At 72.3% G+C, this 56,541-nt stretch carries 48 protein-coding genes (1 of these 48 running past the window's edge); 28 read left to right on the top strand and 20 right to left on the bottom strand.

The genetic code is table 11. The features are described from left to right. Positions 1 to 214, top strand: the 3' portion of a protein-coding gene (locus tag ACIQ1J_RS21000; RefSeq protein WP_210963751.1) for a TIGR00730 family Rossman fold protein. 545 nt of this gene lie to the left of the window's left edge; 214 of the gene's 759 nt are visible here — the last part of the coding sequence; its start codon lies beyond the left edge, outside the window; it ends in the stop codon at positions 212 to 214. A gap of 273 nt (positions 215 to 487) precedes the next feature. On the opposite strand, the gene folP is transcribed toward ACIQ1J_RS21000, so the two are convergent. Beyond that, positions 488 to 1,348, bottom strand: a complete 861-nt coding sequence (gene folP, locus ACIQ1J_RS20995; protein ID WP_210963752.1) for a dihydropteroate synthase — start codon at positions 1,346 to 1,348, stop codon at positions 488 to 490. Between the two features lie 232 nt (positions 1,349 to 1,580). Between folP and ACIQ1J_RS20990 the strand changes: the two genes are divergently transcribed. Both ACIQ1J_RS20990 and ACIQ1J_RS20985 read left to right on the top strand, forming a co-directional pair. Beyond that, positions 1,581 to 1,940, top strand: coding sequence for a DivIVA domain-containing protein (locus tag ACIQ1J_RS20990; RefSeq protein WP_403558834.1), 360 nt, complete (start codon positions 1,581 to 1,583; stop codon positions 1,938 to 1,940). Then, positions 1,937 to 2,548, top strand: a complete 612-nt coding sequence (locus ACIQ1J_RS20985) for a DNA-3-methyladenine glycosylase I (protein ID WP_403558604.1) — start codon at positions 1,937 to 1,939, stop codon at positions 2,546 to 2,548. The genes ACIQ1J_RS20990 and ACIQ1J_RS20985 overlap by 4 nt, the downstream gene beginning before the upstream one ends. A gap of 78 nt (positions 2,549 to 2,626) precedes the next feature. On the opposite strand, the gene ACIQ1J_RS20980 is transcribed toward ACIQ1J_RS20985, so the two are convergent. Continuing rightward, positions 2,627 to 3,430: an enoyl-CoA hydratase/isomerase family protein gene (locus ACIQ1J_RS20980; RefSeq protein WP_403558602.1), complete on the bottom strand. Its 804-nt coding sequence runs from the start codon at positions 3,428 to 3,430 to the stop codon at positions 2,627 to 2,629. A 379-nt stretch (positions 3,431 to 3,809) separates the two neighbouring features. Here ACIQ1J_RS20980 and ACIQ1J_RS20975 point away from each other — a divergent pair, with 379 nt between their 5' ends. Then, positions 3,810 to 3,977 carry a DUF3117 domain-containing protein gene (locus tag ACIQ1J_RS20975; protein WP_003966491.1) on the top strand — a complete coding sequence of 56 codons (168 nt, stop codon included), beginning with the start codon at positions 3,810 to 3,812 and terminating at the stop codon, positions 3,975 to 3,977. Positions 3,978 to 4,094: 117 nt separating this feature from the next. On the opposite strand, the gene ACIQ1J_RS20970 is transcribed toward ACIQ1J_RS20975, so the two are convergent. Beyond that, positions 4,095 to 4,793, bottom strand: coding sequence for an O-methyltransferase (locus ACIQ1J_RS20970; RefSeq protein WP_307852241.1), 699 nt, complete (start codon positions 4,791 to 4,793; stop codon positions 4,095 to 4,097). Positions 4,794 to 5,078: 285 nt separating this feature from the next. Here ACIQ1J_RS20970 and sigE point away from each other — a divergent pair, with 285 nt between their 5' ends. The 5 genes from sigE to ACIQ1J_RS20945 all read left to right on the top strand — a co-directional run bounded on the left by sigE (position 5,079) and on the right by ACIQ1J_RS20945 (position 10,341). Continuing rightward, the gene (gene sigE, locus ACIQ1J_RS20965) at positions 5,079 to 5,750 is read left to right on the top strand and encodes an RNA polymerase sigma factor SigE (protein ID WP_310871372.1); all 672 of its coding nucleotides are present in this window, start codon (positions 5,079 to 5,081) and stop codon (positions 5,748 to 5,750) included. A gap of 68 nt (positions 5,751 to 5,818) precedes the next feature. Next, positions 5,819 to 6,718: a zf-HC2 domain-containing protein gene (locus ACIQ1J_RS20960; protein ID WP_403558832.1), complete on the top strand. Its 900-nt coding sequence runs from the start codon at positions 5,819 to 5,821 to the stop codon at positions 6,716 to 6,718. Between the two features lie 95 nt (positions 6,719 to 6,813). Further along, positions 6,814 to 8,814: a trypsin-like peptidase domain-containing protein gene (locus tag ACIQ1J_RS20955; protein ID WP_403558600.1), complete on the top strand. Its 2,001-nt coding sequence runs from the start codon at positions 6,814 to 6,816 to the stop codon at positions 8,812 to 8,814. Positions 8,815 to 8,962: 148 nt separating this feature from the next. Next, on the top strand, positions 8,963 to 9,424 hold the full coding sequence (locus ACIQ1J_RS20950) for a sec-independent translocase (RefSeq protein WP_403558598.1): 462 nt from the start codon (positions 8,963 to 8,965) through the stop codon (positions 9,422 to 9,424). A 245-nt stretch (positions 9,425 to 9,669) separates the two neighbouring features. Next, positions 9,670 to 10,341 (top strand): hypothetical protein, encoded by a 672-nt coding sequence (locus tag ACIQ1J_RS20945; protein WP_403558596.1) that lies wholly within the window; start codon positions 9,670 to 9,672, stop codon positions 10,339 to 10,341. 94 nt (positions 10,342 to 10,435) lie between these two features. On the opposite strand, the gene ACIQ1J_RS20940 is transcribed toward ACIQ1J_RS20945, so the two are convergent. Genes ACIQ1J_RS20940 through ACIQ1J_RS20930 form a run of 3 tightly spaced genes read right to left on the bottom strand, consistent with a single transcriptional unit; the run spans position 10,436 to position 13,495 of the window. Beyond that, entirely contained in the window at positions 10,436 to 11,569 is a 1,134-nt protein-coding gene (locus ACIQ1J_RS20940) for an Mrp/NBP35 family ATP-binding protein (RefSeq protein WP_403558594.1), read from the bottom strand. Between the two features lie 44 nt (positions 11,570 to 11,613). Then, positions 11,614 to 12,213: a DUF1003 domain-containing protein gene (locus ACIQ1J_RS20935; RefSeq protein ID WP_210963761.1), complete on the bottom strand. Its 600-nt coding sequence runs from the start codon at positions 12,211 to 12,213 to the stop codon at positions 11,614 to 11,616. Continuing rightward, positions 12,203 to 13,495 carry a magnesium transporter MgtE N-terminal domain-containing protein gene (locus ACIQ1J_RS20930; protein WP_403558592.1) on the bottom strand — a complete coding sequence of 431 codons (1,293 nt, stop codon included), beginning with the start codon at positions 13,493 to 13,495 and terminating at the stop codon, positions 12,203 to 12,205. Before ACIQ1J_RS20930 ends, ACIQ1J_RS20935 begins: the two co-directional genes overlap by 11 nt. Before the next feature lie 270 nt (positions 13,496 to 13,765). On the opposite strand from ACIQ1J_RS20930, the gene ACIQ1J_RS20925 reads away from it, so the two are divergent. Continuing rightward, positions 13,766 to 14,503: a hypothetical protein gene (locus ACIQ1J_RS20925; RefSeq protein WP_403558590.1), complete on the top strand. Its 738-nt coding sequence runs from the start codon at positions 13,766 to 13,768 to the stop codon at positions 14,501 to 14,503. Positions 14,504 to 14,527: 24 nt separating this feature from the next. On the opposite strand, the gene ACIQ1J_RS20920 is transcribed toward ACIQ1J_RS20925, so the two are convergent. Together ACIQ1J_RS20920 and ACIQ1J_RS20915 are read right to left on the bottom strand one after the other, a co-directional pair. After that, positions 14,528 to 15,040: a hypothetical protein gene (locus ACIQ1J_RS20920; protein ID WP_403558588.1), complete on the bottom strand. Its 513-nt coding sequence runs from the start codon at positions 15,038 to 15,040 to the stop codon at positions 14,528 to 14,530. 33 nt (positions 15,041 to 15,073) lie between these two features. Continuing rightward, on the bottom strand, positions 15,074 to 16,189 hold the full coding sequence (locus tag ACIQ1J_RS20915; protein WP_403558586.1) for a magnesium and cobalt transport protein CorA: 1,116 nt from the start codon (positions 16,187 to 16,189) through the stop codon (positions 15,074 to 15,076). Positions 16,190 to 16,709: 520 nt separating this feature from the next. Between ACIQ1J_RS20915 and ACIQ1J_RS20910 the strand changes: the two genes are divergently transcribed. Next, positions 16,710 to 17,306 carry a suppressor of fused domain protein gene (locus tag ACIQ1J_RS20910; RefSeq protein WP_210963766.1) on the top strand — a complete coding sequence of 199 codons (597 nt, stop codon included), beginning with the start codon at positions 16,710 to 16,712 and terminating at the stop codon, positions 17,304 to 17,306. Positions 17,307 to 17,368: 62 nt separating this feature from the next. Here the strand turns inward: ACIQ1J_RS20910 and ACIQ1J_RS20905 are convergent, their stop codons facing one another. Further along, the gene (locus ACIQ1J_RS20905; protein ID WP_403558584.1) at positions 17,369 to 18,592 is read right to left on the bottom strand and encodes an MFS transporter; all 1,224 of its coding nucleotides are present in this window, start codon (positions 18,590 to 18,592) and stop codon (positions 17,369 to 17,371) included. Between the two features lie 217 nt (positions 18,593 to 18,809). Between ACIQ1J_RS20905 and ACIQ1J_RS20900 the strand changes: the two genes are divergently transcribed. The 3 genes from ACIQ1J_RS20900 to ACIQ1J_RS20890 all read left to right on the top strand — a co-directional run bounded on the left by ACIQ1J_RS20900 (position 18,810) and on the right by ACIQ1J_RS20890 (position 21,178). Next, entirely contained in the window at positions 18,810 to 19,451 is a 642-nt protein-coding gene (locus ACIQ1J_RS20900; RefSeq protein WP_210963768.1) for a DUF6758 family protein, read from the top strand. 199 nt (positions 19,452 to 19,650) lie between these two features. Beyond that, complete coding sequence (locus ACIQ1J_RS20895; protein ID WP_403558582.1) at positions 19,651 to 20,508, top strand: PHP domain-containing protein; 858 nt, start codon at positions 19,651 to 19,653, stop codon at positions 20,506 to 20,508. Between the two features lie 64 nt (positions 20,509 to 20,572). Then, the gene (locus ACIQ1J_RS20890; protein WP_121749082.1) at positions 20,573 to 21,178 is read left to right on the top strand and encodes a MarC family protein; all 606 of its coding nucleotides are present in this window, start codon (positions 20,573 to 20,575) and stop codon (positions 21,176 to 21,178) included. Positions 21,179 to 21,275: 97 nt separating this feature from the next. On the opposite strand, the gene ACIQ1J_RS20885 is transcribed toward ACIQ1J_RS20890, so the two are convergent. After that, the gene (locus ACIQ1J_RS20885) at positions 21,276 to 21,428 is read right to left on the bottom strand and encodes a hypothetical protein (RefSeq protein ID WP_210963771.1); all 153 of its coding nucleotides are present in this window, start codon (positions 21,426 to 21,428) and stop codon (positions 21,276 to 21,278) included. Positions 21,429 to 21,664: 236 nt separating this feature from the next. Here ACIQ1J_RS20885 and ACIQ1J_RS20880 point away from each other — a divergent pair, with 236 nt between their 5' ends. Continuing rightward, the gene (locus ACIQ1J_RS20880) at positions 21,665 to 22,570 is read left to right on the top strand and encodes an NYN domain-containing protein (RefSeq protein ID WP_403558830.1); all 906 of its coding nucleotides are present in this window, start codon (positions 21,665 to 21,667) and stop codon (positions 22,568 to 22,570) included. Positions 22,571 to 22,654: 84 nt separating this feature from the next. Here ACIQ1J_RS20880 and ACIQ1J_RS20875 read toward each other — a convergent pair whose 3' ends face one another. Beyond that, a complete protein-coding gene (locus ACIQ1J_RS20875; protein WP_403558579.1) occupies positions 22,655 to 23,548 on the bottom strand; it encodes an alpha/beta fold hydrolase in 894 nt (297 codons plus the stop codon). A gap of 175 nt (positions 23,549 to 23,723) precedes the next feature. Continuing rightward, on the bottom strand, positions 23,724 to 26,384 hold the full coding sequence (locus ACIQ1J_RS20870) for a DEAD/DEAH box helicase (protein ID WP_403558577.1): 2,661 nt from the start codon (positions 26,382 to 26,384) through the stop codon (positions 23,724 to 23,726). Positions 26,385 to 26,887: 503 nt separating this feature from the next. Between ACIQ1J_RS20870 and ACIQ1J_RS20865 the strand changes: the two genes are divergently transcribed. Further along, positions 26,888 to 27,688, top strand: a complete 801-nt coding sequence (locus tag ACIQ1J_RS20865; RefSeq protein WP_403558575.1) for a ferritin-like domain-containing protein — start codon at positions 26,888 to 26,890, stop codon at positions 27,686 to 27,688. 77 nt (positions 27,689 to 27,765) lie between these two features. Here the strand turns inward: ACIQ1J_RS20865 and ACIQ1J_RS20860 are convergent, their stop codons facing one another. The 5 genes from ACIQ1J_RS20860 to ACIQ1J_RS20840 form a co-directional block, all read right to left on the bottom strand. Continuing rightward, the gene (locus ACIQ1J_RS20860) at positions 27,766 to 28,035 is read right to left on the bottom strand and encodes a hypothetical protein (protein ID WP_121749089.1); all 270 of its coding nucleotides are present in this window, start codon (positions 28,033 to 28,035) and stop codon (positions 27,766 to 27,768) included. 229 nt (positions 28,036 to 28,264) lie between these two features. Then, a complete protein-coding gene (locus tag ACIQ1J_RS20855) occupies positions 28,265 to 28,492 on the bottom strand; it encodes a DUF3107 domain-containing protein (protein ID WP_121749090.1) in 228 nt (75 codons plus the stop codon). Between the two features lie 175 nt (positions 28,493 to 28,667). After that, a complete protein-coding gene (locus tag ACIQ1J_RS20850; protein WP_121749529.1) occupies positions 28,668 to 29,309 on the bottom strand; it encodes a TetR/AcrR family transcriptional regulator in 642 nt (213 codons plus the stop codon). Beyond that, positions 29,306 to 29,524 (bottom strand): hypothetical protein, encoded by a 219-nt coding sequence (locus ACIQ1J_RS20845; RefSeq protein WP_403558572.1) that lies wholly within the window; start codon positions 29,522 to 29,524, stop codon positions 29,306 to 29,308. Before ACIQ1J_RS20845 ends, ACIQ1J_RS20850 begins: the two co-directional genes overlap by 4 nt. A gap of 13 nt (positions 29,525 to 29,537) precedes the next feature. After that, the gene (locus ACIQ1J_RS20840; RefSeq protein ID WP_403558570.1) at positions 29,538 to 29,759 is read right to left on the bottom strand and encodes a hypothetical protein; all 222 of its coding nucleotides are present in this window, start codon (positions 29,757 to 29,759) and stop codon (positions 29,538 to 29,540) included. A 222-nt stretch (positions 29,760 to 29,981) separates the two neighbouring features. On the opposite strand from ACIQ1J_RS20840, the gene ACIQ1J_RS20835 reads away from it, so the two are divergent. From ACIQ1J_RS20835 to moeZ, 7 genes are all read left to right on the top strand, one after another. Continuing rightward, positions 29,982 to 31,004 carry an alpha/beta fold hydrolase gene (locus tag ACIQ1J_RS20835; RefSeq protein WP_403558568.1) on the top strand — a complete coding sequence of 341 codons (1,023 nt, stop codon included), beginning with the start codon at positions 29,982 to 29,984 and terminating at the stop codon, positions 31,002 to 31,004. 8 nt (positions 31,005 to 31,012) lie between these two features. Then, positions 31,013 to 32,722: a DUF3152 domain-containing protein gene (locus tag ACIQ1J_RS20830; RefSeq protein ID WP_403558566.1), complete on the top strand. Its 1,710-nt coding sequence runs from the start codon at positions 31,013 to 31,015 to the stop codon at positions 32,720 to 32,722. 214 nt (positions 32,723 to 32,936) lie between these two features. Further along, complete coding sequence (locus tag ACIQ1J_RS20825; protein ID WP_403558564.1) at positions 32,937 to 34,673, top strand: DUF3492 domain-containing protein; 1,737 nt, start codon at positions 32,937 to 32,939, stop codon at positions 34,671 to 34,673. Further along, entirely contained in the window at positions 34,670 to 36,181 is a 1,512-nt protein-coding gene (locus ACIQ1J_RS20820; RefSeq protein WP_403558562.1) for a hypothetical protein, read from the top strand. Before ACIQ1J_RS20825 ends, ACIQ1J_RS20820 begins: the two co-directional genes overlap by 4 nt. A 102-nt stretch (positions 36,182 to 36,283) precedes the next feature. Continuing rightward, the gene (locus ACIQ1J_RS20815) at positions 36,284 to 37,342 is read left to right on the top strand and encodes an NAD-dependent epimerase/dehydratase family protein (protein ID WP_403558560.1); all 1,059 of its coding nucleotides are present in this window, start codon (positions 36,284 to 36,286) and stop codon (positions 37,340 to 37,342) included. Then, positions 37,330 to 38,079, top strand: a complete 750-nt coding sequence (locus tag ACIQ1J_RS20810) for a spherulation-specific family 4 protein (RefSeq protein WP_403558558.1) — start codon at positions 37,330 to 37,332, stop codon at positions 38,077 to 38,079. Before ACIQ1J_RS20815 ends, ACIQ1J_RS20810 begins: the two co-directional genes overlap by 13 nt. A gap of 63 nt (positions 38,080 to 38,142) precedes the next feature. Next, entirely contained in the window at positions 38,143 to 39,321 is a 1,179-nt protein-coding gene (gene moeZ, locus ACIQ1J_RS20805; protein ID WP_055417970.1) for an adenylyltransferase/sulfurtransferase MoeZ, read from the top strand. A gap of 71 nt (positions 39,322 to 39,392) precedes the next feature. Here moeZ and ACIQ1J_RS20800 read toward each other — a convergent pair whose 3' ends face one another. From ACIQ1J_RS20800 to ACIQ1J_RS20790, 3 genes are all read right to left on the bottom strand, one after another. Beyond that, entirely contained in the window at positions 39,393 to 40,946 is a 1,554-nt protein-coding gene (locus ACIQ1J_RS20800; RefSeq protein ID WP_403558555.1) for an alpha/beta hydrolase, read from the bottom strand. A 162-nt stretch (positions 40,947 to 41,108) separates the two neighbouring features. Beyond that, complete coding sequence (locus ACIQ1J_RS20795; protein WP_403558553.1) at positions 41,109 to 42,671, bottom strand: alpha/beta hydrolase; 1,563 nt, start codon at positions 42,669 to 42,671, stop codon at positions 41,109 to 41,111. Positions 42,672 to 42,844: 173 nt separating this feature from the next. Beyond that, positions 42,845 to 45,601 carry a lysylphosphatidylglycerol synthase domain-containing protein gene (locus tag ACIQ1J_RS20790; protein ID WP_403558551.1) on the bottom strand — a complete coding sequence of 919 codons (2,757 nt, stop codon included), beginning with the start codon at positions 45,599 to 45,601 and terminating at the stop codon, positions 42,845 to 42,847. Between the two features lie 185 nt (positions 45,602 to 45,786). Here ACIQ1J_RS20790 and ACIQ1J_RS20785 point away from each other — a divergent pair, with 185 nt between their 5' ends. From ACIQ1J_RS20785 to nudC, 5 genes are all read left to right on the top strand, one after another. Then, positions 45,787 to 46,173, top strand: coding sequence for an MGMT family protein (locus tag ACIQ1J_RS20785; RefSeq protein ID WP_282107462.1), 387 nt, complete (start codon positions 45,787 to 45,789; stop codon positions 46,171 to 46,173). Between the two features lie 284 nt (positions 46,174 to 46,457). Continuing rightward, positions 46,458 to 50,219 (top strand): ATP-dependent helicase, encoded by a 3,762-nt coding sequence (locus tag ACIQ1J_RS20780; RefSeq protein ID WP_403558548.1) that lies wholly within the window; start codon positions 46,458 to 46,460, stop codon positions 50,217 to 50,219. A gap of 122 nt (positions 50,220 to 50,341) precedes the next feature. Further along, positions 50,342 to 53,881, top strand: coding sequence for a UvrD-helicase domain-containing protein (locus tag ACIQ1J_RS20775; RefSeq protein WP_403558546.1), 3,540 nt, complete (start codon positions 50,342 to 50,344; stop codon positions 53,879 to 53,881). A gap of 10 nt (positions 53,882 to 53,891) precedes the next feature. Further along, the gene (locus ACIQ1J_RS20770; RefSeq protein WP_403558544.1) at positions 53,892 to 55,295 is read left to right on the top strand and encodes a dipeptidase; all 1,404 of its coding nucleotides are present in this window, start codon (positions 53,892 to 53,894) and stop codon (positions 55,293 to 55,295) included. A gap of 159 nt (positions 55,296 to 55,454) precedes the next feature. Continuing rightward, positions 55,455 to 56,399, top strand: coding sequence for an NAD(+) diphosphatase (gene nudC, locus ACIQ1J_RS20765; RefSeq protein ID WP_210960580.1), 945 nt, complete (start codon positions 55,455 to 55,457; stop codon positions 56,397 to 56,399). Positions 56,400 to 56,541 lie beyond the last annotated feature (142 nt).

Genomic DNA, 56,541 nt, shown 5'->3' with positions numbered 1-56,541 from the left:
ACTCTTCGAGGCCCTCACCCTGGTGCAGACCCAGAAGGTGACCCGCTTCCCCATCGTCCTGTTCGGCTCCGAGTACTGGGGCGGCCTGATCGACTGGCTCCGCGGCACCCTGGTCGCCCAGGGCAAGGCCGCGGAGAAGGACCTCCTGCTCTTCCACGTCACGGACGACGTGGACGAGGCGGTCGCCCTGGTCTCCAAGGAGGCGGGGCGGTAGGCACGGACCGGGAGCGCCGGGGGCGACGCCCCCTGGCGCCCGAGCCGGTGTCTGGGCGCGCCGTTCGGATCTTGCCGTGCTCGCGGGGCCCGGCACGCGCTCCCCGACTGCCTGAAGGGCGTGGGAGGTGCCCCCAGCGGCGTTGTCGTCGGTTGCCAGGGTTCCCGCCCTGTCGCCCTCCTCCGCCTCGCGGCCGCACGCACCACGCCCCGCCCGGGCCGGTCGCAGGGCACCGTCGCCCGGAGCCGGCCCGACCCGAACAACACCCCCTAGCTAGGCCAGTCCCCGCCTGGCGACGGCGGGCTCCCGGTGTCCCGCGATGGTCGCGACCATGTCCAGCACCTGCCGCGTCTCCGCCACCTCGTGCACCCGGTACACCCGCGCCCCCAGCCACGCCGACACCGCCGTCGTCGCCAGCGTCCCCAGCACCCGCTCCTTCACGGGCCGGTCCAGCGTCTCCCCGACGAAGTCCTTGTTGGACAGGGACACCAGCACCGGCCACCCCGTGTCCACCATCTCCCCGAGCCGCCGCGTCGCCTCCAGGCTGTGCCGCGTGTTCTTCCCGAAGTCGTGGCCGGGATCGATCAGCACCGACTCCCGCGGCACCCCCAGCGCCACCGCCCGCTCGGCCAGCCCCAGCGTCACCTTCAGGATGTCGGCCATGACGTCGTCGTACGTCACCCGGTGCGGCCGGGTCCGCGGCTGGGCGCCGCCGGCGTGTGTGCACACCAGCCCCACCCCGTACCGCGCGGCGACCTCCGCGAGCTTCGGGTCGACGCCGCCCCACGCGTCGTTCAGCACGTCGGCCCCCGCCTCGCACACGGCCTCGCCGACCTCGTGCCGCCAGGTGTCCACACTGATCACGACGTCCGGGAACCGCCGCCGCACCTCCGCGACGAACCCCACCGTCCGCCGCGCCTCCTCCTCGGCCGACACCTCGTCCCCGGGCCCGGCCTTCACTCCGCCGATGTCGATGATCGCGGCGCCCTCGGCCACCGCCCGCTCCACCCGCGCGAGGGCGGGCTCGTCGCGGAAGGTCGCCCCCTGGTCGTAGAAGGAGTCCGGGGTCCGGTTCACGATCGCCATGATCACCGGCTCGTGCGCCGCGAATTCACGCCTGCCCAGCCTGAGCATCCCCTGTGACATCTCTCGTCCACACCGTTCTCGCGTTCCGCCTGATCGACCTCGGGGCGGCCTTCGACCGCCTGCGGCCCCGACTGTCAGACTCGCATGGCACGATCGGACCCGACACAACCGACTCCGGCTCGGAACCTGGTTCCGACTCCGATCCAAGCAGCCACGCGATCCGTCGGATCCTCGAACCCACGCGATCGCCGCGCTCGACCCGGCCATGGGGGCCTCAGCGATGGTCATGTTCCTCTTCCTAGTCGTCGCGCTGGCCGTCGTGGTCGCCGCGGTGACGCTCGCCGTGGTGAGCGGCGGCGACAGCGGGCCGCTGCCCGACGCCGCCCCCGAGCGTCTGCGGGACTCCCTGCCCCCGGACCGCCCGGTGGGCCGCACGGACGTGGAACGCCTCCGCTTCCCGCTCGCCGCCCGCGGCTACCGCATGGCGGACGTCGACGACGCCCTCGGCCGCCTTGGCGCCGAGCTGGCCGAGCGCGACGCCCGCATCTCCGACCTGGAGTCGGCCCTGGCCGGCGCCCGGGCCGCCGTCGCCCACCAGCACGTCTCCATGGAGAAGCCGGCCCAGGAGGAGCAGCAGTGAGCGCCGGAGAGGCCGTCGCCGGGCCGGACGGCGTGCCGCGCTGTCCCTGGGCCCTGTCCACCGCGGACTACGTGACGTACCACGACGAGGAATGGGGCCGCCCGGTCCACGGCGACGACGCCCTGTACGAACGCCTCAGCCTGGAGGCGTTCCAGTCCGGCCTGTCCTGGATCACCATCCTGCGCCGCCGCCCCGGCTTCCGCGCCGCCTTCGCCGGCTTCGAGATCGCCGAGGTGGCGGCCTTCACCGACGAGGACCGCGAACGCCTCCTCGCCGACTCGGGCATCATCCGCAACCGAGCCAAGATCGACGCGACCCTCGCCAACGCCCGCGTGCTGGCCGAGTGGGGCCCCGGTGAGCTGGACGAGCTGATCTGGTCGCACGCCCCCGACCCGGACGGGCGCCCGGTGCCGAAGACCCTCGCCGACGTCCCGGCCGTCACACCGGAGTCCACGGCGCTGTCCAAGGCCCTGAAGAAGCGGGGCCTGCGCTTCGTCGGGCCGACGACGGCCTACGCGCTGATGCAGGCGTGCGGACTGGTCGACGACCACCTGGAGTCATGCGTGGTGCGGGAGAGCCTGTCCGGCAGCCCTTCCGGGGCAGTCTGAGGACGAGGCCCTCCAGGCCGGAGCGGGGGCCGCGGGCGGCCGCCCCCGGGGACGGCCACCGCGGCCGACGATCACGGCTCACTTGCCCAGATAGCGCGGTTTCTCCTTGTTGACGAATGCCCGCACCGCGATCGCGTGGTCCTCCGAGGAACCCGCGCGGGACTGCAGCTCCTCCTCCTTGTCCAGCGTCTCGGAGAGCGAGTGCGTCAACCCGTAGGCCACCGCTTCCTTCAGCGCCGCGTACGCCACCGTCGGCCCCTCCGCCAGCGCCCGCGCCGTCTGCTCCGCCTCGGCGCGCAGGTCGGCGGCGGGTACGACCCGGTTGGCGATGCCCAGCTCGTAGGCCTCCCGGGCACCGATGCTGCGCGGGAAGAGCAGCAGGTCGGTGGCGCGCCCGGGGCCGACGACGCGCGGCAGGGTCCAGGAGACGCCCGAGTCGGCGGTGAGCGCGACCCCGGCGAAGGACGTGTTGAAGGCCGCCGTGTCCGCGACGATCCGGTAGTCCGCCGCGAGCGCGAAGCCGAAGCCCGCCCCGGCCGCCACGCCGTTCACGGCGGCGACCACCGGCTTCCGGGCCTCGGCGAGCGCCCGCACGATCGGGTTGTAGTGCTCGCTGACCGTGCTCATGGTCTGGCCCGAGCCCGCTTCCCGGTCGGAGGCCAGCAGTCCGATGTGCTCCTTGAGGTCCTGGCCCACGCAGAACGCCCGCTCCCCGGCCGCGGTCAGCAGGACCGCCCGTACGGCGTCGTCCCCCGCCGCGGAGCGCACCGCCTCCCTGAGCGCGACCTTGGTCTCGATGTTCAGCGCGTTCATCGCCTCGGGGCGGTTCAGCGTGATCGTCGCGAGCCCGTCGCTCACCTCGTAGAGCACGGTGTCGGCCATGGGTTCCCCTCCGCGTCGTCGTACGTGTGGGTCGTACGAGTGGGTCGGACGTCTGTGTCCGGGACACAGCATGACGGAGATCACCGGCAACGGATCGCTCGGGAGATGTGACCTGCGTCAAAGAATTCCGGTCCGTATCCATTCGGCGGAAGTGGTCGGGGGTGCGCAGTATCGCAGTCACATCGCCGAATTGAGTGGTTTTGCTCGCGCGCGTTGCCCAAGCGATGCCGACCGATGTTGGTCATCGGGTCCTGGGATGCGGGATAATGGCTGGGAAGCAATGTGTTCGATGCCGGTGTCGCGCGTCCATGCCGGACTGCGCGTGCCCTCACGGGCCGTCGGCGGTGACGGTGAGCTGGTATCAGGAAGGGGAACGAGCATGGCGGCCATGAAGCCGCGGACGGGTGATGGCCCGCTCGAGGTGACCAAGGAGGGGCGGGGCATCGTCATGCGCGTTCCGCTCGAAGGCGGCGGTCGACTCGTCGTCGAGCTGACCCCCGACGAGGCCGACGCGCTCGGCGACGCCCTCAAGAAGGTCGTCGGCTGACGCGCGAGCGACCATATCCGTTCAGTCGCCCCGGTACCGGACATGGTGCCGGGGTGATTGTTTTTCTTTTTTCACGTGAGATCACGGATTTTTCCCGTGGGCCCTCGGGGCGGGCGTTCACCGCTTGACGGCACACAGCAGCCCGTCGCCCACCGGCAGCAGCGACGGCACCAGCTCCTGGCTCTCGCGCACCGCGCGCAGTACTTCCCGCAGCCGCAGCACCTCGGTGGGCTGTGGTCCGGAGTCGATCGTCCGGCCGGCGCCGAAGACGCCCTCGAAGGCGACAAGACCTCCGGGGCGCAGCAGGCGCAACGATTCAGCGAGATAGTCCAGGTACTCCAGGCGGTCGCCGTCGCAGAACACCAGGTCGTAACCGGCGTCCGCGAGCCGGGGCAGGACGTCCAGGGCGCGGCCCGGAATGAAGCGGGCCCGGTTGCTGGCGAAGCCGGCGGCCCGGAATGCCTGGCGGGCGAACTGCTGGTGCTCCGGCTCCGGGTCGACCGTGGTCAGTACCCCGTCCGGCCGCATGCCGTGCAGCAGATGGATCCCGGAGACGCCGCACCCGGTGCCGATCTCCGCGACGGCCTTGGCGTCCACGGCGGCGGCGAGCAACCCCAGCGCGGAGCCCGTGCCGGGAGTCACCGAACGCAGGCCCGCCTCCCGGGCCCGGTCGCGTGCCCAGAGCAGCGCGTCGTCCTCGGCGACATAGGCGTCGGCGAACGCCCAGCTCGTCTGCCGGTTGCCGGTAATGACCCTCTCCTGTCCCCGTCGTTGCCTCGGCGTGACTGTATCCGTTGGCGTCGGGAACCCGCAGATGGGACCGGTCGTTCAAAGGGGAGCAGAGAGACGACCGAGCGGCCGGGGCTGCGACGGGGGTGGCGGATGGACCAGGGCGCCCAGCAAGTGCTGACGCAGCCGTACGAGCCGTGCCGGCCCAGATCAAATTCTCGTAAAACCGCTTATCCGGAGCTAACGGGCGAGGTGGCTATGGTAGGGGCTCCACTGGACACCACCAGAGCCGACAGGGGAGGTGCGGCCGCACCAGCGGATCGGGGAGGAGTGCTGCGGCGCTTCCTCGGATCGGCAGGCAGGCCGAAATCCGTGAACGACACCGCTGCTGACCACAGCCACGCCAACGGTCCCACCACGGGACACGCCCAGACCGCGACCTTCTCCAGCGACGCGGACGGGCAGGCGTGGACTCCGCCCACCTGGGAGGAGATCGTCAGCACCCACAGCGGCCGGGTCTACCGCCTCGCCTACCGCCTCACCGGCAACCAGCACGATGCCGAGGACCTCACCCAGGAGGTCTTCGTCCGCGTCTTCAGGTCGCTGTCGACCTACACGCCGGGCACCTTCGAGGGCTGGCTGCACCGCATCACCACCAATCTCTTCCTGGACATGGTCCGCCGCAAGCAGCGCATCCGCTTCGACGCGCTCGGCGACGACGCGGCCGAGCGGCTGCCCAGCAAGGAGCCCAACCCGCAGCAGGTCTTCCACGACGCCCACTTCGACGCGGACGTCCAGCAGGCGCTGGACACCCTCGCGCCCGAGTTCCGCGCCGCCGTGGTCCTGTGCGACATCGAGGGGCTGTCGTACGAGGAGATCGCCGCGACCCTCGGCGTCAAGCTCGGTACGGTCCGCTCCCGGATCCACCGCGGCCGCTCCCAGTTGCGCAAGGCACTCGCGCACCGGTCTCCCAAGGCGCGTGCCGAGCGTCGCTCGTTCGCGGCCCGTGTTCCCGCACTGGGAGGAGGGGGCACGAGCGCGTGAGCGGATCACGGCCGGAATCCGAGGGACACCTCGCAGAGCAGCATCTGGGAGACCGACTCTCCGCCCTGGTGGACGGGGAGCTCGGTCATGACACGCGTGAGCGTGTACTGGCGCACGTGGCCACCTGCCCGAAATGCAAGGCGGAGGTGGACGCGCAGCGCCGGCTGAAGAACGTCTTCGCCAAAGCGGCACCGCCGGCCCCTTCCGAGAGCTTCCTGGCACGTCTCCAGGGGCTTCCCGGGGGCGGTGACACGGACGGCGGCGGCTCGCCGCTGGCCGGCGGAGGATTCGCCGGTGGCCTCGACGGGGTCTTCGGCACGAAGCGTGGCGAGCGGTTCGAGTTCGACTACGTCCCCGCCCGGCCGCACTCCGCCGTGCTGTCGCCCTCCTCACCGGGGAGGGGCTTCCGGATCCACGACGTGAGCCGGCACGAGTCCGAGCGGTCGTCCTCGCGCGGCCTGCGGTTCGCCTGCGCCGCCGCCGGTGCGGTGTCGCTGGCCGCGATCGCGCTGGGCGGTGTCACCGTCGGCACGCCGGACACCACCACGGAGGCCCGCGGCTCCGGCAGCGGCAGCAATGTGACGCCGACGCGCACCCAGGGCGCGGGAGCGGTCACGGGCTCGGAGAACCAGCGCCGCCGCGGTCCACTGCTCGGGCAGGTCCAGGGGCAGCGCGTGCTCGGCGACACCCCGGTCGCCCCCACCGCGATGTCCGCGCCGCTGCTGCCCGGGCTGCCCGCCTCCGCGGAGCAGGCCGCGCGTGAGCTGACGACGCCGGTGACGGCCGGTGCCGCCGCCATGTCCCCGCTGATACGTCCGCTCGAAGCCGTTCCGCCGCCGGCCCTGTCCGCCTGGTCGACAGTCCCCGAGGTCAGGCCGCCAGGCCTGTTCGCCGCACCCGTTCCCGACCCGCTCCCGTCCCCCTATCCGGCGGCGTCCCCCGCCGCCTCCCACCGTCCGGCTCCCTGACCGGACTCTGCGCGCCGGCCCGCGGACCTGATTGAATCTCGGGTGGCACCAGAGCCCTTGAAGCCGACGATCTGCGGCCAGCTGCGGGGGAGAAAATGAACGAGGGGAAGCCCACGAAGGCGAAGTGGTGGAGTCGTCCCCGCTCGTCCGAGGACGCGACCGACGGCGACTTCGAACTGGAACGCCCTCGCCCGGCCCACACCACCGGCAGCGGTGGTGACGTGGCCGACGGGGGCGACTTCGAACTGGAACGCCCGGCGCCGATCCGCGTGGCCGACGAGGGGGACTACGAACTCGACCGGCCGGTGACCGAGACGGACGTACACACGGACGCCGACCCGTACGGGGGCGCGGGCGCCGGTGCGGGTCCGCACGCCGGTGAGGGCGCTGATTCCGGCGGTGTCGACGGCGACGCCGGCCCGACCGTCGCGCCCGTCGGCGAGCGTCCCAAGCCGATGCACGACCCCGACCCGTACAGCACCCCGCCGTACGGCGAGCCGGGTCCCTGGGCCCCCGCTCCGCCGGTGCAGCATCCGGCGGCCGCGACGCCGGCGCACGGCACGGTGGCGGCGGGGCTTCCCGCGTCCGGCGCGACCGCGGTGCCGCCGCAGGCTCCGCCTCCGGGGGCGATGCCCGACCCGGCGTTGGCGGACGCGCCGCCTCCGGTTCCGCTGGTCCGGCACCCGGCGGCGAGCCCCGCGACCGCGGTGCCGCCGCAGGCTCCGCTTCCGGGGGCGATGCCCGACCCGGCGTTGGCGGACGCGCCGCCTCCCGCCCCGCCGGTGGCACCGGCGCAGGGCACGAGGGCAGGGGCGGTGCCTCATCCCGCGGTGGGGGCGCCGGAGGCGCCGGCGCCCGCCGTCCCGGGCGGTGGCAGCCCGGGAGGCACCGACCCCTGGGGGCGTTACGACCCCTGGGCAGCCTCGGCCGCCGCCGCGCCCCTTCAGCAGAACGGCGCGGGCGCGCCGACGCGGGAGCAGCGGCGCAAGCGGGCCGGAAAGGTGATCGTCGGCGGCGCGCTGCTGATCGCCCTGGTCTCCGGCGGCATCGGCGGCGCGCTGGGCACGTACCTGGAGCGGAACGGCGGCGTGGGGACGGTGGAACTGCCGCAGGCCGGCAGGGAAGCGGCCGAGCGGGCGCCGGGCAGCGTCGCCGGGATCGCCGCCCGTGCCCTGCCCAGCGTGGTGACCCTGCACGTGAGCGGCGACGCCGCGGGCACCGGCACCGGCTTCGTACTCGACGACCGCGGCCACATCCTGACCAACAACCACGTCGTGGAGCCCGCGGGACCCGGCGGCGAGATCGCCGTCACCTTCAACAGCGGCGACACCGCCGAGGCCACGGTCGTCGGCCGCGACAGCGGATACGACCTCGCCGTGGTGAAGGTGAAGGGCGTCAGCGGCCTCACCCCCCTGCCCCTCGGAAACTCCGACAACACGCGGGTCGGCGACCCCGTCGTCGCCATCGGCGCCCCGTTCGACCTGGCCGGCACGGTCACCTCCGGCATCATCAGTGCCAAGGAGCGGCCCATCACGGCGGGCGGCGAGGAAGGCGACGGCAGCGACGTCTCGTACGTCGACGCCCTGCAGACCGACGCGCCCATCAACCCCGGCAACTCCGGCGGCCCCCTCCTGGACGCCCAGGGCAGGGCCATCGGCATCAACTCCGCCATCCGGTCCGCCGACGGCGGCGGCGCCGATTCGGACGGCGGTCAGGCCGGCTCCATAGGGCTCGGCTTCGCCATCCCCATCAACCAGGGCAAGCGCGTCGCCGAGGAACTGATCAACACCGGCAAGGCCACCCACCCGGTCATCGGCATCACCCTCGACATGAACTACTCGGGTGACGGCGCCCGCGTCGGCGCCAAGGGCGGCGACGGCGGACCCGCGGTCACCACCGGCGGTCCCGGGGCCAAGGCCGGCATCAGGCCGGGGGACGTGATCACCGCCGTCGACGGCAGGCGCGTGCACTCCGGCGAGGAACTCATCGTCGCGACCCGCGCCCACCGCCCCGGCGACCGCCTGGAACTGACGCTGGAGCGCGACGGCAAGGAGACGAACGTCTCACTGGTGCTCGGCTCCTCCGGTGGGGACTGAGTGGCCGCGCAGGCCCCCACAAGGAGCCAGGAAGGCAAACAATTCGGAAAGCGTCCGCATACACGCACTCGGAGCTCACGGGACGGTACCGGTCGGACGGGGTCGGCGGGTACCGTGGTGGCGGCCCGGACATCCCAAGGAGCTTCAGGTGTTCAATGACATAGGCGCACTAGAGCTGGTGACGCTCGTCGTCCTCGCCGTGCTCGTCTTCGGTCCGGAGAAGCTCCCCAAGGTCATCCAGGACGTGACCCGCACCATCCGGAAGATCCGGGAGTTCTCGGACAGCGCCAAGCAGGACATCCGGCAGGAGCTGGGCCCCGAGTTCAAGGACTTCGAGTTCGAGGACCTCAACCCCAAGACGTTCATCCGCAAGCAACTGGACAACGACGAGCTGGGGCTGAAGGAGATCCGCAACGGCTTCGACCTGAAGAAGGAGATGGCCGAGGTCACCGACGCGGTCCACGGCCGCGAGTCGGAGTCGTCGTCCGGTTCCTCGGCGTCCGGATCCACCGGCGGTCGCGTCGACATGTCCAAGAAGCCCGAGATGTCCAAGAAGTCCGAGGGTCCCGCCATCGACGGCCGCCCGCCCTTCGACGCGGACGCCACCTGAGTCCGTCCCGCGGGCCGCGGTACGGCGCGGAAGCCGACTCCCCCGCCGTGCGTGACGCGTCTCACACTCGGGACGGGGCGTGCGGGGCCTGAAGGCGACGCCCGGGCGACCCACGCGCCGGGCAATCTCCCGGTTGCCGCCAGTGGTGTGGCTATGCTGCCCGAGTTGTTGTGCGGACCGGACGAGTGCGCCCGAAGGGGGGCGGGCCGTTCCGGTCCGACGAGAGCGAGGAGGCGTCCGGGCACATGGAGACGACGAGTCAGGCGGTCGCACAGACGCCGGGCACGGAGGATGGACAAGAGGTCCCCTCCGCCCGGCGGACGATCGACGGCTACCTGCGTGCGCCCTTCCCGTGGTACGGCCTCGACGAGGCCTTCACGGGGCGGCGCTGGCTGATGCAGGTCGGTACGGCGGCCGACGGGGAGGTGGAGCACGGCTCGATCGGGCACGGCGACGAACCGTCGGTGCGCAACGAGCACGTGGCGGGCGACGAGCAGGACGCCAAGGAGAAGTTCGCGGTCGTCGTGACCGTCGCGGTCAACCCCGACCGGCGCAGCGCCGACGGCACGGGTCTGCTGGAGGCCACCTCGGTGTCGTCGGCGGCGTGGCTCGCCGGGGTCGGGCTGCTGTCCTTCACCTGGCCGGGCCAGATGGACCACTCGCTGCGCGACGACTGGCTGGAGCAGCAGACGGAGACCGCGTGGGTCCTCGCGGACGATCTCGGCGGAGAGGACTGGTCGACGCTCTCCCTCCCCGTGGACGGCGTGCCGACGCGGTTCCACTACCGGGAGTCCGAGTTCGGCTGGGTGCTCGCCGGTTCCACCGAGCAGGGCGTCCACCTGGGCGCCTACGGCAGGGGCATGAGCGCGTACGGGCTGGCCTTCTCCGTGGTCAAGGACATCGCCGCGTACGCCTAGGGGATGTCGTACGCGCGGACGCCCGGGCGTACGACAAGGGGCGCCGTCCCGGCGGACAGCGCCCCAGTCCCGTACGACAGCCCCGTACGGAGCGTCAGAACTTGTTCTTCGGCGTGATGCCCAGCGACAGCCCCGAGAGGCCGCGCTGGCGCCCGCCCAGCTTGCCGGCGATCGAGCGCAGGGCGGCGCCCGCCGGGGAGTCCGGATCGGTCAGGACGACGGGCTTGCCCTCGTCACCGCCCTCGCGCAGGCGGACGTCGATCGGGATGGAGCCGAGGACCGGCACCGACGCGCCCGTGGTGCGGGTCAGGCCGTCGGCGACCGACTGGCCGCCCCCGGTGCCGAAGACGTCGACCATCTCGCCGCAGTGCGGGCAGGGCAGCCCGGACATGTTCTCGACCACGCCGACGATCTTCTGGTGGGTCTGGACGGCGATGGCGCCCGCCCGTTCCGCCACCTCGGCGGCCGCCTGCTGAGGGGTCGTCACGACCAGGATCTCGGCGTTCGGCACGAGCTGCGCGACGGAGATCGCGATGTCGCCGGTGCCGGGCGGCAGGTCGAGCAGCAGAACGTCCAGGTCGCCCCAGTACACGTCCGCCAGGAACTGCTGGAGCGCGCGGTGCAGCATCGGGCCGCGCCAGACCACCGGCGCGTTGCCCGGGGTGAACATGCCGATCGAGATGACCTTCACCCCGTTGGCCGAAGGCGGCATGATCATGTTCTCGACCTGGGTGGGCCGTCCGTCGGCGCCGAGCATGCGCGGCACGGAGTGGCCGTAGATGTCGGCGTCGACGACACCGACCTTCAGGCCGTCCGCCGCCATCGACGCCGCCAGGTTCACCGTCACCGAGGACTTGCCGACGCCGCCCTTGCCGGAGGCGACCGCGTACACCCGGGTCAGGCTGCCGGGCTTGGCGAAGGGCACCTCGCGCTCGGTCTGGCCGCCGCGCAGGGCGTTCGCCAGCTCCTTGCGCTGCTCGTCGCTCATCACGTCCAGCTCGACGTCGACCCGCGTGACGCCCTCGACCTGGGAGACCGCGTCCGTCACCCGCTGCGTGATGGTGTCCCGCATGGGGCAGCCGGAGACCGTCAGGTACACGGCGACCGCGACCGCTCCGTCCGCGCCGATCTCCACCGACTTGACCATCCCCAGCTCGGTGATGGGCCGGTTGATCTCGGGGTCGTTCACCGTCGCCAGTGCTTCACGCACCGCGTCTTCCGTAGCCATAGGGTCGATGGTACGGCGCCGCCCACCGGGCACGGAAAGCCCCGTCAGCGGTCGTGTACGTCACGCCCCCGGGACCGATCCGCCGGGAATACCCCGCGGTCGGGGTGGTGGCCGTTCTGCCGCTCCTCCAGGTCCCTGAGCACGTCCTGCAGTTCGGAGCGGATCCAGTCCCTCGTCGCGACCTCGCCCAGGCCGATGCGCAGGGCGGCGATCTCGCGGGTCAGGTACTCGGTGTCGGCGATCGACCGCTCGTTCTGCTTGCGGTCCTGCTCCAGGTTGACCCGGTCCCGGTCGTCCTGCCGGTTCTGTGCGAGCAGGATCAGCGGGGCCGCGTAGGAGGCCTGGAGGGACAGCATCAGCGTCAGGAAGATGAACGGGTACTGGTCGAAGCGCAGGCCGCTCGGCGCGGACACGTTCCACACCACCCACAGGATGATGACGACGGTCATCCAGACGATGAACCGCCCGGTGCCCAGGAAGCGCGCCACGCGCTCCGACAGCCTGCCGAAGGACTCCGGGTCCCACTCGGGCAGCAGCCTGCGGCGCGGCGGGCGGGGCTGGTCCAGGCGGGCCCGGGTGCGGGAGGCCGCCGTGGCTCCCGACGCGGCACGCTCACGCGGCGGGGTCTCGCGCTCAGGCACCATCGGCGCTCACCTCCCCCGTCGTCTCCTCCAGGTGGTACTCGGTCTCCCGCCAGTCGTCGGGCAGCATGTGGTCCAGTACGTCGTCCACCGTGACGGCGCCCAGCAGCGACCCGGAATCGTCGACGACGGGCGCCGCGACCATGTCGTACGCGGCGAAGAACCCGGCGACCACGGGCAGCGCGGCGTCCGGATCGAGCGGTTGCAGGTCGTCGTCGATGATCGAGCCGACCAGGGTGTACGGGGGGTCGCGCAGCAGGCGCTGGAAGTGCACGGTGCCGAGGTACTTGCCGGTCGGGGTCTCCTCGGGCGGCCGGCAGACGTAGACCTGGGCCGCGTGCGCCGGGGACAGGTCGGGGTTGCGGATGTGGGCCAGGGCGTCCGCGACGGTCGCGTCGGGCCGCAGCACGATCGGCTCGGTCGTCATCAGACCGCCCGCCGTGTGCTCCTCGTACGCCATCAGACGCCGCATGTCGGCCGCGTCGGCGGGCTGCATCAGGCTCAGCAGCCGCTCCTTGTCCTCCTCGGGCAGCTCACCGAGCAGGTCGGCCGCGTCGTCGGGGTCCATCGCCTCCAGCACGTCAGCGGCGCGCTCCTCCTTGAGCTTGCCGAGGATCTCGATCTGGTCGTCCTCGGGCAGCTCCTCCAGTACGTCGGCCAGCCGGTCGTCGTCCAGGGCGGCGGCGACCTCCGCGCGGCGCTTGGCGGACAGGTGGTGCAGGACGTTGGCGAGGTCGGCGGGGCGCAGCTGCTCGAAGGTGGCGAGGAGGTTCTCGGCGCCCTGCCCCTGCTCCTCCACGGAGAAGCCGGTGACGCCGGACCACTCGACGGTCAGCGTCTCGCCCTTGTTGCGCCGGAAGGCGCCGCTCTTCTTCCCCTTGCGGACGAAGACCTTGTCGATCTCCCAGTCCCGGCGGGCGGGCAGCTGCTGCACCGACAGGTCCAGGACGGTGACCTCCTCACCCGTCTCGGTGAGGGTGACCCGCCGGTCGAGCAGCTCGCCGAAGACGAGGCGCTCGGTGGGCCGCTGCTCGAAGCGCCGGACGTTGACCACGCCGGTGGTGATGACCTGGCCGGACTCGATGCCGGTGACCCGGGTCATGGGCAGGAAGATGCGGCGGCGGGTGGTGAGTTCGACGACCAGGCCGAGCACCCGCGGTGGTTTGCCGGCGACGCGGAGCATGACGACCAGATCGCGCACGCGTCCCACCTGGTCGCCGGCCGGGTCGAAGACGGCGATGCCGGAGAGATGGGAGACGAAGATCCGGGGGGCGCCCGCTGCCATGGCCGCGGCTCCTTTTCTCAAACTTCGTAGGCGTGCGTCGGAGTGTGTGGGAGCTGATTCGTACGGTGTTCCTTTTCCGAATTGCCCGCTCGGACGGGCTTCAGGCTAGCCCGTCCCGAACGGCTCCGCTCTGGCGGCCGGTCCGGACGGACTGGCTCCGTTCGCCGTCCACGGCCCCGGTACGCTGCGGTACGCCGCCAGGGCCTGTCCGGACCCCGGCCGGCTCCTTGCCAGCCCTTGTCCGCCCATGTCAGAAAGGCAGCCCCAGCTGTGTCTGCGACTCCCCGGCGCCGAATCCGCAGGGCCGCTCTGATGGGCGCGGTGTGCGCCCTGGTGGTGACGGGAGCGGGGCTGACGGGATGCAGTAGTGAGGACCCGGACGCGGGCACCAACGGCGTCGGGAAGCTCTCCGCCGAAAAGATCCAGGCCAAGGCCCGCACGGCCGCCGAGTCCGCCGAAGCGGTACGCCTGCACGGGACCGTGGCCGCCGGCGGGAACACGTACACCCTGGACATGCGGCTGAAGCCCGACGGGGGGACCGGGTCGGTCGCCGCCGAGGGGACGACGTTCGGGCTGCTGCGCGTCGGCGAGCAGCTTTTCCTCAAGGCCGACGCCGAATTCTGGAGCCACGACGGCGGGGACACCGCGGCCGCCGAGAAGCTGGCCGACAAGTACGTGAAGGTGCCGCAGAGCGACCCCGTGTACAAGAAGTTCAGTGGCTTCACCGACAAGGACGTCCTCATCGGTGGCCTGCTGACCCTGCACGGCACGGTGGAGACGGACGGCCGCCACGAGCAGGCGGGCGTGCGCACCATCCGGATCACCGGCGACCAGGGCGCCGGCGGTTCGCTCGACGTCTCCCTGGAGGGCACGCCGTACCCGCTGCGCCTGGTGCGGGCGGGCAGCGCGGGCACGCTCAGCCTTTCGGGCTGGAACGAGGACTTCGCGCTCGAGGAGCCGCCCCAGGACGACACGCTGGACTACGGCAAGCAGCTGCCGACCTCCTAGGACCCGTCGGCGTTCCGCTGCGCGCTAACGCTTCTTCCGGCGCTTCAGCAGCAGGCGCGGCAGCCCGGCGGGGAGCGGCTCGCGCGTCGTCGCCGGGCTCGGCAGCGGTGCCTCGGCCAGCGAACCGTCGGGCAGCGGCGCCGTCGCCCCCGTCGGCTCCAGGCGCAGCACCCGGCACTCACGGGCCCAGCGGTCGGTCATGGCCTCGCCGTCCGGGGCGTTCAGGCGCTTGCCCTTGAGGTCGGCGACCGCCGCCTGCCAGGCCTCGGAGCCGGCCGGCAGTTCCACGACCCGTGCCGTCCAGGAGACCAGCCGGCCCCCCTTGTCCTTGCTGCGCACGGTCACCTCGGCCGAGGCCCCGTCGGCCAGCCCCGGCAGTGGCTGCTCGCCGGGGCCGTCGCCGATGACGCAGGCCGCGCCCTCGTGCCAGATATGCCACAGCGCACGCGCGGTCACGCCGGGCCCGCCGACCCAGATGAGGCCGGACTTCTTCGTGGCCTCCTCGACGAGGGCCTGGTCGAACAGCTCGCTTGTCATGCGGTCAGCCTATCCAGCGCTCTTCGGCCCCGGTCAGAGCCAGCCGTTGCGCTTGAGCGTGCGGTGGATGCCCAGACAGAGGCCGACCGTGATCGACAGCACCAGCGGGTAGCCGAACTTCCAGTGCGTCTCCGGCATGTAGTCGAAGTTCATGCCGTACACCCCGCACACCATCGTCGGTACGGCGATGATCGCCGCCCACGAGGTGATCTTGCGCATGTCCTCGTTCTGCGCGACGGACGCCTGGGCGAGGTTGGCCTGGAGGATGGAGTTCAGCAGCTCGTCGAAGCCGATGACCTGCTCCTGCACCCGTGCCACGTGGTCGGCGACGTCCCGGAAGTACTTCTGGATCTCCGGGTCGATCAGCCGCATCGGCCGCTCACTGAGCAGCTGCATGGGGCGCAGTAGCGGGGACACCGCCCGCTTGAACTCCAGTACCTCGCGCTTGAGTTGGTAGATCCGGCCGGCGTCCGTGCCACGCGGCGTGCCCTTGCGGCCCGGCGAGAACACCTCCGTCTCGACCTCGTCGATGTCGTCCTGCACCGCGTCGGCGACCGCGAGGTAGCCGTCGACGACGTGGTCGGCGATGGCGTGGAGCACCGCCGAGGGGCCCTTGAGCAGCAGCTCGGGGTCCGCCTGCAGCCGGTGCCGCAGCGCGCGCAGCGAGCCCTGCCCGCCGTGCCGGACGGTGATGAAGTAGTCCCGCCCGGTGAAGCACATGACCTCGCCGGTCTCCACGACCTCGCTGTTGGCGGTGAGTTCGTCGTGGTCGACGTAGTGGACGGTCTTGAAGACCGTGAACAGGGAGTCGTCGTAGCGCTCCAGCTTGGGCCGCTGGTGGGCCTGGACGGCGTCCTCCACGGCCAGCGGGTGCAGCCCGAACTCCCGGGCGATACCGGCGAACTCGTCCTCGGTGGGCTCGTGCAGGCCGATCCACACGAACCCGCCGTCGCGGCGCACCTGGCGCATCGCCCGGTGCGGGCTCAGCGGCGCCTCCGTCTCGACGCGCGCGCCGTCGCGGTAGACGGCGCAGTCGACGACGGCGGACGTGGTCGCCGGGTCGCGGGTGGTGTCGTAGGCGCCGCTGTCCTTGCGCAGGGAGACGCGGGACGGGCGGACCGCGGCGCGCAGGTCACGGATCATCGACATGGCAGGCTCCTTCGCGACGGGCAGCGAACGAGGCCGGTGGCGGGTGGAACCACCCGGAATGAGGACGTCCTGACCACGTGCGTTCGGCACGTCCACAAAGCGGGGTGCACCGCACCGTCGCGGTGGCCGACTTCGCTGCTGATTCAGCTGCTGGTTCAGCTGCTGATCCGGATCGATGGACCGGATCAGGCAAAACGAGACGAAGTGCTCTTCCCTGTGCGGGCACGCGGGCAGAAAGCGGCGGCGGAAGAAACCGGAGCGGTGGTGTCAGCGGCCGGAAGAGCGGGTGGTACTGCACGGTCGACTTCGGTCCATGCCAGCCCCACCTCCTCCGGCCGGTCCCTCGTGAGGGACGATCCATCCCCTCGTTTGGAGGGGTTCCCCGTAGGGCAGTCTTCATGGCGTCGGGTGCTTGATCGCGACGCGCTGCGTGCTGCCCCGACGGCTGGGCCAGAGTACCAGTCACCCGGCGTGTCAAGGCGCCGCTTCGCCGCTTCACCGCGAGTTCTATGCTCGCCGCATGGCTGATGTTCTTCCTCTGGTCGAGGCCCGGTTGCGCAGTTCGCTGGGCGAGCCGGACGCGCGCGCGGCGGTCACCTTCCTCGGCACCGAACGTATCGAGGTGCTGCGCTTTCCCGGCGGCGGTCAGGAGGGCGACATCGTCCGCTACGCCACCCTCGGTATGTCCTCGCAGCCCATGGCGGACCCCACGGCCGTGCTCGCCGATCCGGTCAAGGGGCCCCGCGCCGAGCTGGTCCTCTCCGTCCGCGCCGGTCTCGCCGACACCGACAAGGTGCTCCGGCCGCTCGCCGTGCTGGCAGCGTCCCCGCAGGTCGAGGGTGTGATCGTGGCGCCCGGTGCCTCGCTGGACGTCGGGGAGACGCTGTGGCCCGGGGCGCCGTTCACGTCGGTCCTGGTCGCCGAGCCGGGCGGCCTGGTCGAGGACCTGGAGCTGGACGCCCCGCTGGATCCCGTACGGTTCCTGCCGCTGCTGCCGATGACCGCGAACGAGGCCGCCTGGAAGCGCGTGCACGGTGCGCCGGCCCTCCAGGAACGCTGGCTGACGCACGGGACGGACCTGCGTGATCCGTCCCGCAGGTCCGTTCCGCTGGAGTGACGGAACTCACCGGCCATAGTCCGTCGGCCGGTCGGCCGGCCGGTTGGTCTGTCGGCCGGCCCTCAGCCGGCGAGGACCGTGACCCCGTCCTCCGCCGCGTGCCTCGGCTCCAGTTCCTCCGCCTCGTGGGTGAGCGCGCGGCGCCGTACGAGGACCACGACCGCGCCCAGCACGGCGGTGACCGCCGCCACGGCGAAGGGGACGTGGATGTCGGTCCACTCCTCGATCCTCGGCGCGAAGAAGGGGGCGGCCGCCGCCGCGAACCAGCGCACGAAGTTGTAGCCCGCGCTGGCCACCGGACGCGGCGCGTCCGACACCCCGAGGGCCAGCTCGGTGTAGACGGTGTTGTTCACGCCGATGAAGGCGCCGGACAGGATCGTGCAGACGATCGCGGCGGTGTGGTTCCCGTAGCCGAGGACCAGCACGTCGGCCGCGAGCAGCACCAGTGAGCCGCCGAGCACCTTCAGTGAGCCGAACCGCTTCTGCATGCGCGGCGCCACGAGGACCGAGAAGACGGCGAGCAGCACGCCCCACGCGAAGAACACGGCGCCGGACTTGTACGGCGTCATGTTCAGCACGAACGGCGTGAAGGCCAGCACCGTGAAGAACGTGTAGTTGTAGAAGAACGCCGACACGGCCGCGGAGGCGAGTCCGCCGTGGCCCAGCGCCTTGAGCGGGTCGAGCAGCGAGGTCTTGCGGGCCGGCTTCGGCTGTTCCTTCAGGAACACGGTGATGCACAGGAAACCGATCGCCATCAGGAACGCCGTGCCGAAGAAGGGGTAGCGCCAGCTGGCGTCGCCGAGCAGTGCGCCCAGCAGGGGGCCGCAGGCCATGCCGAGGCCGAGGGCGGACTCGTAGAGCAGGATCGCCGCGGCGCTGCCGCCGGCCGCCGCGCCGACGATGACCGCGAGGGCCGTCGAGACGAACAGCGCGTTCCCGAGGCCCCAGCCGGCCCGGTACGCGACGAGCTGCCCGACCGTGTCGGAGGTGCCCGCCAGGCCCGCGAAGACCACGACGAAGGCCAGGCCGAGCAGCAGGGTCCTGCGCCCGCCGATGCGGCTGGAGACGAAGCCCGTGACCAGCATCGCGAGGGCGGTGATGAGGAAGTACGAGGTGAACAGGAGGGAGACCTGGCCGGCGCTCGCGTCCAGGCCCTTGGCGATGGACGGCAGGATCGGGTCGACGAGCCCGATGCCCATGAAGGCCACGACGGACGCACCGGCGGTCGCCCACACGGCCTTGGGCTGTCGCAGGATGCCGCCCGCACCCGCGTCGAAGGGGTCCATGCTTGCTCCAATGCCGACGGAAGGGGGATCGGTCAGGGGGTTCAGACGCTTCGGACGGGGTCCGATGGTTGGTGGAGTCCGGTGGTTGGTGTTTGCATACAGTAAGTTAGCGTGGCTAATTAATGCAAGCTACATCTAGTTCCGGCTGGTCAGCCGTTCCGCCCGGATGGGTGATCGTCCTTGACGTGGGGGAGCGAGGGTAGGACCGTGGGGCTCTATGAGGGGCGAACCCAGTTGCCCGAAGTGTGGTGGCCGGGTCAGGGCTCCCGGTCTCTTCGCCGATTCCTGGCAGTGCGACCGGCATGGCGCCGTGCACCCGCTGCAGCCCGTGCTTCCGCCCAGCGTCGAGGCGCTCGGCGTCGTGGTGCACCGCACGCAGGTACCGGTGTGGATGCCGTGGCCGCTGCCGGTCGGCTGGCTGTTCACCGGCGTGGCCTGTGCGGGCGACGACCGCAGTGGCGGCCGGGCGACCGCCGTGGCCTGCTCCGGTCCCGGGCCTCTCGGCGGTATCGGTGAGCTGATCCTGGTCGCCGAGGAACTCGGCGTCGGTCTCGGCGCGCGGTACGCGGGCATCGACGCCCCGGACCCCGGCCCGTACATGGACGTCGAGAAGCCGCCCCAGGTGAAGGTTTTGGCCGTCGGCCGTCCGACCCCCCTCTGGAATGTCTCCGGTGCCCCCGCCGACCGCGCCGTCTTCGCGGGGGAGGCCCTCGGGATGTGGCTGTGGGCCGTCGTGTGGCCCGAGCGCTCGGGGCTGCTCATGTACGAGGAACTGGTGCTGACCGATCTGAGGGACGCGGGTGCCGAGGTGGACCTGGTGCCGTGCGGAGCGCTGTCACCGCGGTTGATCCAGCCGTAGGCGCCCGGCACCCGGGTGCTCGGGTGCCGGACGTCGGGTGCCGGGTGCCGGACGCCGGTGGTGGGCGCTGGTGGTGGGCGTAGGGGTGCCCGCGGTGGGCGTAGGGGGCGCAGGGCCGCTGCGGGTGTGACAGCGGCGGGTGGAGTTCCGGTTATCCTTGAGCGTCCCCTCCGTCCCGTCACCGCTTGGAGTCAGCGTCGTGCGCATCGATCTGCACACCCACTCCACCGCGTCCGACGGCACGGACACCCCGGCCCAGCTGGTGCGCAAGGCCGCCGCGACCGGGCTGGACGTCATCGCGCTGACCGACCACGACACCACCCGCGGCCACGCCGAAGCCGTCGCCGCGCTCCCCGAGGGGCTCACGCTCGTCACCGGCGCCGAACTCTCCTGCCGGGCCGACGGCGTCAGCATGCACATGCTGGCCTACCTCTTCGACCCCGAGGAGCCCGCCCTGCTCGCCGAGCGCGAGCTGGTCCGGGACGACCGGGTGCCGCGGGCCAAGGGCATGGTCGCCAAGCTGAACGCGCTGGGCGTGCCCGTCACTTGGGAGCAGGTCGCGCGCATCGCCGGCGACGGTTCGGTCGGGCGGCCGCACGTGGCCACCGCCCTCGTCGAACTCGGCGTCGTGCCGACCGTGGGCGACGCCTTCACCCAGGACTGGCTGGCCGACGGCGGCCGGGCCTTCGTGGAGAAGCACGAGACCGACCCCTTCGAGGCCCTCCGTCTGATCAAGGGCGCGGGCGGGGTGGCCGTGTTCGCGCACCCGGCCGCCGCCAAGCGGGGACGTACGGTGCCGGAGACCACGATCGCGGAGCTGGCCGCGGCCGGCCTCGACGGCATCGAGGTCGACCACATGGACCACGACGCGGACACGAGGACGCGGCTGCGCGGGACGGCGAGGGAACTGGGCCTCCTGGTGACCGGCTCCAGCGACTACCACGGCATCCGGAAGACCTGCGTGCTCGGCGAGTACACGACGGACCCCGAGGTCTACGGGGAGATCACGCGGCGGGCCTTCGGGGCGTTCCCCGTGCCCGGGGCCGGCGGGGTCTGAGCGGGGTCCGAGCCCCCTCCCGCACGCCCACCCTTCCCTCTCCCGCAAGGCCAGTAGCTCACCCATGTTCGACGTCGCCGTCTTCGGCTCCCTCTTCCTGACCCTTTTTGTCATCATGGATCCGCCCGGGATCACCCCGATCTTCCTCGCGCTGACCTCCGGCCGGCCCGCCAAGGTGCAGAGGCGGATGGCCTTCCAGGCCGTCTGCGTCGCCGGTGGCGTGATCACCGTGTTCGGTCTGCTGGGGCACCAGATCCTGGACTACCTGCACGTGTCCGTGCCCGCCCTGATGATCGCGGGCGGGCTGCTCCTCCTGCTGATCGCGCTCGACCTGCTCACCGGCAAGACGGACGAGCCGAAGCAGACCAAGGACGTCAACGTCGCGCTCGTGCCGCTGGGCATGCCGCTGCTGGCCGGCCCCGGGGCGATCGTCTCGGTCATCCTGGCCGTGCAGAAGGCCGACAGCGCGACCGCGCAGGCGTCGGTGTGGGCGGCGATCCTCGCGATCCACGTGGTGCTGTGGCTGGTCATGCGGTACTCGCTGCTGATCATCCGGGTCATCAAGGACGGCGGCGTTGTCCTGGTGACCCGCCTCGCCGGCATGATGCTCTCCGCGATCGCGGTGCAGCAGATCATCAACGGCGTCACGCAGGTGATCCAGGGCGCGTGAGCGTGCGGCGGCCCGGGCAGGGGGGCGGGAGGGAGCATGCACAGGACCCCCGCACGGAGTCCCGTGCGGGGGTCCTGGATGTGTGTGCGGGTCCGCGCTACAAGGCCGAGGTGTCGGCGGGGCGGATCCACAGGCGCTGCCCGATGGCGGCGGCCTGCTGAACGATGCGATTCACGGAGGCTGCGTCCACGACGGTCGTGTTCACGGGGGTTCCGTCGACGTCGTCGAGTCGCATGACTTCAAAGCGCATGGCCTCTCCCTTGATCTGGTCATCCTCCTGAGGAGAACTACTGGTGTGGCTCCCGGGTCGTCGGTGCCCGGGCTTACGTAGGTGGTCAACGGGCTGTGTGGTGCAAACATTCCCTACGCTAAGGAAATTTTTCGAACGGCTAATTACTGACTGGTAAGTCGCTTGTCCCGGCGCGTCAGGTGTCCGGTACAAGACTGACCGGGACCGGTTGTGTTCGCAGCGTGACCGCCGGGACAATGGAAGCGATGAACGACGACCTCGCGTCCCTGAACGCCTGCATCGATCGCACCAACGAGCTGCTGCTGCGCATGCTCGCCGAGGTGGCCAAGACACCCTCGACCCACGCGATCTTCGTCGACGCCGGGTACCTCTACGCGGCGGCGGGGCGCCTGGTGGCCGGGACCGAGGACCGCCGGGCCTTCGACCTGGACGCCGAGGGACTGATCGAGGCGCTCATCGACAAGGCGCGCATCATCTTCGCGGACAGCCGGCTGCTGCGGGTCTACTGGTACGACGGCGCCCGGCGCCGCATCCACACCGCCGAGCAGCAGTCCATCGCCGAACTTCCCGACGTGAAGGTCCGCCTGGGCAACCTCAACGCCAACAACCAGCAGAAGGGCGTCGACTCCCTCATCCGCTCCGACCTGGAGTCCCTCGCCCGGCACCGCGCCATCAGCGACGCGGCCCTCCTCGGCGGCGACGAGGACCTGGTCTCGGCGGTCGAGGCCGCCCAGGGATACGGCGCCCGCGTCCACCTGTGGGGCATCGAGGCGCCCGAGGGCCGCAACCAGGCCGACCCGCTGCTCTGGGAGGTCGACAGCCAGCGCACCTTCGACCTGGACTTCTTCAAGCCGTACGTCTCCCGGCGAACGGCCCACGCCTTCGAGGCGACGGGCGCGGCCCGGCCGGCCCGCGAGGACGTCCGCTTCGTGGGCGCGCAGATCGCCGCGAAGTGGCTGGCGGCACGCGGACGCCAGTCGCTGGTGGAACTGCTCCCCGGCCACCCCTACCTTCCCGGCTCGGTGGACCAGGACCTGCTGGTGGAGGCCGAGGGCCTGCTCCAGTACTCGCTCCGCGGCCAGGCCGACCTGCGCAGGGCGCTGCGGGACGGCTTCTGGGAGCACTTGCAGGCTCAGTACTGAGCGCGCGGTACTGAGCGGGGGCAGTGCTGAGCGCGCGGTACTGAGCGGGCGCAGTGCTGAGCGCGCGTACTGAGCGTCGCGGTACTAGCGTTCCGGCCGTCGCTGGGTGGGGGAGCCGTCCCAGAAGTCGGCGAGAGCGCGTGCGGTCGGCTCGGGCCGGTCGGTGTTGGGGGAGTGCTCGGCACCGGCGATCACGGTCCTGCGCGCGCCCAGCCGTACGGCCATCTCGTCCAGGAGGGGCACGGGCCAGGTGTCGTCGTAGGCGCCCGACAGCACGTGGAGCGGCAGCGGCACGGCGGCGAGCTCGCCGACGCGGTCCGGCTCCGTGCACAGCTGCCGCCCCGTGGCGAGGAGCTGAGCGGGCCTGGTGCCCAGCCAGCGGGCGCGCAGCCGATCCGGTTCGTCCGGGCCGTGCGCGGGTGCCGGGGCGCCGACCTCCTCGGGCGGCCCCATCGCCTGGATCACCTTCCAGACCTCGGCCATCGTCATGGTGTCGAGCGCGTCCCGAAGGAGCTTCACTCGCCGCTGCTGGGAGTCGGAGATCCGCGCCGGGCCCGAGGACATCAGCGTGAGGGAGACGAAGGGGGCATGGTCGAGCAGCACGGCGGCCCGTGCGATCTGACCGCCGAGGGAGTGCCCGAGGAGATGCACACGCGTCCCGAGAGCGGCGACCTGCGCGAGTACGTCCCGGGCCAGCTCGGCCTGCGCGTAGCCGGCTTCGTCGTGCTCGGGCCCGTCGGTCTCGTACTGGCCCCGCCCGTCCACGGCGACCGTACGGTATCCGCGCGCGCCGAGCGGCTCGTGCAACAGCGTGAAGTCCTCCTTGCTCCCCGTGAACCCGGGCAGCATCAGCACTGTCCCCTTCGCCTCGGCCCCGCCGGCCACGGGCGAGTCGACGACGGCGAACTCACCACGCGCGGTACGCAGCCGGTACGCGCGGGCGTCGGAGGGCGGGGTGAAGGCGGCGTTACTGCTCACGGGCAGAGGCTATCGGGCCGTGGGGGTGGGGGAGAGGGCGGCTGGGCTGCCGGGATGGCCGAGGTGGAGTGAGGCACTGGGCCGGCGGATGGGCGGGCGGTCGTGGGCGGGAACGCCGTCGGCCCGGCCCCGCGTATGGGCGGGACCGGGCCGACGGTCGGGCAGGCGGCGTTGATCAGCTTTCGCTGGACTCCGCGTGCTGCGTGGCGGCCGCGGCCGCCTTGCGGGTGCGGCGAGCCTTCGGCTTCGCCTCGGCCGTGTCGGTGGCCTCGGCGGGCGCCTCGACGGCAGCCGCCTTACGGGTCCGACGACGCGGCGCCGTCTCCGGCTCCTGAGAGGCCTGGGCCGGGATCTCGGCGGTGGCCTCGGTGGCCTTGACGGGGTCGGCGGCCTTGCGGGTGCGGCGGCGCGGCTTGGTCTCCGTGCCTTCGGCGGTGTCGACGGCGGTCTCGGTCTTGGCGGCGGCCGTCTTCCGGGTACGGCGCGGCTTGGCTTCGGCGGTCTCCGGGGCCTGCACGGCCGTTTCGGTGACCTCCGGTGTCTCCGCGGCCTTGCGGGTGCGGCGGCGCGGCTTGGCCTCCGTGCCTTCGGCGGTGTCGACGGCGGTCTCGGCCTTGGCGGCGGCCGTCTTCCGGGTGCGCCGGGGCTTGGCCTCGGCCGCTTCCGGCTCCTGTGCCGTCTGGGCCGGGATGCCGGCGGTGGCCTCGGTGGCCTTGACGGGGTCGGCGGCCTTGCGGGTGCGGCGGCGCGGCTTGGTCTCCGTGCCTTCGGCGGTGTCGACGGCGGCTTCCGCCTTGGCGGCGGCCGTCTTCCGGGTACGCCGCGGCTTGGCCTCGGCGGTCTCCGGGGCCTGCGCGGCCTCGGTGACCTCCGTGGGCTCGGCCACTGCGGCCTTGCGGGTGCGGCGGGGCTTGGCAGCCGTGGTGTCGGCAGCGTCCGCGGTGTCCGTCGCGGTCGATGCCGCGGCGGCCGTCTTGCGGGTGCGGCGCGGCTTCGTCTCCGTCGGTTCGGACGCGGGCTCGGTCGCTCCCTCGGCCGTGTCGACCGCCGTCTCGGCGGCCGTGGCCTTACGGGTGCGGCGGCGTGGCTTCTCCACGGAAACCTCGGCCACCGGGGCCTCGGTCACCGGGGCCTCGGTCACCGGGGTCACCGGGGCGTCGGCGACCGTCGGCTCGACCACCGGAGTGGTCTCCAGCGGAGCGGCCGGCGCCTCGGCCGACTTGCGGGTGCGGCGGCGACGCGACTTCGCCGGGGCCTCCGGCGTCTCCACGACCTCCGCGACTTCCGCGACCTCGGGGGTCGCGAGCGCGGTGCCCTCCGTGACCTGCGCCGCAGGGGCGTCGGTCGTCGCGGCCGTCACCGGCCGGCGCGACTCTCCACTGCGCGTACGGCGCCGACGGCGCAGCGTGCGGGGCGCGGCGTCGGTGTCCACGTCTGCGGCGCTGTCCGCACCGCCGGTCACGGCCTCCGGTGCGGTGGTCGCGGAGGCGTCCGCGTCCACCGGAGCACCGCCGCGCATCCGGCGCCGGCGACGCGGCGTCGTACGGGACGAACGCTCGCGGTCGGCGGAACGGGACTCCTCCCTGCCGCCGCCCCGGCCACCTCGGCCGCCCCGGTCGCCCCGCTCGCCACGCGCGCGGCCACCCGGCTCGCCCAGGTCCTCCAGCTCCTCCGCGTCGAGCCCGGCGCGCGTGCGCTCCGAGCGCGGCAGGAGACCCTTGGTTTCCTCGGGGATGCCGAGGTCGGTGTACAGGTGCGGGGAGGTGGAGTACGTCTCCGGCGGGTCGCTGAAGCCCAGGTCCAGCGCCTTGTTGATCAGCTGCCAGCGCGGGATGTCGTCCCAGTCGACCAGCGTGATCGCCGTGCCCTTCGCGCCTGCGCGGCCGGTGCGGCCGATGCGGTGCAGGTACGTCTTCTCCTCCTCCGGCGACTGGTAGTTGATGACGTGCGTCACGCCCTCGACGTCGATGCCGCGAGCGGCGACGTCGGTGCAGACGAGCACGTCCACCTTGCCGTTGCGGAAGGCCCGCAGGGCCTGCTCGCGAGCGCCCTGGCCGAGGTCGCCGTGGACCGCGCCGGAGGCGAAGCCGCGCTGCTTGAGCTGGTCGGCCAGGTCGGCCGCCGTGCGCTTGGTGCGGCAGAAGACCATGGCCAGTCCCCGGCCGTCGGCCTGCAGTATGCGCGCCACCATCTCGGGCTTGTCCATGTTGTGCGCGCGGTAGATGAACTGCTTCGTGTTCGCGACCGTCGCGCCCGCGTCGTCCGGCGAGGTGGCGGAGATGTGCGTGGGCTGCGACATGTAACGCCGGGCCAGCGAGATGACCGCGCCCGGCATGGTGGCCGAGAACAGCATGGTCTGACGCCGGGCCGGCAGCATGTTGATGATCTTCTCGACGTCGGGCAGGAAGCCCAGGTCGAGCATCTCGTCGGCCTCGTCGAGGACCAGGCTCTTGATGTGCTTCAGGCTCAGCTTCTTCTGGCCCGCCAGGTCCAGCAGGCGGCCCGGGGTGCCGACGATCACGTCGACGCCCTTCTTCAAAGCCTCGACCTGCGGCTCGTACGCCCGGCCGCCGTAGATCGCGAGGACGCGCACGTTGCGCACCTTGCCCGCGGTCAGGAGGTCGTTGGTGACCTGCTGGCACAGCTCGCGCGTCGGAACGACGACGAGGGCCTGCGGGGCGTCGGTCAGCGCCTCGGGTGCCGCGCGGCCCGCCTCGACGTCGACGGGGACGGTCACGCGCTCGAGGAGCGGGAGGCCGAAGCCCAGCGTCTTGCCGGTGCCGGTCTTGGCCTGGCCGATGACGTCCTTGCCCGAAAGGGCCACGGGGAGCGTCATCTCCTGGATGGGGAAGGGAGCGAGGATGCCGACGGCCTCGAGGGCTTCGGCGGTCTCGGGGAGGATCCCGAGGGATCGAAACGTCGTAGTCAGGGTGCTGCCTCTTCTGTGTACGTGGTGCGAGGCGAGCGCGCGGGTGGTGCCGGATCGTGTCGGGGACGTCGGCTGCCTTACGGGTGAGCCGTAGGACACGGGACCTCTGTCGACGCTCCAGCGCTCGTACCACTGAGGGTCCCCCTCCGGATTCCGTACGCAGCGTGGCGTACGGCAGGGAGGGCTGTCGGGTCGGAGCCGATCGGGCCACCGACCGGGCATCCTCATGCGTGCGGCCCGACGACGATGTCACGTACCCGTACGTCACATACTCGGCAGGCGCATTACCACCATACCTCGGATTCGCGCACACGCGATGGCCGATTTGGTCACGTAGTCGTCGTCACACTGAATGGCCAGGGCCGACCGGGAGCCTTCCCGCAGGCCACGGGCGGGCTATTGTGCGCTGCATGACGAGCTCTGACAAGCCTGGCAACGCCGCTGACGCCCCCGCCGAAACCGCCGAAACCACCGGAGCCACCGGAGCCACCGGAGCCACCGGAGCCACCGGAGCCACCGGAGTCGCCGCCCAGGACTGGGCGACGGCGGCCGCCGACCCGCAGTACCGTGCCGCGGTCGTGGACCTGCTCGGCGCACTCGCGTACGGCGAACTGGCGGCGTTCGAGCGGCTCGCGGAGGACGCCAAGCTGGCGCCCACGCTCGCGGACAAGGCGGAGCTGGCGAAGATGGCGTCGGCGGAGTTCCACCACTTCGAGCGGCTGCGGGACCGGCTCGCCGAGATCGGCGAGGAGCCGACGGAGGCGATGGAGCCGTTCGTGGCCGCGTACGACGGCTTCCACAAGCAGACGGACCCGTCCGACTGGCTGGAGGGGCTTGTCAAGGCCTACGTCGGTGACTCCATCGCCAGTGACTTCTACCGTGAGGTCGCGGCCCGCCTCGACTCCGACACCCGCGAGCTGGTGCTGGCGGTGCTCGACGACACCGGGCACGCGGGGTTCGCCGTGGAGAAGGTGCGCGCGGCGATCGACGCGGACCCGCGTGTGGGCGGGCGGCTCGCGCTGTGGGCACGGCGGCTGATGGGAGAGGCCCTCTCGCAGTCCCAGCGGGTGGTGGCCGACCGGGACGCGCTGTCGACGATGCTGGTCGGCGGTGTCGCGGACGGCTTCGACCTCGCCGAGGTCGGCAGGATGTTCTCCCGGATCACCGAGGCGCACACCAAGCGGATGGCGGCGCTGGGGCTGGCCGCCTGACCGTCCGCCCGTCCGCCCGACCGCCCGACCGTCCGGCCGCTGTCAGCGCGGGCGCGGTCCGGTACGGCGACGGCCTGTCAGGCGGTCGCCGATCGGCGGCGGAGTCTGCCCGCGGGGCGCAGCAGCAGCGACAGCGAGGCCGCGGAGAGGGTCGCCGAGCCCAGGAGAACCAGCAGGAGTCCGCCGGCGCCCAGCGCGGTGTGCGTGACGAAGGCCCCGAAGAGGGCCCCGGCGATCCCCGTCGGCAGAACCAGGACGCGGGCCGGCAGACGGTGTGGCAGACGGTGGGCGGCGGCCCATGCCAGGGCGAAGCCGAGGATCGCGGCGCTGAGCGCTTCCAAGAGCATGTCGGGGTCCCTCCCACGCAGCCGGCCTGCCCGAAACGGTCACAACCGTCTTACCCCTGACCTGCGGAATGCAACCCTCCTCCTGTGGGTGAACTGTGCTCCGTCCGTGAACGAGGCGACGGGAGCAGACAGCCGACGACGGGAGCGAACAGGGGACGACGGGAGGGGCCCGGCGGTGAGTCACCGCCGGGCCCCTCCCGTTCTGCGTGCGTCGTTCCGCGTCCGCCGACTACAGTGCGCCGAAGCCCACCTTGCGAGGGGCCTGCTCGCCGATCTCGACGTAGGCCAGACGGTCGGCCGGCACCAGGACCTTGCGGCCGTGTTCGTCCACGAGGCTCAGCAGCGCCGACTTGCCGGCGAGTGCCTCGGCCACCACACGCTCGACCTCCTCGGCACTCTGACCGCTCTCCAGAACGATCTCGCGGGGCGCGTGCTGCACGCCGATCTTGACCTCCACGGCTATGTCCCTCCGACGGTCAGTTAAGTGCGCGATCTTCCGCGCCGTACCCAGGACACATTAGCCCGGTGAGGGGACGTACACGCTGCGCCGGAGAACGCCAGGAGCGAACAGCCGACGGGGACAGAGTCGCCACACGTGAGCCGCCGCCCGCCACGCCGTGAGGGTCGGCTGCTCAGTGCTGTTCGCTGCCGTGCAGCGGGAAGCCGGCGATGCCCCGCCAGGCCAGCGAGGTCAGCAACTGGACCGCCTGGTCGCGCGGCACGCTGCGGTCGCTGTGCAACCAGGAGCGGGCCACCACCTGGGCGAGGCCGCCCAGCCCGGAGGCCAGCAGCATCGACTCGGCGCGCGAGAGGCCGGTGTCCTCCGCGATGACGTCGCAGATCGCCTCGGCGCACTCGTTCGTGACCTTGTCGACGCGCTCGCGCACGGCCGGCTCGTTGGTCAGGTCCGACTCGAAGACCAGCCGGAAGGCGCCGCCGTCGTCCTCGACGTACGCGAAGTAGGCGTCCATCGTCGCCCGGACGCGCTGCTTGTTGTCGGTGGTCGACGCGAGCGCGCTCCGCACGGACTGGATCAGGGACTCGCAGTGCTGGTCCAGCAGGGCGAGGTAGAGGTCGAGCTTGCCCGGGAAGTGCTGGTAGAGCACCGGCTTGCTGACGCCGGCGCGTTCGGCGATGTCGTCCATCGCGGCCGCGTGGTAGCCCTGGGCCACGAACACTTCCTGTGCGGCGCCCAGCAGCTGGTTGCGTCGGGCTCGGCGGGGAAGGCGTGTGCCCCGCGGGCGTACCGCCTCTGTCTGCTCGATGGCTGTCACGCCGCCTCCCATAGTCGTCCTCGTGCGGTGTGCGCCGCGTCGCCATCGTACTTTTCGGTAACCGTGGTGTGTGCGGTGCGAGCGCAGAATTTCACGGACCGGACGGTGGCGATAGCCGCACAACAGGTTTCGAAAGCTTTCAGGCCGGGCAGAAATCGGCCTCCTTCCTGCTCGGCGGGCTTCTCCGCCGCTTCCGGTGCCGTGTCTTCGGTCACCCGCGGCCGCGTCTCAGCGGTAGTCGTCCTCGTCGTGGGAGACGACCCGGGCCTGTTCCACCAGGTCGGCCTCGTTGGCGCGGTCCGGATCCACACCGGTCAACGGATCGTCGCGCTCCGGAGCGATGTCCGCCTGCTGCTCGGCGGCGTCGGCGTCCGGTGCCTCGACGTCGAACTCCTCCGCTTCCTGTGACTCGTCGTCGAAGGTCTCGGGGTCGGTCGGGTCGACGGTCATGCTGGGCTCCCTTCCTACGAACGTCCCTGAAGATGCAGGGGCCACACGCGGGTGCCCACTCCACGAGCCTAGGAGACACCCGATCCGGACGCCATGCGTCGCCAACGTCCGTGCCCGTTCCGTGCGCTGTCGGCATCAGTACCCGCCTGCCGCGCCGTCGCACCCGCGCTTGTGATGGCGAACACATGAACCACTTGCGTGATCGTCTCGTAATATTGCTACATGCCTTCGATCGAGCCGCCGTCCGTGCCGCCCGCCAACGTGCTGCCGAAGGCCGCAGCCGTCAAGGTCGCGGCCGGCGAGCGGCTCAGGTCGGTCCACCTGCCCGGACTCACCATGACGGTGCGCTCGAGGCCACCGGCCCGCGAGGGGCTGCCGCCCGCGCTCTACGTCCACGGCCTCGGCGGTTCCTCGCAGAACTGGTCGGCGCTGATGCCGTTGCTGGACGGCGTCGTCGACGGCGAGGCCATCGACCTGCCGGGCTTCGGCGACTCCCCGCCACCGGACGACGGCGACTACTCGATCACGGGCCACGCGCGCGCGGTAGTGCGCCACCTCGACGCGGCCGGGCGCGGCCCCGTGCACCTCTTCGGCAACTCGCTCGGCGGCGCCGTCGTCACCCGCGTCGCCGCGGTGCGGCCCGACCTGGTGCGGACGCTGACCCTCGTGTCGCCCGCGCTGCCGGAGGTCCGTGTGCAGCGCAGCGCCGTGCCGACGGGGCTGCTGGCGTTGCCGGGGGTGGTTTCGCTGTTCACCCGGCTCACCCGCGAGTGGACCGCGGAGCAGCGGGTCCGCGGCGTGACGGCGCTCTGCTACGGAGATCCGGGGCGCGTGTCGCCGGAGGGCTTCCGCAACGCGGTGGAGGAGATGGAACGGCGACTGCAACTGCCGTACTTTTGGGACGCCATGGCGCGTTCCGCCCGCGGGATCGTGAACGCGTACACGGTGGGTGGCCAGCAGGGGCTGTGGCGACAGGCCGAACGGGTTCTCGCACCGACGCTGCTGGTCTACGGTGGACGGGACCAACTCGTCGGCTACCGCATGGCACAGCGGGCGGCCCGCGCCTTCCGTGACTCCCGGCTGCTGACCCTGCCGGACGCGGGGCACGTGGCGATGATGGAATATCCGGAGACCGTGGCCACGGCGTTCCGCGAACTCCTCGCGGACACCGGGGAATCGGTGGTCGGCGAGAGGATCGACGCGGCCGTCGACGACGAGCCCGCCAACCAGACCACAGGAGGCTGAGGCGCGAAGTGGGACGCCACAGCCGCCGCGGACCCGCGCCCAGGGCCGACGCCGAGGGCGCCGCCGCAGCACGCGAGGGCCGCCCCGGCCTACTGGGACGCCGCCGGGCGCAGGGGCCTCCGGCGGAGGAGCAGGCACCGCCGGCGAACGGAACATCCCCCCGGGGGTATGCGGGTCCGGGCCGGCGGCTTCCGGACGGGACGCCGGCTCACGGGTTCCCCGCGGTCTCCGATGGGACGCCTGCGCGTGGGTTTCCGTCGGCTTCGGACGGGACGCCCGCGCGTGGGTTTCCGCAGGTTTCCGGTGGGACGCCCGCGCGTGGGTTTCCGCAGGTTTCCGGTGGGACGCCTGGGCGTGGTTTTCCGGTGGGTTCGGACGGCACGCCGGCGCATGGGTTCCCCAAGGTGGGGGACGGCACGCCGGCGCACGGTTTTCCGCGGGTGGCGGATGGTGCGCCCGCTCGTGGTGTCCCGGGGGTCCCGAACGGTACCCCCGCGCACGGTGCGCCGCGGGTTCGTGGCGGCCATCCCGAGCAGCGCGAACCCGGCGGTGGCTGGGGCGACGTGAACGGGCGGGCCGGTGCCGGACCCGGCGCACCGGCGGGACCGCCCCCCGGTGCCTACTCGCACCCCGCGCGTCCCGGGCCGCCCGGTCCGTCCGCGAGGCCGCCCGGCCCGCCCTTCCCGCGGCAGCGGCAGGCCGCTCCGGGAGGACCGCGGCAGGATTACCTGGACGCCTTCGGTGGGGACGGCGACGTCTTCGTGCCCCGCGCCCGGCGCCCTGACCCCGCCTCCGTGCAGCCCGCCGACCCGTACGCCTCCGTCACCGACTGGAGCGCCGGGGGCGGGGACGGTGGCGTCACGGGCTCCGCCGACGACGCGCCACCCACGGGTGAGCCCGCTCCGGTCAAGGGCGGTAAGGGCAGGACCTTCACCGGCATCGCCGCGGCCGCCGTCACCACCGTGCTGGCGGTCGTCGTGGCCGGCCAGGTCGCCGACGGGGTGGACGGTGACGGGGCGCGCTCGCAGTCCGCCACCGACCAGGCCCGCGACGTCCACGACTCCGCCTCGCGGGCGGAAGGACGGCTGACGCCCTCCGCCCCCGAGTCCGCGGCACCGCTGACGTACGAGCACAAGATGGAGAAGAGGTACCCGCTCGGCGCCGAACTCGACGGTTCGGGGAAGTTCGACGCGATCCCCGGCATCGACAAGGGGCCGGGAACGGGGCAGAAGTACACCTACCGCGTGGACGTGGAACAGGGGCTCGGCCTCGACGGGGCCCTCTTCGCCGAGGCTGTGCACAAGACGCTCAACGACGACCGGAGCTGGGCCCACAACGGCGCCCGCTCCTTCGAGCGCATCCACTCCGGGCAGCCCGACTTCGTGATCACGCTGGCCAGCCCCGGCACCACCGCCGACTGGTGCGCCAAGTCGGGCCTGGACACCACCGAGGACAACGTGTCCTGCGACTCGGCCGCCACCGAGCGCGTGATGATCAACGCCTACCGGTGGGCTCAGGGCGCGGAGCCGTACGGCGACGACATCCACGGGTACCGGCAGATGCTGATCAACCACGAGATCGGCCACCGCATCGGCTTCAACCACGTCACCTGCGACAAGGACGGCGAACTCGCCCCGGTCATGCAGCAGCAGACCAAGTTCGTCGACCACGACGGAATCGACTGCCGTCCCAACCCCTGGGCCTACCCCAACAGCTGACCGCGAGTCATGGCCGCCGCATCACGTGTGGTGACTGTTTGATCTCTTAGCGCGACCGAACGCGCCCCGCATGGGAAAGTCACGCCCGTTCACCCCTTCTGGTGGCGCGATGGACAACCGTCCATCGCGCCACCGCCTCGTCCGCATACGTTCGTCCCGCTGCGAGCCGCCGGGCCAACGACGGCTCCCCAGACGGGAGATCGGGGGTGCGCGCGTGCGCATCGGACTGCTTACGGAGGGTGGCTATCCGTATGTGAGCGGTGAGGCGGGGCTCTGGTGCGATCGGCTCGTGCGCGGGCTCGAGCAGCACGAGTTCGACGTCTACGCGCTCAGCCGCAGCGAGCGCCAGGAGGACGAGGGGTGGGTTCCGCTGCCGCCGCAGGTCGGCCGGGTACGCACCGCGTCGCTGTGGGACTTCGAGGACGACGGGGTGGTTCACGGGCGGCGCGCGCGTAGGCGCTTCGCGGAGTGTTACGGCGAACTCGCCGCGGTCCTGTGTACGACCGCCCCCGGCAACTCCTCCGCGAGCTCGGAGAGGGCGTCGGGAGGGGCCTCGGAGGGCGAGTCGGCCCTTGAGGCGGACCGTTTCGCCAACGCGCTGTACGGTCTCGCCGAACTCGCCCGCGACGAAGGCGGACTGCCCGCCGCACTCCGCTCGGAGACCGCCGTACGCGCCCTGGAACGCGCCTGTCGCGCGCCCGGCGCCCACCGCTCCGCACGTGAGGCGCGCGTCCCCGACCTGCTCGCCGTAGCCGCGCGCCTCGAACGCGCCCTGCGCCCCCTGTCGCTCGACTGGTACGAGGAAGACGACCTCGGCGCGGTGGACCTGTGCCACGCGGCCTCCGGCGGCACGGCGGCGCTTCCGGGCCTGCTCGCCCGGCACTTCTGCGACGTGCCCCTGCTGGTGACCGAATACGGGGTGCGGCTGCGGACGCACTACCTGACCGAACCCGACGCCCCACCCGCGATGCGGTCCGTGCTGGCCGCCTTCCACGGCCGGCTGGCCGCCGAGACCTACCGGCGTGCGGCCGTGATCACGCCCGGCAACGCGCACGCCCGCCGCTGGCAGGAGCGTTGCGGGGCCGACCGCGCCAAGCTCCGCACCGTCCACCCGGGTATGGACGCGACTCCCTTCGCCGAGACGGGGGAGTCGCCGGGGTACGCCGACCCGCACACCCTCGTCTGGGTCGGCCGCGTCGAGCCCGCCAAGGACCTGGTGTCGCTGCTGCACGCCTTCGCGGAGATCCGCAAGGCGGAGCCCCGGGCGCGGCTCCGGATCGTCGGCAGCCCCACCGGCCCCGACGGCGCGGCCTACCTCGCCCACTGCGAGGGCCTGGCCGCGCAGCTCTTCCCCGACGAGGCCGACGGCCCGCACGCCGTCGGACGCAACCCGGTGTCCTTCGAGGAGACCGGCGGGCCGGAACTGCCGTCCCGCGCCGACGCGTACGGCGCGGGCGCCCTGGTGGTCCTCTCCAGCGTCGTCGAGGGGTTCCCGTCCGGGCTGGTCGAGGCCATGTTCTGTGGACGCGCGACGGTTTCCACGGACGTCGGCGCGGTCGTCGAGGCGATCGGCGGCACCGGACTCGTCGTGCCGCCGCGCAATCCGCGGGCGCTCGCCGAGGCGTGCGTCGCCCTTTTGCGCGACCCTGAGCGCCGTGAGCGACTGGGCGCCGCCGCGCGCGCCCGCGCACTGGAACTGTTCACCGTCGAGCAGAACGTCGCGGCATTTCACGGCATTTACCTGGAGATCCTCTCCAGTGTCCCGGTCCGCCGCGTCGTCCTCGACGACACCGGCGAACCTCTGCCGTTCGCCGTCCCCGCCGAGGCCCACGTCCCCGGCCGCTGGACCGACCCCACGGCCCGTGTCGTGGCCCGGGGCGGCCCCGGCTGGGCTACGGACGCCCCCGTCCGGGCCACCTCCCCGGCCTCCGCGACCGAGGGGGTCCGATGAGCGGCCTCGGCGAACTCGACCGCCCCGGCACCCCCGGCAGCCCGGGCGCCTGGGACTCCCGCTCGCGGGAGTCCCTGACCGACGGCACGCCAGACACCTCCGACACGCCTGACGCGCAAACGCGCACCGGTCGGTGGACGGACGAGGACCGGCGCCCGGGCGAGCGCGGTTTTCCGGGCACGGTCGTGCCGTCGCGCGAGGGCGCCGACGGCGGCGCAGCGGCCGCCGGAGGTAGTGCGGTCGCCGGAGGCAGCCGGGCCGTCCGCGGTGGAGAGGTTGCCAGGGGCAGTGCGGTCGCCGGGGAGCCTGCGGTCGCCGGGGGCGGCCCGGTCGCCCGAGGCGCAGCGGGCGGCGGTGGCACTGCGGACGCCCGCGGCGGAGTGGCCGGCGGCGGAACGGTAGCCGTCGGCAAGGAGTCGCCGTCCGCCGCGCGCCGTGCCGCCGCGGACCCGGTGAAGGCCCTGATGTACCGTCACCGCGACCTGTGCGAGCGTGCCGTGGACCCGTTGGAGATCGCGGCGGGCCTGGAGGCGCACGGCGTCACCGACCGGACGGCCGCACGCTTCCGCCACCGGGACGTCTTCTCCCTCGCGGAGGAGATGTACGCCCGCGTCCCGCGCGACGGCGACACGTCCCCGCGTCCCACGAAGTCGCCGGCTCCCCGGGTACGCACCGCCTGGACCGTCCTCGCGCTGCTGCCCGGCGCGCTGGGCGCCGCCGCCGTGACCGGCCTGCGCCTCACCGAAGGCCGACCGCGGCTGACCGCGGCCGTCGTCGGCGCCCTCGTGGTCACTCTCGCGGTGCGCGCGGCACTGCGCCGGGGCCCGCTGAGGGCCGCGACGCGTACCACCGGTACCTGGACCTGCTGGCTCGTCGGCTACGCCCTCCTCGGCGACGGACTGCTCCGCGCCGCTCTCGCCGGCGGCCCGGACGGCCTGCCCGACGGCACCGCCGAGGGCCCGTGGCCCGTCACCGTCGCCCCTGTACTGGCTCTCGCCCTGGCCTGCGCGCCCGCGGCCGCAAGTGCCCACCTCTTCGCCGTGGGCGCCCGCCGCAAACTGACGGCCAGCCGCGGCCTGGCCGACTTCTCCGCCTCCGTGCGCCCCCTGCTGCTCGGCACGGTCGCCCTGTTCATGTGCGCCCTGACGGCCCTGGTCGCGCTGACCGGCGCGGTCCTCGCGGAGCCCGCCGCCCACCCCCAGGCACTCACCCTGGGCGCCCTCCTCCTGCTCGCCCGCCTGCTCACCGTGCACGGCTGCACACACGCCCCCACGCGCGTCCTCACCGTCGTGGCCACCGTCGAGGCGGCGGCCCTGGCCACGCTCTTCGCCGGTCGCCTCCCCGGCTGCGGTTTCCTCGCCGCCCCGGTGGAGGCCCTGGTCGCCGCCTGCGGTCCGGCCGGCGTTCCGACGGCGGCCTGCGGCATCGGCGCGCTGACCCTCCTGGTGCACGCGACCCGCCGCCTGACCAGGGCCTCGGCCCACGCATCCGTGGAGCAGCCGCAGTGACCGCGCGCCCCGGGACAACCCCCCACACGTCCACATCACCCTCCGAAGGAGCCCCCAGATGACCACCTCCCGACCCGACGCCTCGGCACCGGGAGCAGCCCGATGAGAGTCCTGCTGATCGGAGCCAACGGCTATATCGGCCGCTTCGTCGCCGACCGTCTGCTCGCCGACCCGGCCGTCCAGCTCACCGTCCTCGGCCGCGGCGACGACGCCGACGTCCGCTTCGACCTCGCCACCGGCAGCCCCGGCGCCCTCACCCGCTTCCTCGACGCGGTCCATCCCGGCGTCGTCGTCAACTGCGCCGGCGCCACCCGGGGCGGCGCCCGCGACCTCACCCGGCACAACACCGTCGCCGTCGCCACCGTCTGCGAGGCGCTGCGCCGCAGCGGCTGCGGCGCCCGCCTGGTGCAGGTCGGCTGCAGTGCGGAGTACGGCCCCAGCCAGCCCGGCTCCTCCACCGCGGAGGACGCCGTGCCCCGTCCCGGCGGCCCCTACGGCGTCAGCAAGCTCGCCGCGACCGAACTGGTCCTCGGCTCCGGCCTGGACGCCGTCGTCCTGCGCGTCTTCTCGCCCGCCGGTCCCGGCACCCCCGCCGGCTCCCCGCTGGGCCGCCTCGCCGAGGCCATGCGCCGCGCGATGCAGTCCGGCGACGGTGAACTCCGCCTCGGCGGCCTCGGCGCCCAGCGTGACTTCATCGACGTCCGCGACGTCGCCCGCGCCGTCCACGCCGCGTCCCTGTCCGCGGCCCAGGGAGTCATCAACATCGGTTCCGGCCGCGCCGTCCGCCTGCGCGACGCCGCCGCCACCCTCGCCCGCGTGGCCGGATACGGCGGTGCCCTGCACGAACTCGACGGCCCCCCCGGCGCACTGCGGCCCACCATCGGCCACCCCCGCACCGAGACCATGTCCCACCGCGTCGACTCCCTGGGCCACCACCGCTCCGACGCTCTCGGCCATCACCGCCCGGAGCCCCTCGGGATCCGCGGCGACCGTGCCGACGCCGAGCACGTGGCCCCGGTCGCCCACCCCTACCCGGACGGCTGCGGCAGTTGGCAGCAGGCCGATGTGCGCACCGCACGCGACCGGCTCGGCTGGCGGCCCCGGATCGCCCTGGAAGAGTCCCTCGCGGACATCTGGATGGAGGCGGCATGCCGTATCTGACCAGTGCCAAAACGGGCACCGCGAGCACCGGCGTCCGCACCGGCCTCGGCGTTCCGGGACTGGCCCACCCCCTCGTCGCGCCCGGCGAGTGGTCCGGCCTCACCTGCCCGGGCGCCCCCCTGCACTGGGTCGTCCTGAACGTCGCCGACGGCCCCGGCGCGCACCCCGACCCGCGTTGCCTGGACGTCGTCGGACGCCTGCGCAACGCGGGCGTCCGCGTCCTCGGTCACCTCGATGCCGCGTACGGGGCCCGGAGCTTCGGTGCGCTGATCTCCGACGCGCACCGACACCTCGACTGGTACCAGGTCGACGGCTTCCTCCTCGATCGCTGCCCGTCCGAACGCTCCGCGCTCCCCGAGGTCCGCCGCACCGTGACCACTCTCCGGGCGATCCGTGACGATGCCCACGTCGTCCTCGGCCACGGCACCCACCCCTACCCCGGCTATGCGGAGAACGCCGACCAACTCGTCACCTTCTCGGGCGCCTGGAGCGACTACCGCTGGTCCCAGGCGGCCGAGTGGAGCGCCGACTATCCGCCCGAGCGCTTCTGCCACTTCGTGCACGGCGTCCCCCGCGGGCATCTGGAGGAGGCGCTGCGCATCGCCCGCTGGCAGGGCGCCGCGACGATCTACTTCACCGACCGCACGGACCAGGGCGGCCGGATCGACCCCTGGGAGACGATGCCCGGCTACTGGGACGAAATCGTCTCGCGAGTCGGGACGGGTGTCTCGGAATGAAAAAGGCCGTGGCAGTGTTACTGGGAGAACAACCGTAATCACTGACCGACCAACGGAGTCCCCGTGTCGCTGCCACCCCTGGTCGAGCCGGCCCCCGAGCTCACCGTAGACGAGGTCCGCAGGTACTCCCGCCACCTGATCATCCCCGACGTGGGGATGGACGGGCAGAAGCGGCTGAAGAACGCCAAGGTGCTCGCCGTGGGCGCGGGCGGCCTCGGCTCGCCGACCCTGATGTATCTGGCGGCGGCCGGTGTCGGCACGCTCGGCATCGTGGAGTTCGACGAGGTCGACGAGTCGAACCTGCAACGGCAGGTCATCCACAGCCAGGCCGACATCGGCCGGTCCAAGGCCGAGTCCGCCCGCGACACCATCAAGGGCATCAACCCGTACGTGGACGTGGTCCTTCACCAGGAGCGGCTCGAGGCCGACAACGTGATGGACATCTTCAGCCAGTACGACCTGATCGTCGACGGTACGGACAACTTCGCGACCCGCTACCTGGTCAACGACGCTTGCGTGCTGCTGAACAAGCCCTACGTCTGGGGTTCGATCTACCGCTTCGACGGCCAGGCCTCCGTCTTCTGGTCCGAGCACGGCCCCTGCTACCGCTGCCTCTACCCGGAGCCCCCGCCCCCCGGCATGGTCCCGTCCTGCGCCGAGGGCGGCGTCCTGGGCGTGCTGTGCGCGTCCATCGGCTCCATCCAGACCAACGAGGCGATCAAGCTCCTCGCGGGCATCGGCGAGCCGCTGGTCGGCCGCTTGATGATCTACGACGCCCTGGAGATGCAGTACCGCCAGGTCAAGGTCCGCAAGGACCCCGACTGCGCGGTCTGCGGTGAGAACCCGACCGTCACCGAGCTCATCGACTACGAGGCCTTCTGCGGCGTCGTGTCCGAGGAGGCCCAGGCGGCTGCCGCCGACTCCACCATCACTCCGAAGCAGCTCAAGGAGTGGATCGACGACGGCGAGAACATCGAGCTCATCGACGTCCGCGAGCCGAACGAGTTCGAGATCGTCTCCATCCCGGGCGCCCGGCTGATCCCGAAGAACGAGTTCCTCATGGGCTCGGCCCTGGAGAGCCTCCCGCAGGACAAGAAGATTGTCTTGAACTGCAAGACGGGTGTCCGTAGTGCGGAAGTTCTGGCGGTCCTCAAGTCCGCCGGCTTCTCGGACGCCGTGCACGTGGGCGGCGGCGTGATCGGCTGGGTCAACCAGATCGAGCCGGCCAAGCCCGTCTACTGACCGGGCCCCGATCCCGTTCTCCGGACGGCGGGGGTTTCGCGCACCGCAGGTGCCCGAAGCCCCCGCCGCCGTCATGAGCAGACCTTGCCGTCCTTCGGCACCGTCCCCTTCAGCAGATAGCCGTCCACCGCGGAGTCGACACAGTCGCTCCCGCTCCCGTAGGCCCCGTGTCCCTCGCCCTTCCACGTGAGCACCACACCGACGTCCGCGCCCAGCTCGTCCGCCATCCTGCGGGCGCCCTCGTAGGGCGTCGCCGGGTCGCCGGTGTTGCCGATCACCAGGATCGGAGCCGCGCCGGGCGCGCTCACCTCGGGGGTCTCGTGCTGACCGGCCACCGGCCAGTCGTGGCACCACCCGGCCGTGTCCCAGCCGAGGAACGCCCCGAAGACGGGCGAGACCTTCTCGAACCTCGGCAGCAGCTTCCTGGTCTCGTCGACGGTCGGCCGCTGCTTGTCGTCCAGGCACGATATGACTCGTTGGGAGTGGGTCGTCGTGCCGTAGCGGCCCGAGGGGTCCCGCTCGTTGTAGCCGTCGGCGAGCGCCAGCAGTTCGGAGCCGTCGCCCTCCTCGGCCGCCGCGAGCGCGCTCGTCAGGGCCGGCCAGCCGTCCTTGCTGTAGAGCGGCAGCACGATTCCGGTGAGGGCGAGTGTCTGCGTGAGCTCGCGCCCCTGCGACGACGTCGGCAGCGGTTTCGCGTCGAGACGCTCCAGCAGGTCGGCGATCTCCCGCGAACCCTGCTTCGGGTCCTGCCCGGTGGACTTCAGATAGTCGTCCAGCGCGCGCTGGAAGCCCCTGGCCTGGTTCTCGGCGTGGCCCATCGTGTCGGCACCCGGGTCCACGACCGCGTCGAGGATCACGCGCCCCACGCGCCCCGGGAACAGGTGGGCGTAGACGCCGCCGAGTTCGGTGCCGTACGAGATGCCGAAGTAGTGCATCTTCTCGTCGCCCAGCACGTGCCGCATCAGGTCCATGTCGCGGGCGGTGTCCGTGGTCGAGACGTGTTCCATCAGCTTGCCGGCGGCCTTCTGGCAGCCAGCGCCGAAGTCGGCGGCGTCCTTCAGATACGCCTGTTCCTCGGCCGCGGTGTCGGGCGTGGAGTCCACCGACTCGGCGTCCTCGATCGCCTCGTCGGCGCGGCAGCGGATCCCCTCGCTGGCGGCCACCCCGCGCGGGTCCCAGCTGACGAGGTCGTATCGCTCGTGCAGCGAGGAGACGGTGTCGGCGTAGGACGGCATCATGGAGACGCCGGAGCCGCCGGGGCCGCCGAAGTTGAACAGCAGGGAGCCGATGCGCCCGTCGTCGCCGGTGGTTTTGGCCCGGATCAGCGCGAGGCCGATCGTCTCGCCGTCCGGCTCGGCCCAGTCCAGCGGTGCCTCAAGCGTGGCGCACTGCCAGTCGCCGCCCGGCGCGGGGGAGTCGGCGGTGCCTTTGCAGCGGCCCCAGCCGAGCGTCTGGGAGGCCAGCGAATCGGGCACCCCGGGCGGTGCGGCCGCGGACGGCCCTGCGCTGCTCGCCCCCTCTGTCCCCCCGTCGTCCTGGTCGTCACCGGACGAGCCGCTGCTGCAGCCCGCAGTCAGCAGTGCGGCGGCGGCCGTCAGAGCCGTCCACCGTACGAGACGCGCCATGTCCTCTCCCCCCTCGCAAGCCGTCCGCGCCGTGCAGCGGATGGCGGTCATGCCATGGTAGGCGGAGCACGCAGAGCCCGCTGGGCCCTGTGGATAACGCTCTGACCTGCCACTTTGTTCATGATTCTGCGTTGTGGGATGTGTCGGCGATGTGGTCGGCGGTCAGGAGCAGACGGTCCCGGCCGCCGGCACCTTCCCGTCCAGCAGGTAGCCGTGCACCGCGTCCTGTACGCACTTGTTCTTGCTGTCGTAGGCACCGTGCCCCTGGCCCTTGTAGGTCAGTTCCACGCCCACGCCCTTCCCCAGCGCGTCCCCCATCCTCCCCGCGCCCTCGTAGGGCGTCGCCGGATCGCCGGTGTTGCCGATCACCAGGATCGGCGGCGCTCCGGGCGCGCTCACGTCGGGGTGGTCGACGGCACCGGGCACCGGCCAGTCGGTGCAGCTGAGCATGGACCACGCGAGATAGTCGCCGAACAGCGCGGAGGCCTTCCGGAACTCCGGAAGCTTGCGTTCCACGTACGCGGGGTCGTACCTCGGCTTGTCGTCGGCGCAGTTGATGGCGACGTTGGCAGCAGTGATGTTGCTGTACTCGCCGTTCTCGTTTCGCCCGTTCAACGCGTCCGACAGCACCATGAGGACCCTGCCGTCACCGTCGTACGCCTGCTCCAGGCCGTCGGTCAGGTACTCCCAGAAGTCCTTCGAGTACAGCGCCTGCGCGATGCCTCCGGTCGCGGCGGTCTCGGTGAGTTCACGAGGGAAGATGCCGGGGATCGGTTTGCGGTCGAGGTCCTTCAGCAGCCGGGCGATTCGGTTTTTGACGTCCTGCGCGCTGGTGCCGACGGGGCAGTCCTCGACCTTCGACACGCAGTCCTCGGCGAAGTTGTCGAGTGCGAGCTGGAAGCCTTTCGCCTGCGCGAGCGAGCCCTGTTCCGGGGTCTGCGTCGGGTCGACGACCGCGTCGAAGACGGCGCGGCCCACCTTCTTGGGGAACAGGTGGGCGTAGACGCCGCCGAGTTCGGTGCCGTAGGAGATGCCGAAGTAGTGCAGCTTGTCGTCGCCGAGGACCTGGCGCATGAGGTCCATGTCGCGGGCCGCGTCGGTGGTGCGCACGTGCGGCAGGATCTTCTTCGAGTTCGTCTCGCAGGCCGCGTTGAAGTCCTCGGTGTTGTCCAGTAACTCGGTGCGCTCGGCCGCGTCGTCGGGGGTGGCGTCCTGCTGGAAGTAGGCGTCGAGCTGCTTGTCGTCCAGGCATTCCACCGGGGCGCTGCGGCCGACACCGCGCGGATCGAAGCTGACCAGGTCGTAGCGGGTGCGCAGGGTGGCGTAGTCCTGGCCGAAGGCGGGCAGCGTGGTGACGCCCGATCCGCCAGGGCCGCCGAAGTTGAATACGAGCGAGCCGATCCGGCGGTCCGCCTCACCGCTGGCCTCCGCCCGGATCAGCGCGAGGTCGATCGTGTCGCCCTCGGGGGCGTCCCAGTCGAGTGGCGCCTTCATGGTGGCGCACTGCCACTCGGCGCCGTCCGGCAGCGGGGAGGGAGCGGAGCCACCGCCCTCGGCCTCGGAGGGGGCCGGGCAGTCCTTCCAGCCGAGCTTCTGGGCCGTCAGGTCCTCGTCGCCCCCTGAGTCGCTTCCCGAGTCGTCACTGCAGCCCGCCAGCAGAGCGGACATGGCCACGGCGGTGGCGGCGGTCAGGGCGGCGGCGCGCAGCCGGAAGGAGTTCGGCATGCGACCATCGTGCGGGCGCGCGGGTCCGTGCGCTCGGGGCAGGAGCCGTACGAGGTACGGGGCGGGCAGCCGGGACGTACGAGGCACGGGGCGGGCAGCCGGGACGTACGCGGGTGAGTCGACGCGTAAGGATCATCTCGGCGTGCGAGGCCGTTCCGGGGCCTACGAGGCCGTTACAGCGCTTCTTTCCGGGTCAGGTGGTTGAAGACCAGCCAGCCCGGCAGCACCGGCAGCCACAGCGTGAGCAGCCGGTACAGCAGCACCGCTGGGGCGGCGACCTCCTTGGGCAGGCCGACGGCGATCAGACCGACCGTGAGCGTCGCCTCCACCGCGCCCACACCGCCCGGGGTGGGCGCCGCGGACCCCAGCGCGTTGCCCGCGAGGAAGACGACCGCGACGCTCGCCAGGCTGATCGACGTCGTCTCGTCGCCGAAGGCCCGGATCGAGGCGTCCAGGCACATCACGAAGCAGGCGGTGAGCAGCAGCATGCCGCCGATGCCGGTGACCAGCTTCTGCGGCCGCTGCAGGACATCAAGCATGCGCGGTACGACACCGGCGAAAAGCGACCGCACGCGCGTGACGACGAATTTGCGCAGGAACGGCACCGACGTCACCACGAGCACGAGCACCGCCACCGTCAGCAGACCCGCGATCACCGTCCTGGACGGCGACAGCGACGGCGTCTTCTCGGTGCCCGTCAGATAGCCGAAGGCCAGCAGCATCAGGATGTGACAGCCGAGCCCGAACAGCTGCGACGCGCCGACACTCGCCACCGCGAGTCCGGGCCGTACTCCGGCGCGCTGCAGGAAGCGGGTGTTCAGGGCGACGCCGCCGACCGCCGCGGGGGCGACGATCTTCACGAACGACCCGGCGACCTGCGCGGCTACGGTTCGCAGGAACGGCACTTTCTCGGGTACGAAGCCCAGCAGGGCCATCGCCGCCGCGATATAGCTCGCCGCCGAGAACAGCACCGCCGCGGCCACCCAGCCCCACTGGGCGTTCGAGATCAGCGGTCCGAACTCGATGTGGGTAAGCTGCGTCAGCAGGAAGTAGGCGCCGATCGCACCTGCGATGAAGCTGATCAGCGTGCGCGGTCGCACTCGCTCCAGGCGCGCCGGCTCGACGGGAGCCTGCGGCCGGATCCGTAGTACCGCGTGCCGGATCTGCGTGAGCAGGTCCTCCTCGCGCGCCTCTTCCAATGCCTCGTCGACGGCTCGCTTCTCCGCCCGCTGCTCGGCGCGCATGGCCTTCTTGTCGGGCTTGTCGGGCTGCTCGGTTGCGGCGCTCGTGTCGTCGGCGGCCGCCTCCGAACGGGCGAGCTTGGCCTGCCGGGACGACTCCAGGACCGCGTCCCGCTCGCGCTGGGCGCGTTCCCGGGCCAGTTTGCGCAGGGTCGCGCGCGTGGAGCGGCTGAGCGCGATGGGCTGGAGCATCGGCAGGCAGTCCGCCACGGAGTCGGGGCCGAGTACGGCCACCGCCGAGGCGACCGCGCGTTCGGCACCCACCCGCAGGCCGAGCGTCACCAGGAGCTGGGAGATGTCCATGCGCAGCAGCAGGTCACCGGCGGCGATCTCGCCGATGCGCAGATCGGTGAGGATCACCGTGCCGGAACGATCCACCAGGATGGCGTCGCCCACCAGCCTGCGGTGCGCGATGCGCCGGGACTGCAGGGCCCGCACCTGCTCCCAGGTGCCGCGCAGCAGGTCGTCGGTGATCTCCTCGTCCGACAGCGAGTCGAGAGTGCGCCCGCCGGTGTGCTCGTAGACGAGCATCACGGCGTCGGGCCCCAACTCGGACGTCGCGATCAGCTTGGGGGCGTTGGCGCCGGCCCCGATCGCCGCGTAGGCGAGCAGTGCCTCCTGCTCCAGGGCCTGCCGCAGCGACGGGAGGCTGCTGCGGGTGGCGAAGCCGCGCAGCGTCAGATTGCGCCACGCACGGTAGAAGAAGCCCTGCGCCTGTTGCTCCCGGTCCACCACCGTGACGTCCAGCGGCCTGCCGTCCTCCAGTGTGACGAAGTAGCGGCGGCCGCGGTCACCGGTCTCCGCGGTGTCCGAAGGCCCTTCCTCGCGGGCGGCGGTCACCGGGCGGAAGCCGACGTGACGCAGGCCCGCCATCAGCGTCCGCCCGGTGGGGCGCACGTTGGGGGAGCCGACCGCGTACAGCGTTCCGTAAGCCACGGTCCAGCCGATGAGGACCGTCAGGATGATCGAGAACGGTGTCGTGTAGCCGGTGACGAGCATGGAGAACGCGTCGAGGAGCAGCACGATCCACAGCACCGCGCGCCAGCGGGGTCTGCGGGACATGCCGACGGCCGTCATGTACGCGATGACCGGCGCCAGGTAGCCGTGCACGGGATCGGTAAGAGCGTGGATGTCGCCCGGCGAGGGTTGGGTAAGCGCCTCCTGGATGGACCCGGGGGCGGCCTTGGCGACCCACAGGTCGGTGGCGAGGGTCACCCCGTGCGCGAGGACCGCCGCCAGCACGCCGTCGGCGATCCGCAGCCCGTCCCGTTTGATCAGTCGCTCGATCGCGAACGCGACAGGCACCAGGAGGATCGCGATACTGGAGGCCAGTCCGGCGATCTTGATCAGCAGGTCCGGCGCCTGCCCGGTGCCCTTGTTGATGTCCTGTTCGAGGCCCGAGGTGGTGCCGTGCGCGAAGGCGGCGACGGCGAGCAGTACGACGACGGCGAGCACGCCCACCAGGAGCCGCATCAGGTCGGACGGACGGTGCACACGCGCGGGGAGCAGTGGTTCGTCGCCCTCCACCTCGTCGATGTGCGCGACGTCGGCGGGGTCGGCGGCCGTCGCGGTCCTGCCCTCGGCCGCCCGTCGGCCGGTCTTCTCGCCACTTCCGTCCGCGGTGTCCGGGCGCGATGAAGAGCCAGAGGTGCCCTCGGCGTCCTCGGGGTGCGCACCCTGCTGCTTCATCGCCTCTTCTTGCTCTCGTATCACTGGTCACCGCCCGCACGATGGTGGCATGCCGCGTCGGCCTCGGCAGGCATCAGGGTGCCCGTGCGGGCCGCACAGTCTGCCCGAAGCGCCGCTTGCGGGCGAGGGACGCGCACCGTCGGGAGCACGTCGCGTTGTCGGTGGGGTGGTGCAGGATGGGGCGGATGAGCGAGCAGAGCCTTCCGGAGGAGCCCCGCCCGGAGTACGCGGACGCGCTGCCCGAATACGCCGAGCGTGTGCTCGAAGTGACCGAACTGATCCCGCCGGGCCGTGTCATGACGTACGGGGACATCGCCGAGTATCTGGAGGAAGGGGGACCCCGTCAGGTCGGACGGGTGATGTCCCTCTACGGGGGAGGCGTTCCGTGGTGGCGTGTCGTCCGCGCGGACGGGGCCCTGCTCGCCGGGCAGGAACTGGAGGCGCTCGACCGCTACCGGGAGGAGGGCACGCCCCTGAAGGAGGCGAGCAGAGCCGCGGAGGGGCACCTGCCGCGCCTCGACCTGAAGCGGGCGCGGTGGGACGGCGGCGAACGCGCACAGGGTCACACCTGACAGCTTCCGCCATCGGAGCGGCCGACGTGTGACCTGTGATCCGTATGAGGGAAAAGGTGCGTTTCGAGCACGACCGTGGCATGACGTACGTTCGTGTGGTTGGGGACACGGGCGCCATGAGTGACCCAAGAGATCCGAGAGGTCCGAGGGAAGAAGAGGAAGCCCTGCTTCCGCCTCATCCGTCGGCGTAGCGTCGGCCGCACGCGTCCCCCTCATCCCGCGGCCACCGCCGTGCACGCAGCGCGGACGGCCCACCAGTACACCCACCAGGACCGGCGAACCACGTGAGCTCCTCCTCCTCCACCAGACACCCGTCGCTCCCCCAGGTGCGACGGGGGAGCCGTGGCGCTTACCGACTGGTGCGTACCCCGCCGGCGAGAATGGCCCCCCCTCGTCTGGACGCCGCACAACGCGCCGTGGTTGACCACGGGAACGGCCCGCTGCTCGTCCTCGCGGGCCCGGGCACGGGCAAGACCACCACGCTCGTCGAGTCCGTTGCGGACCGGATCGCCCGGGGCGGCGACCCAGAGCGGACCCTGGTGCTGACCTTCAGCCGCAAGGCGGCCGTCGAGCTGCGCGACCGGATGGCACTGCGCATGGGAGCCGCGCGTGCCCCCCGGGCGACGACCTTTCACTCCCTCGGGTACGCCTTGGTCCGTGCCCACCAGGACAGCGAACTGTTCGTGGAACCGCTGCGACTGCTGTCCGGCCCGGAACAGGACGTGGCGGTACGCGAACTGCTCGCCGGCCAGGTCGACCTGGAGCGGCTCGGCCTGGCCCACGTGCGCTGGCCCGACGAACTGCGCGCCTGCCTGACCACCCGCGGCTTCGCCGACGAGGTCCGCGCGGTTCTCGCCCGCACCCGCGAACTGGGCCTCGGCCCGGAAGCCCTCGGTGCCTTCGCCCGGCGCATCGGCCGCCCCGACTGGCGGGCCGCCGCCGTCTTCCTCGCCGAGTACCTCGACGTGCTCGACCTGCAGGGCGTGCTCGACTACGCGGAACTCGTCCACCGCGCGGTGCTCCTCACCCGCCGCCCCGAGGTCGCCGCGCAACTGGCCGCGCGGTACGACGCGGTCTACGTCGACGAGTACCAGGACACCGACCCGGCTCAGGTACGGCTGCTGCACGCCCTGGCCGGCGGCGGGCGCACCCTCGTCGCCTTCGGCGACCCCGACCAGTCGATCTACACCTTCCGCGGCGCGGACGTGAACGGCATCCTCGACTTCCCGACCGCCTTCCCACGCGCGGACGGCCGCCCGGCGCCGGTGGAGGTGCTGCGGACCTCGCGACGGTCCGGGGCCACGGTGCTGGCCGCCACCCGGCTGCTGACCCAGCGCATGCCGACGACCCGCCTCCCCGCCGACAAGGTGCGCGCCCACCGCGAACTCGCCCCGGAGCGGGACGGGGGGCGCGTCGAGGTGTACACGTACCCGACGTCCGGCACCGAGCTGGACAACATCGCCGACATCCTGCGCCGGGCCCACCTGGAGGACGGCGTTCCCTGGGGCGACATGGCCGTCCTGGTACGCGCCGGCTCACGCACCATCCCCACGATCCGCCGCGCCCTCACCGCGGCCGGTGTGCCCCTTGACATCGACGGCAACGACCTTCCGCTGCGCCACGAGCCGGCGGTGGCGCCGTTGCTGACGGCCTTGCGGGCGGTGGCGGAGGCGGAGGCGGGGGAGCGGCCCCGGGCGGACCTCGGGGGCGCCGCGGAGACGGGGAGCGGTACGGCCGGCGAGGCGGCCAGCGCCCGGAGCGGGCCAGGCCCCGATGGCGCGGGGGCGGCCGGGCCCGACGCCGAGACGACGGCGCAGGTAGTACCCGAGGCAGCCCGCGACACGGCGGCGAAAGCCGCGACAGCGCCTGACGCTGCCCCGGATTCTGACGCCCAAGCGCAATCCCAAGCGCAATCCCAAGCCCAAGCCCAAGCCCATGCCCAATCCCATGCCCAAGCCCGCGCCGGGTCTGGAGCCGGGGCTCAAGCCGGAGCCGGAGCCGGGTTTGGAGCCGGGGCTCAAGCCGGAGCCGGATCCGACGCGGAGTCGGAAGCCGAGTCGGAAGCGGAAGCCGAAGCGGAGCCGGAAGCCGTAGCCGAGCCGGACGCCGACGCGGCGCCGAAGCCCCTGCCCGGTGCACGTGCCCACCGCGCGGAGGATCCGTGCTGGCTCCCCACGGAGACCGCCCTCACTCTTCTCGCCTCCCCCCTCGCCGCCATGGACGCCGCCGACCTGCGCCGCCTCGGCCGCGCCCTGCGCGAGGAGGAGCGTGCCGCGGGCAACCCGCTGCCGCCGCCCTCGGACGAGCTGCTGGCGCGCGCGCTGGCCGAGCCGGAGCGGCTCGCGGTGCACGACCCCGCGTACGCGCGTGGCGCCCAGCGACTCGGCGCGCTGCTCCGCAAGGCACGCGAACGCCTGGCGGGCGGCGGCAGCGCCGAGGAGGCGCTGTGGGACCTGTGGGACGGCACCCCATGGCCCACCCGCCTGGAACGGTCCGCCCGGCGCGGTGGCGCCGCCGGACGCAACGCCGACCGCGATCTCGACGCCGTGTGCGCCCTCTTCGCGACGGCGGCCCGCGCGGAGGAGCGCACCGGCGGCCGGGGCGCCCTGAACTTCCTGGAGGAGATCGACGCCGAGGACATCGCCGCCGACACCCTCACGCGGCGTGCCGTACGCCCCGACGCCGTCCGCCTGATGACCGCGCACCGCTCGAAGGGGCTGGAGTGGCGCCTGGTCGTCGTCGCGGGCGTCCAGGAAGGCCTGTGGCCGGACCTGCGTCGCCGCGGCTCCCTGCTGGAGGCCGACCGGATCGGCCGCGACGGACTCGCCGAACCGCTCACGCCCGGCGCGCTGCTCGCCGAGGAACGCCGCTTGTTCTACGTGGCCGCCACACGCGCGCGTGAACGGCTCGTGGTGACCGCCGTGAAGGCCCCGGCCGACGACGGCGACCAGCCCTCCCGCTTCCTGTCGGAACTCGGCGTCGAGCCCACCGACGTCACAGGCCGCCCGCGCCGGCCCCTCGCCGTCGGGGCGCTCGTCGCCGAGCTGCGCGCCACCACGGTCGATCCCCGCGTCTCCGAACCTCTGAGGGAGGCCGCCGCCCGCCGGCTGGCCCGCCTCGCCGCCCTCGCCGACGAGGACGGCCGCCCCTTGGTGCCGTCCGCCCACCCGTACCGCTGGTGGGGCATGTGGGACTCGACCGAGAGCAAGGTGCCGCTGCGCGACCGGGACCAGCCCGTCACGCTCTCCGGCAGCGCCCTCGACCAGTTGGCCAACACCTGCGCCCTCCAGTGGTTCCTCGGCCGCGAGGTGAAGGCCGACGCGCCCGCGACCGCGGCCCAGGGCTTCGGCAACGTGGTCCACGTCCTCGCCGACGAGGTGGCCTCCGGACACACCCCGGCCGACCTCGCCGTGCTCATGGAGCGCCTGGACTCCGTGTGGAACGCGCTCGCCTTCGACGCGCCGTGGAAGTCGGCGCAGGAAAAGGCCAACGCCCGCGCGGCGCTCGAACGCTTCCTCAAGTGGCATGTCATGGACCGAGCCGGGCGCACACCGGTGGCGAGCGAGCACGACTTCGACGTGACCCTGGAGGCGGGCGACTACGAGGTGCGCATCCGCGGCCAGATGGACCGCGTCGAGGCCGACGGTGACGGCCGCGCCTACGTCGTCGACATCAAGACCGGCAAACACGCGCCCACGTCGGCCGAGGTGGCCCACCATCCCCAGCTCGCCGTCTACCAGCTCGCCGTCCGCGAGGGCGCCGTCGACGAGGCCTTCGAGGGCGCCCGCCCCCAACCGGGCGGCGCCGAGCTGGTCCAACTGCGCCAGGGTGCGCCCAAGCGCGACGGTGGGGAGACCCTCCCCAAGGTGCAGGCTCAGGACTCCCTGGAGGGGCCGGCGGGCGAGTGGGTCGGGGACCTGCTCGCCACCGCCGCGGGCAAGGTCCTCGACGAACGGTTCGCCCCGACCACGGGCCAGCACTGCACCCACTGCGCCTTCCGCGCGTCGTGCAGCGCACGGCCCGAGGGACGACATGTCGTGGAGTGAGCGGCCCCAGGGAGCGGGCGGCCCGGTGTGATGAGACGCACCATAGTCGCTGACCTGCGCTTCTCCCCGCCCCGAGGGTGATCCCGCGCCCGCTGTCAGTGCTCGCCGCTAGCCTCTGTGACGTGCCCGCCCATCTCACCGATCCCGAGCAGCTCAAGGACCTCCTCGGGATCCCCTTCACCCCGGAGCAGACGGCCTGCATCGTCGCGCCGCCCGCCCCGCAGGTGATCGTGGCCGGAGCCGGGTCGGGCAAGACGACGGTGATGGCCGCGCGCGTGGTGTGGCTGGTCGGCACCGGCCAGGTCGCCCCGGAACAGGTCCTCGGTCTCACCTTCACCAACAAGGCGGCCGGAGAACTCGCCGAACGCGTCCGCAAGGCGCTGATCAGGGCCGGCGTCACCGACCCGGACGTGATCGACCCGGACAACCCGCCGGGCGAACCGGTGATCTCGACGTACCACGCCTTCGCGGGCCGCCTCCTGACCGATCACGGCCTGCGCCTCGGTCTCGAGCCGACCTCCCGTCTGCTCGCCGACGCCACCCGCTACCAACTCGCCGCGCGGGTCCTGCGCGAGGCCCCCGGCCCCTACCCGGCGCTCACCCGCTCCTTCGCCGACCTGGTCAGCGACCTCCTCGCCCTGGACGCCGAACTCTCCGAACACCTCGTACGCCCGGAGGCACTGCGCGCCTGGGACGCCGGCCTCCTGGACTCCCTGGAGTCCGTCAGGCTCAGCAACGCCGATCTGCGCAAGGTCCCCGAGGCCGCCGCCGCGCGCCGTGAACTGGCCGACCTGGTGATCCGCTACCGGGCCGCCAAGCGGGAACGGGACCTGCTCGACTTCGGCGACCAGATCGCCCTGTCCGCACAGCTCGCCGGGCTTCCGGAGGTGGGCCGCGTCCTGCGCGACGAGTTCCGGGTCGTGCTGCTCGACGAGTACCAGGACACGTCGGTGGCCCAGCGCATCCTCCTGGCCGGCCTGTTCGGCGGCGGCACCGGCCACCCCGTGACCGCCGTCGGCGACCCCTGCCAGGCGATCTACGGCTGGCGCGGCGCCTCCGTCGCCAACCTCGACGACTTCCCGGAGCACTTCGCGCACGCCGACGGGCGCCCCGCCACCCGCCAGGCACTCAGCGAGAACCGCCGCAGCGGCGGCCGCCTCCTCGACCTCGCCAATGGCCTCGCCGAGCCCCTGCGCGCCATGCACGCGGGCGTGGAGGCTCTGCGCCCCGCCCCGGGCGCCGAACGCGACGGCATGGTCCGCTGCGCCCTGCTGCGCACCCACGCCGAGGAGATCGACTGGATCGCCGACTCCGTCGCCCACCTCGTGCGCACCGGCAAGGCACCCGGCGAGATCGCCGTCCTGTGCCGCACGGCGACCGACTTCGCCGAGATCCAGGGCGCCCTGGTGGCGCGCGACGTCCCCGTCGAGGTCGTGGGCCTCTCCGGGCTGCTGCACCTGCCTGAGGTGGCCGACCTGGTGGCCGTCTGCGAAGTCCTCCAGGACCCCGGCGCCAACGCCTCCCTGGTCCGCCTGCTCACCGGCCCGCGCTGGCGCATCGGCCCGCGCGACCTCGCCCTCCTGGGCCGCCGCGCCCGGCTGCTGGTGAGCCACGCGCGCGTGGAGGGCGACGACGACCCCGACCGGCGGCTCGCCGAGGCCGTCGAGGGCGTCGACCCGTCCGAGGTGATATCGCTCGCGGACGCCCTCGACACCTTCCTGGAAACCCCGCTGGACGGCTCCGGGGACGACGACGGGCTGCCCTTCTCGCCGGACGCGCGCGTGCGGTTCGCCCGGCTGGCCACCGAACTGCGCGACCTGCGCCGGGCCCTGTCCGACCCGCTCATGGACGTACTGCATCGCGTCCTCGCCGTCACGGGGCTGGAGGTCGAGCTGTCGGCGTCCCCGCACGCTCTGGCCGCCCGCCGCCGCGAGACCCTGTCGAACTTCCTGGACGTCGCCGCGTCCTTCGCCGCGAGCGACGGCGAGGCCACCCTGCTCGCCTTCCTCGGCTTCCTGCGCACGGCCGCCCAGTACGAGAAGGGCCTCGACAACGCCCTGCCCGGCGGCGAGAACACCGTCAAGGTGCTCACCGCGCACAAGTCCAAGGGCCTGGAGTGGGACGTCGTCGCGGTACCCGGCCTGGTCACCGGGACCTTCCCCAGCGGCCAGGGCCGCGAGAAGTGGACCGCCCAGGGCAAGGTGCTCCCGCACGACCTGCGCGGGGACGCCGACACCCTGCCCGAGGTCGGGTCCTGGGACTCCCGCGGGCTGAAGGCCTTCCACGAGTCCATGAAGGAACACCAGCACACCGAGGAACTCCGCCTCGGCTACGTCACCTTCACCCGCCCCCGTTCCCTGCTGCTGGGTTCCGGTCATTGGTGGGGCCCGAGCCAGAAGAAGCCCCGCGGACCGTCCGACTTCCTCACGGCCCTGTACGAGCACTGCGCCGCCGGCTACGGCGAGATCGAGGCCTGGGCGGACGAACCCGCCGAGGACGACGAGAATCCGGCTCTGCACCGCGCGACCGCCGAACAGGCCTGGCCCCTGCCACTGGACGACGCGGCCCTCGCCCGCCGTCGGGCCGCCGCCGAGACGGTCCTCGCCCACCTGGCATCCCACGAGGAGGACCATCCCGCGGCAGCGCACGACCCGGACACCTACGACGACCCGGACTGGCCGCCGCCGCCCGGGGACGACGAGGTACTTCAGGAGGAAGTCCTCGGCGACCCAGGCCGCCCGGCAGACCCCGCCGACTGGGACTCCTGGACCGCTGACCGGCCCGCCGCCCCGCCGGCCCCCACCGCAACGGCGCCGGGCAGCAGACCCGCCATCCCCCACCAGGCGCCTCCTCCGGGACAGCCCGGCGGCACCGAACTGCCCAGCCTCCACTCCGAGGCACCGCGGAGCGGACCGACCGCCCCCGGCCGCCTCACGCCGGAGGAGGTCCGCACCGTCGCCTCCTGGGACCGCGACCTCGACGCCCTCACCGGCGAGCTCATGCGCGCCCGCGAAAGCGTCACCGAGGTACGTCTTCCGGCGTCGCTGACCGCCTCCCAGCTCCTCAGCCTGGCCGCCGACCCGGACGGCTTCGCGCAGGAACTGGCTCGCCCCATGCCCCGGCCGCCCCAGCCCGCCGCCCGCCGCGGCACCCGTTTCCACGCCTGGGTCGAGGCCCGCTTCGAACCGCTGACACTCCCCCTGCTGGAACCGGAGGAACTGCCCGGCGGCGACGCGGAGATCGCCGACGAACACGACCTGGAGTTCCTCAAGGACGCCTTCGAACGCACCGAGTACGCCCGGCGCACCCCCCACCGCGTCGAGGCACCGTTCCAGCTCTCACTCGCCGGCCGGGTCGTACGCGGCCGCATCGACGCCGTCTACAAGGAGGGCGACGGCGAGACGGCGACGTACGAGATCGTCGACTGGAAGACGAACCGTGCCGGCACCGCGGACCCACTCCAGCTCGCGCTCTACCGTCTCGCCTGGGCCGAGCAGCAGCACGTACCGCTGGAGTCGGTGACGGCCGCCTTCCTGTACGTACGCACCGGCGAGGTCGTACGGCCCGACGGGCTGCCGGACCGCGCCGCGCTGGAGAAACTGCTGCTGACCGACCCGGTCGGTGACGAACCGCACGATCAGGGTGACGGTGCGGGCCGATAGGCTCGTGAGCATGAGCGAGACCCCGGACAGCGCTGTCCGTACGTACATCGAACACCACCGCGCCGCCTTCCTCGACGACCTAGGCGAGTGGCTGCGCATACCGTCCGTGTCGGCCCAGCCCGACCACGTGGCCGATGTGCGCCGCAGCGCCGACTGGCTCGCCGCCAAGCTGAAGGAGACCGGCTTCCCGACCACCGAGGTCTGGCCGACGCCGGGCGCCCCGGCCGTCTTCGCCGAGTGGCCCTCCGGCGACCCGGAGGCACCGACGGTCCTCGTCTACGGCCACCACGACGTGCAGCCCGCCGCCCGCGAGGACGGCTGGAACAGCGAGCCCTTCGAGCCCGTCGTCCGCGGAAACCGCCTCTACGCGCGCGGGGCGGCCGACGACAAGGGGCAGGTGTTCTTCCACACACTCGGCGTCCGCGCCCACCTCGCCGCCACCGGTCGCACCGCCCCCGCGGTGAACCTCAAGCTGCTGATCGAGGGTGAGGAGGAATCCGGTTCCCCGCACTTCCGCGCCCTGGTGGAGGAGCGCACCGAGCGGCTCGCCGCCGACGCGGTGATCGTCTCCGACACCGGCATGTGGTCCGAGGACACCCCCACCGTCTGCACCGGCATGCGCGGTCTCGCCGAGTGCGAGATCAGGCTGCACGGCCCCGACCAGGACATCCACTCCGGTTCCTTCGGCGGCGCGGTCCCCAACCCGGCCACTGCCGTCGCCCGGCTCGTCGCCGCCCTGCACGACGAGCACGCGCGCGTGGCGATCCCGGGCTTCTACGACGGCGTGATCGAGCTCACCGACCAGGAACGCGACCTCTTCGCCGAACTGCCCTTCGACGAGCCGCAGTGGCTGCGCACGGCCAAGTCGTACGCCGCCCACGGCGAGGCCGGGCACACCACCCTGGAACGCATCTGGGCCCGCCCCACCGCCGAGGTCAACGGCATCGGTGGCGGCTACCAGGGCCCGGGCAGCAAGACGATCATTCCGTCGTCCGCCATGGTGAAGCTCTCCTTCCGGCTGGTCGCGGGCCAGGACCCCGACCACGTGGAGAAGGCCGTCCGCGCCTGGGCCGCCGAGCAGGTGCCCGCCGGGATCCGCGGCGAGATCACCTTCAGCGGGGCCACGCGCCCGTGCCTGACGCCGCTGGACCACCCGGCGCTGCAGTCGGTGGTCCGCGCCATGGGCCGGGCCTTCGAGAAACCGGTCCGTTTCACCCGAGAGGGCGGCTCCGGACCGGCCGCCGACCTCCAGGAGGTTCTCGGCGCACCCGTTCTCCTCCTGGGCATCTCCGTCCCGTCCGACGGCTGGCACGCCCCCGACGAGAAGGTCGAGCTGGACCTGCTCTTCAAGGGCGTCGAAACCTCCGCCCACCTGTGGAGCGACCTGGCAGAGTACTGGCGCCACGCACCCTGAGCGCCCGCACGGTCCGGGCCCGGACCGGCACCACGCGCGCGGCACACTGTAGAGGCCGCCCGCACCGCCGAGCCCTCCCTGACCCGGTCGCCACCCGCCCTACGACCCGCTGATCCGTCTGCCGAACCGAACCGCTCACCGGGGGAGTTGGAAGCACCCGTGACCACCTGGACCGACCACACCGCCGACCGTCCCATCTCGCTCACCGCCCCGAGCGGAGTCGACCGCGCCGCCCACCACCGCCTCGACGAGGCCTGGCTCGCGGCGGCGTGGAGCCACCCCTCGACGCGCTGCTTCGTGGTCTCCGGCGGTCAGGTCCTCATCGACGAGACGCCCGACGGGCGTACCGAAGTCGTCATGACCCCCTCCTTCGAGGCCCCGCTCACCGAGGCGCACCGCTACTTCCTGGGCACCGACGAGGACGGTGTCAGCTACTTCGCCCTCCAGAAGGACTCCCTGCCCGGCCGCATGGACCAGTCCGCGCGCGCGGCGGGCCTGCGCGAGGCCGGTCTGCTCCTGTCACCCCGCGACGCGGGCCTGATGGCCCACGCGGTCGCCCTGGAGAACTGGCAGCGACTGCACCGGTTCTGCTCCCGCTGCGGCGAGCGAACCGTCATCGCCGCCGCCGGTCACATCCGCCGCTGCCCCGCCTGCGGAGCCGAGCACTACCCGCGCACCGACCCCGCGGTGATCATGGCGGTCACGGACGGGGAGGACCGCATCCTGCTCGGCCGCCAGGTCCACTGGCCCGAGGGCCGTTTCTCTACACTCGCCGGCTTCGTGGAGCCCGGCGAGTCCATCGAGCAGTCGGTCCGCCGCGAGGTCTACGAGGAGGCAGGAATCGTCGTCGGTCCCGTCGAGTACGTCGCCAGCCAGCCCTGGCCCTTCCCGTCCAGCCTGATGCTGGGCTTCATGGCCCGCGCCACCTCCACCGACATCAACGTCGACGGCGACGAGATCCACGAGGCCCGCTGGTTCTCCCGCGACGAGCTGGGCGCCGCCTTCGAGTCGGGTGAGGTGCTCCCGCCCTACGGCATCTCGATCGCGGCCCGCCTCATCGAGCTCTGGTACGGCAAGCCGCTGCCGACGCGAGGCGCTTTCTGAGGCAGGACGACGTATGACGACGTGCAGAGGGGTGGGGCGCCCCCCCCCCGGGGGGGGCCCCCCCCGCGCCGGGTTTAAAGGTTAGCGGGGCCCCGCGGAAGGGCCCCGCCTGGTGGTAAACCGGGGCCCCGGCGGGGTGGGG

The sequence above is a fragment of the Streptomyces sp. NPDC097107 genome, from assembly GCF_044762405.1.
In the GTDB taxonomy this organism is placed as follows: Bacteria; Actinomycetota; Actinomycetes; order Streptomycetales; family Streptomycetaceae; genus Streptomyces; species Streptomyces thinghirensis.
This window is presented reverse-complemented; position numbering and strand designations above follow the sequence as displayed.

Excerpts from the sequence above, each read along its gene's own strand:
- ACIQ1J_RS20880 (WP_403558830.1), top strand. The coding sequence starts at position 21,665 with ATGGAAGCGATGAACGACGACCTCGCGTCCCTGAACGCCTGCATCGAT.
- ACIQ1J_RS20935 (WP_210963761.1), bottom strand. The coding sequence starts at position 12,213 with ATGGTGCCTGAGCGCGAGACCCCGCCGCGTGAGCGTGCCGCGTCGGGA.
- ACIQ1J_RS20940 (WP_403558594.1), bottom strand. The coding sequence starts at position 11,569 with ATGGCTACGGAAGACGCGGTGCGTGAAGCACTGGCGACGGTGAACGAC.
- ACIQ1J_RS20980 (WP_403558602.1), bottom strand. The coding sequence starts at position 3,430 with ATGGCCGACACCGTGCTCTACGAGGTGAGCGACGGGCTCGCGACGATC.
- ACIQ1J_RS20870 (WP_403558577.1), bottom strand. The coding sequence starts at position 26,384 with ATGACGCTCCCCGTGGCCCTTTCGGGCAAGGACGTCATCGGCCAGGCC.
- ACIQ1J_RS20820 (WP_403558562.1), top strand. The coding sequence starts at position 34,670 with ATGAGCGGCCTCGGCGAACTCGACCGCCCCGGCACCCCCGGCAGCCCG.
- folP (WP_210963752.1), bottom strand. The coding sequence starts at position 1,348 with ATGCTCAGGCTGGGCAGGCGTGAATTCGCGGCGCACGAGCCGGTGATC.
- ACIQ1J_RS20840 (WP_403558570.1), bottom strand. The coding sequence starts at position 29,759 with ATGACCGTCGACCCGACCGACCCCGAGACCTTCGACGACGAGTCACAG.
- ACIQ1J_RS20930 (WP_403558592.1), bottom strand. The coding sequence starts at position 13,495 with ATGGCAGCGGGCGCCCCCCGGATCTTCGTCTCCCATCTCTCCGGCATC.
- ACIQ1J_RS20920 (WP_403558588.1), bottom strand. The coding sequence starts at position 15,040 with ATGACAAGCGAGCTGTTCGACCAGGCCCTCGTCGAGGAGGCCACGAAG.
- ACIQ1J_RS20890 (WP_121749082.1), top strand. The coding sequence starts at position 20,573 with ATGTTCGACGTCGCCGTCTTCGGCTCCCTCTTCCTGACCCTTTTTGTC.
- ACIQ1J_RS20955 (WP_403558600.1), top strand. The coding sequence starts at position 6,814 with ATGAACGAGGGGAAGCCCACGAAGGCGAAGTGGTGGAGTCGTCCCCGC.
- ACIQ1J_RS20835 (WP_403558568.1), top strand. The coding sequence starts at position 29,982 with ATGCCTTCGATCGAGCCGCCGTCCGTGCCGCCCGCCAACGTGCTGCCG.
- ACIQ1J_RS20790 (WP_403558551.1), bottom strand. The coding sequence starts at position 45,601 with ATGAAGCAGCAGGGTGCGCACCCCGAGGACGCCGAGGGCACCTCTGGC.
- ACIQ1J_RS20990 (WP_403558834.1), top strand. The coding sequence starts at position 1,581 with ATGGTCATGTTCCTCTTCCTAGTCGTCGCGCTGGCCGTCGTGGTCGCC.
- ACIQ1J_RS20885 (WP_210963771.1), bottom strand. The coding sequence starts at position 21,428 with ATGCGCTTTGAAGTCATGCGACTCGACGACGTCGACGGAACCCCCGTG.
- ACIQ1J_RS20865 (WP_403558575.1), top strand. The coding sequence starts at position 26,888 with ATGACGAGCTCTGACAAGCCTGGCAACGCCGCTGACGCCCCCGCCGAA.
- ACIQ1J_RS20770 (WP_403558544.1), top strand. The coding sequence starts at position 53,892 with ATGAGCGAGACCCCGGACAGCGCTGTCCGTACGTACATCGAACACCAC.
- ACIQ1J_RS20900 (WP_210963768.1), top strand. The coding sequence starts at position 18,810 with ATGAGGGGCGAACCCAGTTGCCCGAAGTGTGGTGGCCGGGTCAGGGCT.
- ACIQ1J_RS20800 (WP_403558555.1), bottom strand. The coding sequence starts at position 40,946 with ATGGCGCGTCTCGTACGGTGGACGGCTCTGACGGCCGCCGCCGCACTG.
- ACIQ1J_RS20815 (WP_403558560.1), top strand. The coding sequence starts at position 36,284 with ATGAGAGTCCTGCTGATCGGAGCCAACGGCTATATCGGCCGCTTCGTC.
- ACIQ1J_RS20810 (WP_403558558.1), top strand. The coding sequence starts at position 37,330 with ATGCCGTATCTGACCAGTGCCAAAACGGGCACCGCGAGCACCGGCGTC.
- ACIQ1J_RS20795 (WP_403558553.1), bottom strand. The coding sequence starts at position 42,671 with ATGCCGAACTCCTTCCGGCTGCGCGCCGCCGCCCTGACCGCCGCCACC.
- ACIQ1J_RS20860 (WP_121749089.1), bottom strand. The coding sequence starts at position 28,035 with ATGCTCTTGGAAGCGCTCAGCGCCGCGATCCTCGGCTTCGCCCTGGCA.
- ACIQ1J_RS20910 (WP_210963766.1), top strand. The coding sequence starts at position 16,710 with ATGGCTGATGTTCTTCCTCTGGTCGAGGCCCGGTTGCGCAGTTCGCTG.
- ACIQ1J_RS20905 (WP_403558584.1), bottom strand. The coding sequence starts at position 18,592 with ATGGACCCCTTCGACGCGGGTGCGGGCGGCATCCTGCGACAGCCCAAG.
- ACIQ1J_RS20915 (WP_403558586.1), bottom strand. The coding sequence starts at position 16,189 with ATGTCGATGATCCGTGACCTGCGCGCCGCGGTCCGCCCGTCCCGCGTC.
- ACIQ1J_RS20975 (WP_003966491.1), top strand. The coding sequence starts at position 3,810 with ATGGCGGCCATGAAGCCGCGGACGGGTGATGGCCCGCTCGAGGTGACC.
- ACIQ1J_RS20945 (WP_403558596.1), top strand. The coding sequence starts at position 9,670 with ATGGAGACGACGAGTCAGGCGGTCGCACAGACGCCGGGCACGGAGGAT.
- ACIQ1J_RS20785 (WP_282107462.1), top strand. The coding sequence starts at position 45,787 with ATGAGCGAGCAGAGCCTTCCGGAGGAGCCCCGCCCGGAGTACGCGGAC.